The 57671-nt window shown below is 46.1% G+C and carries 46 protein-coding genes, 1 tRNA gene, 1 other RNA gene and 1 pseudogene (2 of these 49 running past the window's edge); 18 read left to right on the top strand and 31 right to left on the bottom strand.

All coding sequences use genetic code 11. From position 1 onward, the window contains the following. From secD to H3S82_RS08465, 3 genes are all read left to right on the top strand, one after another. Window positions 1-763, top strand: the final stretch of a protein-coding gene (secD, locus tag H3S82_RS08455) for a protein translocase subunit SecD (protein ID WP_198232860.1). The gene continues 1787 nt to the left of window position 1, outside the view; only the last 763 of its 2550 coding nucleotides appear in the window; its start codon lies beyond the left edge, outside the window; it ends in the stop codon at window positions 761-763. A 180-nt stretch (window positions 764-943) separates the two neighbouring features. After that, window positions 944-2716: a YbaL family putative K(+) efflux transporter gene (gene ybaL / locus H3S82_RS08460; RefSeq protein WP_198232851.1), complete on the top strand. Its 1773-nt coding sequence runs from the start codon at window positions 944-946 to the stop codon at window positions 2714-2716. Next, complete coding sequence (locus H3S82_RS08465; protein ID WP_198224347.1) at window positions 2713-3690, top strand: YbhN family protein; 978 nt, start codon at window positions 2713-2715, stop codon at window positions 3688-3690. Before ybaL ends, H3S82_RS08465 begins: the two co-directional genes overlap by 4 nt. A 31-nt stretch (window positions 3691-3721) precedes the next feature. On the opposite strand, the gene H3S82_RS08470 is transcribed toward H3S82_RS08465, so the two are convergent. The 3 genes from H3S82_RS08470 to H3S82_RS08480 form a co-directional block, all read right to left on the bottom strand. Next, window positions 3722-4741, bottom strand: coding sequence for a dihydroneopterin aldolase (locus H3S82_RS08470; protein ID WP_198232852.1), 1020 nt, complete (start codon window positions 4739-4741; stop codon window positions 3722-3724). 25 nt (window positions 4742-4766) lie between these two features. After that, window positions 4767-5339 carry an NADPH-dependent FMN reductase gene (locus H3S82_RS08475; RefSeq protein ID WP_198224343.1) on the bottom strand — a complete coding sequence of 191 codons (573 nt, stop codon included), beginning with the start codon at window positions 5337-5339 and terminating at the stop codon, window positions 4767-4769. 100 nt (window positions 5340-5439) lie between these two features. Then, window positions 5440-7002: a TerC family protein gene (locus H3S82_RS08480; protein ID WP_198232853.1), complete on the bottom strand. Its 1563-nt coding sequence runs from the start codon at window positions 7000-7002 to the stop codon at window positions 5440-5442. A 459-nt stretch (window positions 7003-7461) separates the two neighbouring features. Between H3S82_RS08480 and H3S82_RS08485 the strand changes: the two genes are divergently transcribed. Continuing rightward, window positions 7462-7537, top strand: a tRNA-Lys gene (locus H3S82_RS08485). Window positions 7538-7855: 318 nt separating this feature from the next. Here H3S82_RS08485 and H3S82_RS08490 read toward each other — a convergent pair. The 3 genes from H3S82_RS08490 to H3S82_RS08500 all read right to left on the bottom strand — a co-directional run bounded on the left by H3S82_RS08490 (window position 7856) and on the right by H3S82_RS08500 (window position 10187). Next, window positions 7856-8551, bottom strand: coding sequence for an amino acid ABC transporter permease (locus H3S82_RS08490; RefSeq protein WP_198232854.1), 696 nt, complete (start codon window positions 8549-8551; stop codon window positions 7856-7858). Further along, window positions 8548-9273 carry an amino acid ABC transporter permease gene (locus tag H3S82_RS08495; RefSeq protein ID WP_077971912.1) on the bottom strand — a complete coding sequence of 242 codons (726 nt, stop codon included), beginning with the start codon at window positions 9271-9273 and terminating at the stop codon, window positions 8548-8550. Before H3S82_RS08495 ends, H3S82_RS08490 begins: the two co-directional genes overlap by 4 nt. Window positions 9274-9377: 104 nt before the next feature. Beyond that, on the bottom strand, window positions 9378-10187 hold the full coding sequence (locus H3S82_RS08500; RefSeq protein WP_198233135.1) for an ABC transporter substrate-binding protein: 810 nt from the start codon (window positions 10185-10187) through the stop codon (window positions 9378-9380). 171 nt (window positions 10188-10358) lie between these two features. Here H3S82_RS08500 and H3S82_RS08505 point away from each other — a divergent pair. Both H3S82_RS08505 and H3S82_RS08510 read left to right on the top strand, forming a co-directional pair. Next, window positions 10359-10701 (top strand): annotated as a pseudogene (locus H3S82_RS08505) (integrase core domain-containing protein); the annotation flags it as partial. A gap of 149 nt (window positions 10702-10850) precedes the next feature. After that, entirely contained in the window at window positions 10851-11492 is a 642-nt protein-coding gene (locus H3S82_RS08510) for a hypothetical protein (RefSeq protein ID WP_198233136.1), read from the top strand. Window positions 11493-12243: 751 nt separating this feature from the next. Here H3S82_RS08510 and H3S82_RS08515 read toward each other — a convergent pair. Both H3S82_RS08515 and H3S82_RS08520 read right to left on the bottom strand, forming a co-directional pair. Further along, window positions 12244-13167 (bottom strand): PhzF family phenazine biosynthesis protein, encoded by a 924-nt coding sequence (locus H3S82_RS08515; RefSeq protein ID WP_370541283.1) that lies wholly within the window; start codon window positions 13165-13167, stop codon window positions 12244-12246. Window positions 13168-13374: 207 nt separating this feature from the next. Beyond that, window positions 13375-13869 (bottom strand): DUF992 domain-containing protein, encoded by a 495-nt coding sequence (locus H3S82_RS08520; protein WP_198233138.1) that lies wholly within the window; start codon window positions 13867-13869, stop codon window positions 13375-13377. 175 nt (window positions 13870-14044) lie between these two features. Here H3S82_RS08520 and H3S82_RS11415 point away from each other — a divergent pair, with 175 nt between their 5' ends. After that, the gene (locus H3S82_RS11415) at window positions 14045-14386 is read left to right on the top strand and encodes a BA14K family protein (protein ID WP_078039689.1); all 342 of its coding nucleotides are present in this window, start codon (window positions 14045-14047) and stop codon (window positions 14384-14386) included. 545 nt (window positions 14387-14931) lie between these two features. Here the strand turns inward: H3S82_RS11415 and ilvC are convergent. From ilvC to H3S82_RS08545, 4 genes are all read right to left on the bottom strand, one after another. Continuing rightward, a complete protein-coding gene (ilvC, locus tag H3S82_RS08530; protein WP_198233139.1) occupies window positions 14932-15951 on the bottom strand; it encodes a ketol-acid reductoisomerase in 1020 nt (339 codons plus the stop codon). 11 nt (window positions 15952-15962) lie between these two features. Then, window positions 15963-16622: a TetR/AcrR family transcriptional regulator gene (locus H3S82_RS08535; RefSeq protein ID WP_198233153.1), complete on the bottom strand. Its 660-nt coding sequence runs from the start codon at window positions 16620-16622 to the stop codon at window positions 15963-15965. 195 nt (window positions 16623-16817) lie between these two features. Continuing rightward, window positions 16818-18743: a potassium transporter Kup gene (locus H3S82_RS08540; protein ID WP_198233140.1), complete on the bottom strand. Its 1926-nt coding sequence runs from the start codon at window positions 18741-18743 to the stop codon at window positions 16818-16820. Window positions 18744-18844: 101 nt separating this feature from the next. After that, complete coding sequence (locus H3S82_RS08545; RefSeq protein WP_198233141.1) at window positions 18845-19582, bottom strand: pyridoxine 5'-phosphate synthase; 738 nt, start codon at window positions 19580-19582, stop codon at window positions 18845-18847. 105 nt (window positions 19583-19687) lie between these two features. On the opposite strand from H3S82_RS08545, the gene H3S82_RS08550 reads away from it, so the two are divergent. Both H3S82_RS08550 and H3S82_RS08555 read left to right on the top strand, forming a co-directional pair. Next, window positions 19688-20083 carry an STAS/SEC14 domain-containing protein gene (locus H3S82_RS08550; protein WP_198224319.1) on the top strand — a complete coding sequence of 132 codons (396 nt, stop codon included), beginning with the start codon at window positions 19688-19690 and terminating at the stop codon, window positions 20081-20083. Between the two features lie 688 nt (window positions 20084-20771). Then, a complete protein-coding gene (locus tag H3S82_RS08555) occupies window positions 20772-22115 on the top strand; it encodes a dicarboxylate/amino acid:cation symporter (protein ID WP_198233142.1) in 1344 nt (447 codons plus the stop codon). Between the two features lie 317 nt (window positions 22116-22432). Here H3S82_RS08555 and H3S82_RS08560 read toward each other — a convergent pair whose 3' ends face one another. Beyond that, window positions 22433-22738 carry a DUF2853 family protein gene (locus tag H3S82_RS08560; protein ID WP_198233143.1) on the bottom strand — a complete coding sequence of 102 codons (306 nt, stop codon included), beginning with the start codon at window positions 22736-22738 and terminating at the stop codon, window positions 22433-22435. A 180-nt stretch (window positions 22739-22918) separates the two neighbouring features. Between H3S82_RS08560 and ssrA the strand changes: the two genes are divergently transcribed. From ssrA to H3S82_RS08590, 6 genes are all read left to right on the top strand, one after another. After that, window positions 22919-23288: a transfer-messenger RNA gene (gene ssrA, locus H3S82_RS08565) on the top strand. A gap of 285 nt (window positions 23289-23573) precedes the next feature. Beyond that, window positions 23574-24155 carry an SspB family protein gene (locus H3S82_RS08570; protein WP_198224313.1) on the top strand — a complete coding sequence of 194 codons (582 nt, stop codon included), beginning with the start codon at window positions 23574-23576 and terminating at the stop codon, window positions 24153-24155. Window positions 24156-24166: 11 nt separating this feature from the next. Continuing rightward, window positions 24167-24358, top strand: coding sequence for a DUF4169 family protein (locus H3S82_RS08575; protein WP_077971934.1), 192 nt, complete (start codon window positions 24167-24169; stop codon window positions 24356-24358). After that, window positions 24348-24614, top strand: coding sequence for a ribbon-helix-helix domain-containing protein (locus H3S82_RS08580; protein ID WP_198233144.1), 267 nt, complete (start codon window positions 24348-24350; stop codon window positions 24612-24614). Before H3S82_RS08575 ends, H3S82_RS08580 begins: the two co-directional genes overlap by 11 nt. 292 nt (window positions 24615-24906) lie before the next feature. After that, window positions 24907-26013, top strand: coding sequence for a serine/threonine protein kinase (locus H3S82_RS08585; protein ID WP_198233145.1), 1107 nt, complete (start codon window positions 24907-24909; stop codon window positions 26011-26013). 75 nt (window positions 26014-26088) lie between these two features. After that, window positions 26089-28569 carry an ATP-dependent helicase gene (locus H3S82_RS08590; RefSeq protein WP_198233154.1) on the top strand — a complete coding sequence of 827 codons (2481 nt, stop codon included), beginning with the start codon at window positions 26089-26091 and terminating at the stop codon, window positions 28567-28569. A 113-nt stretch (window positions 28570-28682) separates the two neighbouring features. Here H3S82_RS08590 and H3S82_RS08595 read toward each other — a convergent pair whose 3' ends face one another. Continuing rightward, entirely contained in the window at window positions 28683-30398 is a 1716-nt protein-coding gene (locus H3S82_RS08595; protein ID WP_198233146.1) for a thiamine pyrophosphate-dependent enzyme, read from the bottom strand. A gap of 107 nt (window positions 30399-30505) precedes the next feature. Beyond that, window positions 30506-31147, bottom strand: coding sequence for a DapH/DapD/GlmU-related protein (locus tag H3S82_RS08600; RefSeq protein WP_077973574.1), 642 nt, complete (start codon window positions 31145-31147; stop codon window positions 30506-30508). Between the two features lie 212 nt (window positions 31148-31359). On the opposite strand from H3S82_RS08600, the gene H3S82_RS08605 reads away from it, so the two are divergent. From H3S82_RS08605 to H3S82_RS08615, 3 genes are all read left to right on the top strand, one after another. Beyond that, window positions 31360-31965, top strand: a complete 606-nt coding sequence (locus H3S82_RS08605; RefSeq protein ID WP_198233147.1) for an SCO family protein — start codon at window positions 31360-31362, stop codon at window positions 31963-31965. 17 nt (window positions 31966-31982) lie between these two features. Beyond that, the gene (locus tag H3S82_RS08610) at window positions 31983-32852 is read left to right on the top strand and encodes a 50S ribosomal protein L11 methyltransferase (protein ID WP_198233155.1); all 870 of its coding nucleotides are present in this window, start codon (window positions 31983-31985) and stop codon (window positions 32850-32852) included. A gap of 134 nt (window positions 32853-32986) precedes the next feature. Further along, window positions 32987-34813, top strand: a complete 1827-nt coding sequence (locus H3S82_RS08615) for an aminopeptidase P family protein (RefSeq protein WP_198233148.1) — start codon at window positions 32987-32989, stop codon at window positions 34811-34813. A gap of 467 nt (window positions 34814-35280) precedes the next feature. Here the strand turns inward: H3S82_RS08615 and H3S82_RS08620 are convergent, their stop codons facing one another. The 16 genes from H3S82_RS08620 to H3S82_RS08695 form a co-directional block, all read right to left on the bottom strand. Further along, window positions 35281-36210: a DMT family transporter gene (locus H3S82_RS08620; protein ID WP_198224305.1), complete on the bottom strand. Its 930-nt coding sequence runs from the start codon at window positions 36208-36210 to the stop codon at window positions 35281-35283. Beyond that, on the bottom strand, window positions 36203-38362 hold the full coding sequence (gene ligA / locus H3S82_RS08625) for an NAD-dependent DNA ligase LigA (RefSeq protein WP_198233156.1): 2160 nt from the start codon (window positions 38360-38362) through the stop codon (window positions 36203-36205). Before ligA ends, H3S82_RS08620 begins: the two co-directional genes overlap by 8 nt. A gap of 626 nt (window positions 38363-38988) precedes the next feature. Then, window positions 38989-40656 carry a DNA repair protein RecN gene (gene recN / locus H3S82_RS08630; RefSeq protein WP_198233149.1) on the bottom strand — a complete coding sequence of 556 codons (1668 nt, stop codon included), beginning with the start codon at window positions 40654-40656 and terminating at the stop codon, window positions 38989-38991. A 6-nt stretch (window positions 40657-40662) separates the two neighbouring features. Then, window positions 40663-41556, bottom strand: a complete 894-nt coding sequence (locus tag H3S82_RS08635; protein WP_198233150.1) for an outer membrane protein assembly factor BamD — start codon at window positions 41554-41556, stop codon at window positions 40663-40665. A gap of 221 nt (window positions 41557-41777) precedes the next feature. Then, entirely contained in the window at window positions 41778-42671 is an 894-nt protein-coding gene (gene lpxC / locus H3S82_RS08640) for a UDP-3-O-acyl-N-acetylglucosamine deacetylase (protein WP_198233151.1), read from the bottom strand. Window positions 42672-43583: 912 nt separating this feature from the next. Next, window positions 43584-45362, bottom strand: coding sequence for a cell division protein FtsZ (gene ftsZ, locus H3S82_RS08645; protein WP_077971959.1), 1779 nt, complete (start codon window positions 45360-45362; stop codon window positions 43584-43586). 69 nt (window positions 45363-45431) lie between these two features. Next, window positions 45432-46730, bottom strand: coding sequence for a cell division protein FtsA (gene ftsA, locus H3S82_RS08650; RefSeq protein ID WP_077971960.1), 1299 nt, complete (start codon window positions 46728-46730; stop codon window positions 45432-45434). Next, window positions 46727-47635, bottom strand: a complete 909-nt coding sequence (locus H3S82_RS08655) for a cell division protein FtsQ/DivIB (protein ID WP_369458754.1) — start codon at window positions 47633-47635, stop codon at window positions 46727-46729. Before H3S82_RS08655 ends, ftsA begins: the two co-directional genes overlap by 4 nt. Beyond that, window positions 47623-48543, bottom strand: coding sequence for a D-alanine--D-alanine ligase (locus H3S82_RS08660; RefSeq protein WP_077971963.1), 921 nt, complete (start codon window positions 48541-48543; stop codon window positions 47623-47625). The genes H3S82_RS08655 and H3S82_RS08660 overlap by 13 nt, the downstream gene beginning before the upstream one ends. 745 nt (window positions 48544-49288) lie before the next feature. Continuing rightward, window positions 49289-50251 carry a UDP-N-acetylmuramate dehydrogenase gene (gene murB, locus H3S82_RS08665; RefSeq protein WP_198233152.1) on the bottom strand — a complete coding sequence of 321 codons (963 nt, stop codon included), beginning with the start codon at window positions 50249-50251 and terminating at the stop codon, window positions 49289-49291. A gap of 11 nt (window positions 50252-50262) precedes the next feature. Beyond that, window positions 50263-51672, bottom strand: a complete 1410-nt coding sequence (gene murC, locus H3S82_RS08670) for a UDP-N-acetylmuramate--L-alanine ligase (protein ID WP_077971967.1) — start codon at window positions 51670-51672, stop codon at window positions 50263-50265. Beyond that, complete coding sequence (gene murG, locus H3S82_RS08675) at window positions 51669-52793, bottom strand: undecaprenyldiphospho-muramoylpentapeptide beta-N-acetylglucosaminyltransferase (RefSeq protein WP_198224293.1); 1125 nt, start codon at window positions 52791-52793, stop codon at window positions 51669-51671. Before murG ends, murC begins: the two co-directional genes overlap by 4 nt. 1 nt (window position 52794) lies before the next feature. Further along, entirely contained in the window at window positions 52795-53940 is a 1146-nt protein-coding gene (locus tag H3S82_RS08680; RefSeq protein ID WP_078039702.1) for an FtsW/RodA/SpoVE family cell cycle protein, read from the bottom strand. Between the two features lie 179 nt (window positions 53941-54119). Continuing rightward, on the bottom strand, window positions 54120-55511 hold the full coding sequence (gene murD / locus H3S82_RS08685) for a UDP-N-acetylmuramoyl-L-alanine--D-glutamate ligase (RefSeq protein ID WP_198237135.1): 1392 nt from the start codon (window positions 55509-55511) through the stop codon (window positions 54120-54122). Window positions 55512-55516: 5 nt separating this feature from the next. Continuing rightward, window positions 55517-56587 (bottom strand): phospho-N-acetylmuramoyl-pentapeptide-transferase, encoded by a 1071-nt coding sequence (mraY, locus tag H3S82_RS08690; protein WP_077971981.1) that lies wholly within the window; start codon window positions 56585-56587, stop codon window positions 55517-55519. A 22-nt stretch (window positions 56588-56609) separates the two neighbouring features. Further along, window positions 56610-57671, bottom strand: the 3' portion of a protein-coding gene (locus tag H3S82_RS08695; RefSeq protein WP_198237136.1) for a UDP-N-acetylmuramoylalanyl-D-glutamyl-2,6-diaminopimelate--D-alanyl-D-alanine ligase. 357 nt of this gene lie beyond the right edge of the window; the window shows 1062 of its 1419 coding nt (coding positions 358-1419); its start codon lies off the right edge, out of view; the stop codon is at window positions 56610-56612.

Here is a 57671-nt window from a genome sequence, read left to right on the forward strand (position 1 = left end):
CTCGACATTAGGACAATTAGGATTGGGCGAAATTGCATTGCAAAATGTTTCCAACCAGAACACGGTGCTCATCAGAGTTCAGCAACAGGATGGTGGTGAAGCCCAACAAACTGCAGCCATTGAAAAACTGAAAACTGCCGTCAAGACAATCTACCCCGATGTCACTTTTGACCAGATCGAGGTTGTCGGTCCGAAAGTTTCCGGTGAACTTGCTACAGCCGGCTTTACTGCTGTCGTCCTCGCAGCCATTGCCATGATGTTTTATATCTGGTGGCGTTTCGAGTGGTTCTTTGCTGTCGGTGCCATTGTCACCATTGTCCTCGACACCACCAAAATGGTCGGTTTCTTTGCACTATTCCAGCTAGATTTCAATTTGACAGCTATTGCCGCACTTCTCACAATTGTCGGCTATTCGGTCAACGATAAAGTGGTGGTTTATGACCGTATGCGTGAAAATATGAGGCTCTATAAAAAGATGGCCTTGCGACAATTGGTCGACATGTCGATCAATCAGGTGCTTATCCGTTGTATTTTCACGTCAACAACCACCGTTCTTGCTATGCTCCCGATGGCGATCTGGGGCGGTAGTGCTGTTCATAATTTTGCCGTTCCAATGGTTGTCGGGGTAATTATTGCGACATCCTCGTCAATTTTCATTGCTGCACCAATTCTACTCTTCCTTGGCAATTGGTGGCATCATCACCATGAGGGGCGCGATCTCATTGAAGACAAGCCTCACCCGAATTCAGTGAACGCAAAATAATTTTTTCCAAAAGCCGGTGTGACGAGGTCATGTCATACCGGCTTTTTTTTGGGGGGGTAATCGCCCGATTTTAACAAAACAAATCGGAAAATTTTGTCATAAGCTTAACACAAATGATGTTTATGTTCGTGGCATCTTGACGGGGGCTCGTCAAAAACAGGGAGGAAATTCCAGCCGCAGATGATACAGGATACACCATTGGTAACAACTATTGTTGTGGGATTGTGCCTTGCATTTCTGTTCGGTGTCCTCGCCAATCGTTTACGAATCTCGCCACTTGTCGGTTACCTTCTGGCCGGTGTCATTGTAGGGCCCCATACCGGTGGTTTTCGTGTTGACTCGGTTTTGATCAATCAGCTTGCCGAAATCGGTATTATCCTGTTGATGTTCGGTGTCGGCCTGCATTTTTCTTTTAAAGATCTTCTTTCGGTCAAAGCAATCGCTATCCCCGGTGCTATTGTCCAAATGACTGTTGCCACAGCATTGGGGCTAGGTTTCGGTCTTATCATGGGATGGGGAATGGGTGGCGGCTTGGTCTTTGGGCTTGCGCTTTCTACAGCCAGTACCGTGGTGCTTTTGCGCTCGTTGCAGGAACGCAATCTCATTGAAACAGACCGTGGACGCATTGCTGTCGGATGGCTTATTGTCGAAGATCTGGCAATGGTTCTGGCTCTGGTGCTCATCCCTGCCCTGTCAACTTCACTGGGAGGAAGAATAACCGGCGAAGCCGATCCTCTTGCCCAATGGATGCAATTGGGACTCTTCGGGACAATCCTTCTGACAATTGCAAAAGTTGTACTGTTCGTCATCTTGATGGTGATCGTTGGCCAACGTGTTATCCCCTGGCTTTTGAAAATTTCTGCCCAATCCGGTTCGAGAGAACTTTTTCGTTTAAGTGTTCTTGCAATCGCTCTTGGTGTCGCATTTTTTTCAGCTCATCTTTTTGGCGTTTCTATTGCATTGGGTGCTTTTTTTGCCGGTATGATTATGAGTGGTTCGGAGCTCAGCCAAAGAGCAACAGAAGAAACATTGCCACTTCGTGATGCTTTTGCCGTTCTGTTTTTCGTTTCCGTCGGAATGCTTTTTGACCCATCCAAATTGTTGACAGCTTTTTTGCCTCTGATTGTAACACTCGTCATTATTATTGGCGGCAAATCTCTTGCTGCTTACGCAATCGTCCGGCTCTTTCACCGTCCTTATGCAACTGCTCTCACAATTGGTGCCGGCCTTGCCCAGATAGGTGAATTTTCTTTTATTCTTGCAGGGCTTGGAACTTCGTTGGGAATTATCAATGACGAAGCGCGGGATCTTATTGTGGGAGGCGCCATTCTTTCCATTCTTTTAAATCCGCTGGTCTGTTTTGCCGCCGAAAAAATTCGTTCCCGTCTTGAGACGAAAAATGGCGAAACCACGATTATAGATGTCGGCGCCGATGACGATAGTGATTTGGCAAAAACCGATAAAACCAACCACACAATTCTGGTCGGCTTTGGCGATATCGGCGAAAAAATTGCCGATTCTCTCCAACGCTCTCACACAGATTTCATCGTCATTGATCATAACGGGCAGGCTGTCAAAAGCGCCGAAGACCAGAAAAATGAAGCAATTCTAGGCAATGCAGCCAATATCACTATACTTGAGCGAGCCAATATCGGAAAGGCCCGTCAACTGGTTATATCGACAAAAAGCGCAATTGACGCGGCTAAAATTGTTGCCGAGGCTCGCAAATCGAATGACCGGATCCATATTATTGCCCACGCTGTCACAGGCGTGGAAACCGCTTATCTAAAAGATATGGGGGCGAATACGATAGTGACGGATGACGAAGAAATCGCTAAAGGTATGTTAAAACATTTGAGTTATCCCGAAGAGGATGAACAGGCATGTTCGGATGACAAAACTTCCCCGTCGAATAATGGGGGAACGCCGGAAAATGTGAGTGGATACGTATGAAACTGAAGAAATATATTTGGCCGCTTATCGGCATCGTCGCAATGGTGGTGTCCATCTATATTCTTTACCACAAATTATCGGCGATTTCATTTAGTGACATTACCGGCAGGCTTGGCGCATTAAGCCCGCATCACTGGGTACTTGCCGCTTTTTTTGCATTGCTTGCTTATGCTGCTCTTGCCGGTTACGACCGTATTGCGTTGCAACATTTAGGCAAAAAAATACCGCTTCATTATATTGCCATTTGCTCATTCACGACATATGCGCTTTCCCATAATATCGGTGCATCGGTTTTTTCAGGTGCCATAGTGCGTTATCGTGCCTATAGCAAAAAGGGCTTGAGTGGTGTGGAAATTGCCGTTCTCGTGGCTTTTTGTTCCTTTACCTTTGCTCTTGGTACAATCCTGCTTTCCGGACTGGTACTCGTGATACGACCGGATCTCATTACGCTTGTCCATGAAGGTATTCCCACATGGCTTGCCGTTACCATCGGTATAGGAATGCTGACATTTGTTGCGCTTTATATTTTGGGCAGCCTTTTGCAATTACGCCCGTTAAAAATCGGCAAGTCATTCCAGATTTCCTATCCGCATTTCAGTATTGTCGTTCAACAATTGATTATTGGACCTTTGGAATTGATTGGCGCGGCAGGCGTTATTTATGCCACTCTGCCCGATATCGGAAACCCCGGTTTTATTGCGGTTTTGGGTGTATTCCTTGCGTCCTTTACTGTAACGCTTTTATCGAATGCGCCTGCTGGCGGTGTCGGAGTATTGGAAGCCCTGTTTATGGCCGGTATGCCGAATATGAATGCGGCAGATGTCATTTCGGCTCTCATTGTATTCCGCCTGCTTTATCTCATTATACCGCTTGTTATCTCGCTATTTTTCGTTGCCGCTTTTGAAATAAGCCAATATCGCCAGCGCAATGCAAATATTGCCAATAACGCGGCGAAAAAACCGGATACGAAATAAAATTCAAAGAAGCTTGAAGAGACGACGTTATTCAAGCTTTCTTTTTTTGTCGCTCGATTTCCACACCAACTGCTGCAGGCCCCAACTCGAGCTTATCCACCCGGACGATAACTTTTTGAACCCTCGGGTAAGCAAGAATGAGTGCAGCTATCCGTTCGGCCAATGTTTCAACAAGTTCGACATGACCCAGCGAAACTAGATTTTTGATACCATCAAGAATAAGATCATAGGAAAAAATATGACGCATATCTTCCGGATTGGAAGATAGACGTTCGACATCGGCCTTGATGTTGAAGCGGACCTTTTGTTTATGCCCGTATTCACGTTTATAGGCACCGATTTCCATCGGCAAAATAAAATCTTCAATAATAATGCGATCCGTACCGAGCCCCGAACCTTCGGGAAGTTGTTCCTGCCCGCTATCTACGGGTAAAAGAGCGCGCATCAATAAATTGGTTGCATTATCGCCAAACTGGCCCGATTTGACCGGATGTTTAATAATAAATCCCAGCCAATCAGGTGAATAAGGTAGCAAACGTGGAATGTCAGGTGCCTCGATCATCCCGATAACACCCGCTTCCAAATTATTGGCACGGGATTTTGTCATGAATTGACCGATATTTCCTACCTTTATCTGGCTCAAAATTGTCTGGTCAAGATTACGTGGCTGAAGCAGAATACCACTAAAGCCCAAAGCACCGATAATCGTGATCAAAGAATTATCCGGCGAATTTTCCGCTTCTATCAATGCCACCAGAGGATAATCATTACATTGATTTACCAGCGTTTTCACAAAAGCCGGAAGCTCTTCCGGCAAAGCCGAAACAACAATCCTTTGCGCGCCGCACCGCTCCATCACTCTGGAAGTCAACAAATGGGGATCGGAAGTCCGCAACCATATTTGCGGCGAATAGCTCGCCATATTTTTCAGTGCCGAACATAGTTTTTGCATTTTTTGCAATGTGCCGGACACTAAAACAATGTCAGCGCGGACGCTATAAGCAACCCGCGCATCGTCCTGATCTTCAAGAACGACTAATAATTTAGTCATCACCTTGTCCGAAGGCTAAAACATGTCAAAATTTCGGGCGGATATTTTTCAAACCGTTATTCATTTTGAACAATTCATCAAAAACTGCCTGTGCCCCACCTTCGATAGCGGCGCTTGGTCTGAAATTACCATTCTCGTCTATATACTGGGTATATTGGGGAATTGGCAAAGTTTCAAGAATCGGTACCATTCTTACGGCGTTAACCATCAACCGTGCCGTTTCTACAGCTCTCAAGCCTCCGGAAATGCCGCCATAGCTCAAAAATGATACGGCTTTATAACTCCATTCATGTGCAAGATAAGTCACAGCATTGACAAAAGATGAGGGTGGCAGATGGTCATATTCGGGAATGACGAAAATATAACAATCTCCCTTGGCGATGAGCTTGCTCCACTCTTTTGTATGGGCATGTTCATATTGATGAAGACGCGGATGCTTCGGCTCATCGAATAATGGCAGATTGATTGTTGCCAGATCAATCAATTCAACATCAAAGTTCGAGTGACTGTCCGCATATGAACACAGCCAATCGCCAAGCTTTTTACCGACACGGCCAGCGCGCGTAGGCGTAACGATGATCTGCAAACGTGGTTCCATATCCAATTCCCTCCAAATGAGAACTATTCTTTATCTTACAAATTCTCGTAGATAAGTTAAGCGTCTTTAACAAATAACTGACTATTTTTTTATTGACAAATTATTGATCTTGCTTTTTTACCGGCGATATCAACACTTTTGCTATATTCCGTCGGTCCATTTCAACGACCTTGAAATTAAACCCTTCGGCTTCAAAACTCTCGCCCGTCACCGGCAAATGCCCGAAATGCCATAACATAAAACCGGCAAGAGTTGTATAACGATCATTCTCATCCACCAAATCTTTATCAAGATAACCGCTCAATCGACGAATATCGGCATAGCCTTCAACCATAAAGCTGCCATCTTTCAACTGTTCGGCAATAACCGGTTCGTCATCTTCATCCGGAAAATCGCCGGCAATAGCTTCCAATATATCAGTCGGGGTTGCGACGCCTTCAAACGAGCCATGTTCATCAACCACTATGGCAAGTTGAATTGCTGAACGACGCAATTTTTCCATGAGCCGCAGAACACTGGTATTTTCATGAACGACGAGGGGCTGACGCATGGCTTTCTGCCAGTCGATATTCTTGCCTTCGGCGAGATCAAGCAGCAAATCTTTAGTCAATGCAACGCCGACAAATTCGTCAACTTTCTCGCGGGCAAGCACAAGACGGCTGTGTTTGAATTGCTCGAGTTCGTTGCGCATTTCCTCTTCATCAGTATCAAGGTCAAGCCATTCTATCTCGTTTCGCGGGGACATGATCGACCGGACAGGCCGGTCAGCAAGATCAAGCACACCACGAATCATCTGCTTTTCTTCCGGCCTGAATATTTCAGAGGCGGCAGCCTGTTCAGCAATAAGATCAACTGTTTCACCGAGACTCCCTTCTTTTTTACCGCCGCCCAGAAGACGCAGCACTGCACCGGCTGTCCTTTCGCGCAAATCATTGGTTGAAATAAGTTTCTCTCTGTTATGCCGGCCGATCTGATTGAACGCTTCGATAAGAACGGAAAAACCGATAGCCGCGTAAAGATAGCCCTTCGGAATATGGAAACCGAAACCTTCAACAATGAGGCTAAAGCCGATCATCATCAAAAATCCGAGACACAGGATGACAACTGTTGGATGGCGGTTAACAAATACCATCAGGGGGCCAGAGCCCCACATCATCACACCCATAGCGATAATGACTGCAAGATACATCACCATCATCTGATCTTTTGGGATCATACCTGTCGCCGTAATGATACTATCCAGAGAAAAGACTGCATCGAGCACAACAATCTGGACAATAACTTGCCAAAACACCGCATGGACAACCGAAGTCGAGTTTTCCTGAACCTCGCCCTCCAACCTTTCATGAAGCTCGAGTGTCCCTTTTGCAAGGAGAAAAGCTCCGCCTATTATCAGGATGATGCTGTGCCAACTGAAATTGAAATTACCGAGTGAAAAAAGAGGTTGGTCAAGTGTCATGACCCACCCCATCGCCGTCAGCAGTATCAAGCGCATGACCAATGCACAGCTCAAGCCTGTCAAACGGGCACGGTTCCTTACCTTAGGAGGCAATTTTGTAGCCAAAATTGCGATAAAGACAAGGTTATCAATGCCTAGTACAATTTCCAGAAATATAAGTGTTACAAGCCCCATCCATGCATGGGGATTTGCTATCCATTCCATAATCCGTCAATTCCGAGAAAAGTGCCAAACAAAGGAAAATAGTCGAGGAAAAATATAGTCAACCATTTTTAATCCTCGAGGTCGCCATTTGCAAAACAGCGAACACAACCGATCCTGTTATTCCGGCTCTAAAAGCACGCCGGAACGCCAAATCAACATGATGGTAATGAAAAAATCCCCGAAACGGCCTATACCGCTCGCTACTACAAGAAGGGTCTTCTGATGAATTTTGGTCGGGCATTACGCTCGATCGTCCTCTCTTTACCGGTAACAATTAAAGTCACACATGCTTACGAAAGTTGTATAATGAGGCTATTTCGTATGAAGATCAAGATATTTTCGCAATCTTTATACTTCCCGCTTCAACAATGAATGAAATGACAAAAAAACGAAAATTTTCTATGGACATCAATCCTTAGGAACGCTATAGAACCGCTATCGTTGATCAACAACGCCGTTGGGTGATTAGCTCAGTTGGTAGAGCAGCTGACTCTTAATCAGCGGGTCACAGGTTCGATCCCTGTATCACCCACCATTTAAATCTCCGATTTATTAGTGTTTTTTCAGACAAAAAATTTAGCGATAACAAAGTTTGACACTTTTTTCGAAGAGTTTGACAATTTATGTACTGTTTTTGTTCATTCTAGCACCCAGTCTGACAACCGCCACTTCTACCTTTTTGCTCTTGTCAGCACGTCGAGAATAGTGTCTTGCGATTTCAATTGTCTTTTGTCCCAACGCATTGCCATGCCTATATTTTCGGACAGTGTTTGAAAATAGTTAAACGGATCTCGCTTGTTTTTCTAAAATTATTGCAGCAGAACTAAAACGCAAACTTAATCTGCAATGCCTTTCAGACAAACTGTCTTTCTTTTGAATAGTGTTTGTTGATGCATTCTGCAAAAAAATTCAATGTCATACAGAGCACGAAGTAAACAATCCCGACGAATAGATAGATTTCTGTTGAATAAGCGCCTGTCAAGCGACCGTCAATTTGCCGCGCCAAGGTCAGAAATTCTTGTGTACCAATGATATATGCCAACGACGTATCTTTCGTAAGCGAGATACATTGGTTGATAAATGATGGTGCCATGCGTGGCAGTGCTTGTGGCAAAATCAAAAACCATAGAACTTTCCACCTATTAAATCCTAGTGCTAGTCCGGCTGCCCATTGGTCGTCGCCAACGCTGCGCAGACCTGCTGCAACAGAATGACCAAGATAAGCCCCGCCAACCAAGGATAAGGCCAAAACAATAGTCTGTACTTTTGGCGCAGATATGCCAAGCATCATGGGAAGCAAAAAATAGATCCAGAAAATTAACATCAAAATCGGGATTGCCCGGAAAAACCCGAGAATAGCAACCAGAACCAACTGCCATTTCTGACCTGACATAACAAGCAGGATACCGGATAAAAGACCGAACAAAGCTGATAAGACAGCTGAAAAAACACACAATAGCAATGTTAAAGCCAAGCCGCCTACCGGCCCGTTTGGCCAAGCACCAATCATCAAATATTCGAAATTATCGAAAACGAACGAGAAGTTCACGCCTGAACCCTCCGACCAGTGCTTTTAAGCCGACGTGTTTCGATAATGCGCCCGACTATCTCGATAAGCGCAATTGTTATTAAATATAACACTGTCAAAATAAGATAGACAGGAAAAGCCAAAAGTGAACGCGTTTCAATTTGGCTTGCGACATAGAAAAGTTCGGCAACGCCTATTGAGGCTGTTAGAGAAGAGTTTTTTAAAGCCATCATATATTGGCCGAGCAGTGGTGAAAGCGCGTTGCGTACCGCTTGCGGTAAAATTATAAAACGGAATGCCTGGCTTCGCGTAAAACCAAGGGCAAAGGCAGCAGATTCCTGATTTATCGGTACAGTCTTTATACCAGCGCGCAATTCTTCTGCGATATAGGCGGCTGTATAGAGCGCCAAACCAATAAATCCGTATATAAACTCATATGACGGCCAATTTAAAGTAACTGGGCCGAAAACCCATTGATGTGCATCCAGTAACCAAAATCTGATGTTGTCCGGTACAAAACGGCTGACCCCGAAGTACCAAAAGAACAGTTGAACCAACAATGGTGTATTTCGGAAAATCGCTATGTAAGCTTTGGAAAAAATATTGAGGGGCCAAAACGGGCTTATGCGCATGCTGCATAAGACGGCACCAAGTAATGAGGCAGCAATACATGAAAGAATAGTAAGGACAATGGTTACCTGATAACCGTTCCATATCCAACCTAAATACTCGTGTGACAGCATGTGCTTTACTCAAAAGTCTTGCGTATAAATTTTTGTTCCTGGAATAGACAAAAGAGCCGGTTGTGCCGGCTCCATTGCACAAGTTTCATGTTGGATGAAGAGAATTATTGTTTATCGCCAATCTTGAACAATCTGGGGAGCGGAGTTTTGCTATCGGGGCCGAACCATTTATTGTAAATTTTTTCCGCTTTCCCTGTCTTTTCCAAATCCAGCAGAGTTTCATTGACAACAGTAACAAGTGCAGTTTCACCCTTGGGTGCTGCTGCTGCCATGTAATCATTGGAAATGGTGAATGCTGGCACCTCATATTGATCTTTGTCCGGGACATTTGCCAATAAACCAACAAGCTTCGGACCATCTTGTGTGATGGCTTGCACATTGCCGTTTCGCAACGCGGCAAAAGCAAATGGCGTGTCATCGTAAGTAATAACTTTTGCTGTCGGGTACAAATTTTTCAGATTGATTTCATTGGTTGTGCCTTTATCTGCTCCTATGCGCAAATTTGCCAGTTGGTCAGCTGATTTTAAAAACCCTTTTTTGGCAATAAATTGTTGACCTGAAGCAAAATAGGGAATGGAAAAATCAACCTGCTCGGCGCGCTCTGGTGTGACCGTAAAATTCGCCACAACCAAATCCACCTGACCTGAAGTCAAAAGAGGTATGCGGTTTGCCGGATTGGTTGGATGAACTTCCAATTTAACGCCAAGTTTGTCAGCAACAGCTTGAGCAAAATCAACATCAAGCCCGGTGATCTGTTTTGTTTTTTCATCAACAAAACCAAATGGCGGATTGCTATCAAAAGATGCAACTTTTAGAACGCCAGCTTTTTTTATGTCGTCAAGACGATCAGCATATGCGGCGCTGGCAAAAAGCACAAGAACTGCAGCCAATAATGTGGAAAAATAACGCTTCATGATGATCCTCTTCATGATAGTTGGAATGAGGTTTTCATTTTCTCCATTTTTAGTGGCAAGATAAGAAACATATTGCTAAAATCGTTATTACAATTAGAAAAAAATTTTAGAAAATGAATGTTTTTAGGTTATGCAAACCTGACCGGATTGCTACTGTTATTTTTGCAAAATCTGGAAGCGATTGAAAAGCACTTTGCAACCGCAAGGGCGCCACACCTCATTGAGCATTTACCAGACAATGCTCATGCTACACTGCATTGGAAACGAGGCAGTTTGCAGTAGCGCTTAATCTCAAGCCCTGCTTTACGCCGGTCAAAAGCCCGCAATCAAACGGTATTTCGGAAGCTTTTGTCAAAACGCTTAAACGCGATTATATCAAAATATCCAATTTCCCGGATTCCAAATCAGCTCTTCGGCAGATCAATGGATGGATCAAGGATTATATGAAATCCATCCACATTCCGCGCTCATTATGAACTCTCCAAGGATGTTCAGAAGGGCACTAAATCAATAGATCATGTGTCCGCTCAAACGGGAGAAAGTACATCAATTGATCTATAACCAATTATATGATATAATTATCTTGTATTCATGAGGAATACTGTATTTTAGGTGTATTAAGACATGACGGCTTAAGTTGCCTTCAATTTATGGAGTACAGTTATGATTAATTCTGTATTTAATAATGGCCGTATGTCAGGTGCAGAAACGGCTTTACATTTGCTGAAGTCCAACGAGACCAATCAATTCAATAGCGACACTAAGGGTTCAAGAGGTATATCACCGACCGTTGCCACTTCTGGCAACACTCCTCTTTCTGCGTCTTCATCTGATGCAATATCCAGAATTCAAGAACTTATCGCAGGCAAAATCGATGTTAATGCTGTTCAGACTGGTTCTGTTTATCATGATACCATGACAAGCATTGCTGAATCTTTAAGGAATGGATCGTCTGTTTCTGCTGATGGAACAATTACAGCAAATCCCAACATGACCGATGATGAATTGAAGGAATTATTCACTCAAGTTATGAAAAGCCATATCGCTCAAGGTAAAATTACTGAGCCCGGGTTAGTCGAAGCTATCCAATCCGGTAAATTTGAAATTGTCCTTGAAGGCGATATGACTGGTAACCCGATATTTAAACGAGGTAGTTTTAAAGTTGTCGGGGATGGATATGGCTTTATCAGTGATAAAGCTTGGAGATCAGAGGCTGATAATGAGGCAATCAATGCTTTTCATGCTTCTGGTAAACGCGTCATCGAATCTGGAATTGGACCAATGCGCTTCGGGATTATTTTTTAAATAATCTATTCTGACCTAACATATTATCGAAGGAAATAAGAAAAAATACTTATCGCTTTTGGTGCATTAACTGCTGTTTGTGCTTTTTCAGATGCGTTATATCGGGCGATTGGTCCTCTGCGGTTTCACTGTGAAAGGCGACTTCCATAATGATTGCCCGCCGGGAGGAGCGACCTCCTGGATTAAATTGCTTGAATTAAGTCTTTGCGCCGCGGGGTGTTAAACTTCATATACCGCTGATTTGCTGCAATTCAACGCGGTTCACTTTCAGAGAAAAATACGCCGCGCGGCTTGGTTGACCGCATTGCTGCCAATGCTGGCTGAAACCAACTTGTGTTTTTACCTTCCCTTCAAGCTCGAGTTGGAATGAGGGTCTTTTTCACCACTTGTTCATGATCAGCTTTTCAAGGTACTTATTAAGTTGCCAAACATGCTTTTCTACAAAATTCTGGCAGAATACTTCTTGAATTTTGCGAAGGTCAGAAAACATTGGTTTATCATTTCATGGTTTTCGAGATAAATTTACAAGATAGTTCACCAACAGTGTGGTGAGATATTATATTTTTTTATGATTATTCTATCATCGTAACCAAAGCGGGATATTAAAACCATACATTGCTAAGGATTTTCGGTAACTGAAAATAATGGTTTTTGAAAACAGCTTTTCGAAAAGCTGAAAAGCTGAAAGCAGTTTCAAGTGAAAGAATGTTTGCTCGCCCGCTATGATCACGGCAGGAAAGCCGGAAAATGTTCAAGGGAATATATGACCTTCGGCATATTTGACAGCCTTGCCGCCAATGCGTGCAGAAACGAGTTTTCCGTTTTCGACATACCATTCGAGACGGATTTTCGACACACGATTCATCTCCATTCCCTGCTCGAGCCAAATATTTTTCTTGCCATCCAATGGGTTATCAAAATGCTGGACAACACCACAAAATGCAGATGCTGCCGAGCCGGTTGCGGCATCTTCCGAACCATCCGGACGGAACATACGAACATGAAAGGCACTCCGGAACAACTGCGTTTCCCGGCTATAGAGGTAAAATGACGGTGTCTTTACGTTAAGCTTGTCGAAGTTCTCCATAATATAAACGGGATCAGGCGATGCACTGGCAACAGTTTTGAGATTGCGCAAAGGCACAAAAAAGAATGGAACACCCGCTGTCCAAAGCGAGGGAACATGATTTTCAAAGCCTATTTCCTTACTTTCAAGCCCGAATACTGCTGCAAAAATTTCTTTCGGTGTATCCATCGGAAGTTGTTCGGGGAGTTTTGGCAGATCGAATTCGGCAAAAGCGACTTTTTCACTCAAATCAACCACTGCACGGATAATTCCGACTTTCTCCTCAAGAATAATAAGTGAATCATTACGGCAATTGTTTTTTATATTTTTCCGTGCGAGGGATATGGCGGCGCCGACAGTCGGATGACCGGCAAATGACATTTCTCCATCCGGTTTGAAAATTCGCAAATTGGCGACGTGTTTTTCATCTTTCGGCGGATTGACGAAAACAGTTTCCGACAAATTGAATTCACGCGCGATAGACTGCATTTGCTGATCGGTCAAACCGTCTGCTTCATGCACAATTGCTACAGGATTGCCCGAGAGAACCATGTCACTGAATACGTCGTAAACTTCAAAAAAACGGCCATGATACGCCACGGTAGCAATTCCCCTTTTGCGACAAAGTTCATTTAATATAAAACTTTTCCTCTCTATGCTTATGATGAAACAAGCCGATATGTAAAGTTTCATTATGCTAAAAATAAAAGGACACAGCCTTGAGGCTGCATCCTTTCTGTTAAAACGTCTCGTCTCTCAACAAACAATTGTGTCGAAAAGTTTTATTCTTTTCGCCAGATATGACGTTTTCAAAAATTATTTGTTATCAGCGCTCAAAGTCAATTTCGAAACGCCAATAGCAATATTGGCTCCCTCATGAGCTTCTACACTCACTGGTTGCAAAGAAAACGCTTTGTTATCGCCAACAAGTATGTTGGCTCCACCACCAACACCGGCAGCAGCGTCGACACTGACCCCCTCATATTTACCCACGAGAATTCCGGACTTGTATGCGTCTTTACTTGCCGCCATGACCATCCACGACAATTGTCCGGCACCTGCTTTACCAATATCTATGCCGAGCTGTTCGATTTTGCCGACATATTTGTCTGTCTCGGCGCCTTTATCATTCGGCTGGAAAACACAGGTGAGCTTTTCTGTCGCTTTGAATATATGTCCCTCGGCGCCCTGCCCGGTACAGACAAGCACTCCGATTGTGACTTTGTCATCTGCAAATGCTCCGGAGGCGCTCAAACAAGCGCTCCCGACCACGACCCCGGCAATAACAATATTTCTCAAAAAATGTGACATTATATTTGATCCTTCTCTACTAACCATTCCAAATTTGGCGTATATTAAAAAAATTACAAGTTGCCTGAAGAGAAGTTTTGAAGAGTATCATTGAATTCTTATAACTTACGATACGAAACGTGATCGTTATGATTCAATTTATTCAGAATTCTTTAAGGTTTTAACGAGGAAGGCCATGATTTTCCGGTTAGCTAAATTATTTGTTATACCTTTGTTCTTATCCACAACACTCGCAATAAACGCCGGTGCAGTCGAGTTAAACAGTCCTTTGGCTCCCATAACCCGCCCGCAAAATGCCCCACTTCCTCACTCGAATTATGGAGTTCCAAAACCTAACCGTAATTATAAACCGGAGCTGACGCATCCTTCCGGCCCCACATATAAACTGGATACCGGCCCTGATATAAATCATCAGCAATGGTGTAGCGATCGTTATAAAAGCTATCGTTCGTCGGATGATACCTATATAGATAGGGGCGGCGTTCGCCAGACTTGCAAGTCACCTTTTCCGAAATAAATCATTTTTATAATCGGGACGCGCTTTGATGTGCGATCGATCTGGTGGTCGGTCGTTTATCTACCAGTCGGACACGATGATCGTTATCATAATCAATGATGTTTTTTTCGTCTGCACAGTTCGACTAAACGGCAGTTGCAAATGATATGCGCTATGTTGTCTGCACTTACCCCTCTTTTAGATAGTAATCGGAAAAATCTTTCGTCGCAGTCAACCGCGCTTTTCGGGGTTTTGCTCCAACCATTGGCTTGTCGGTTATATCAAGTAAAAAAAGGCCGTTAAACATTATTGAAGGTTTTTATGTGATCATCAAACCGGATAATCTTTGGCCGGCCCGACAAAGCAATAACCGGAGGTTTCTTGAAGCCGATAATGAAACACGAAATGGTTTAAAAAGAAACATGACGCCGCAGCGCTTTAGCCCTGCGCGTTGATCGTGAGTTGCAGGCCGATTATCGCAATTGGTGATTTTATATATGATATTAAAAGAAAAAGGGCTGACATTGTCAGCCCTTCTTCAGAATTTGGACTACAAAAACGCGCGATTAGTTGCGTGTTTTATCAACCAATGCGTTTGCTTTGATCCACGGCATCATCTCGCGCAATTTGCCACCGATTTGTTCAAGCTGATGTCCGTCATTAATGCGACGGATTGCTTTGAAGCGAACAGCACCGGATTTATATTCCTGCATCCAGTTGGAGCAGAATGTACCGTCCTGAATGTCCTTCAAAACACGCTTCATATTAGCCTTGACTTCATCGTTGATGATACGCGGACCACTGACATATTCACCCCATTCGGCGGTGTTGGAAATTGAATAGTTCATATTGGCAATGCCACCTTCATAGATGAGGTCAACAATGAGCTTCATCTCGTGGCAGCATTCAAAGTAAGCCATTTCCGGAGCATAACCGGCTTCAACCAGAGTTTCGAAACCCGAACGGATAAGGTTGACAAGACCACCGCAAAGAACAACCTGTTCACCAAAAAGATCGGTTTCGGTTTCTTCCTTGAATGTTGTTTCAATAACGCCAGAGCGACCGGCACCAATTCCGCAAGCGTAAGAGAGCGCCAGATCATGCGCATTGCCTGTAGCGTCGTGACCAACAGCAATAAGGCTTGGAACACCGCCGCCGCGCTGATATTCGCTGCGCACTGTATGACCGGGACCTTTAGGAGCAATCATAATGACATCCACTGTCTTTTTCGGTTCGATCAAACCGAAGTGAATGTTCAGACCATGAGCAAATGCAATTGCTGCGCCGTCGCGCAAATTGTTGGCAATCTGTTCTTTAAAAATGTCGGCTTGCAATTCGTCGGGGGTAACCATCATAATCAGGTCAGCCCACTTGGCTGCTTCGGCAACGGTCACAACTTCGAATCCATCTGCCTGAGCTTTTTTAGCTGTTGCAGAGCCCGGACGAAGAGCAATTTTGATTTCCTTCACACCGGAATCTTTCAGGTTTAATGCATGGGCGCGGCCTTGCGAGCCATAGCCGATAACACCGACTTTTTTGGATTTTATCAGGTTTACATCTGCATCACGATCATAATAAACACGCATAGAAAACTCCCTTAAATTTGCGTTTCATCTGTTTTATTCATATTTTTATGCCCGAAAAGAGCAAAAAATTGCCTTGTCGCTGTGCGCGCTTCGCGAATGATTTCTTCATCATCCATGTGAAAATCGTCACCCAGCAATTTACGTATCTGGACATCACGAACAACAAGTCCGAAAAAGGTCCGGAATGCATTATCGAGGTTGTCCACTTGCAAAAGTCCGCAATCGCGACCGATTTCCAAAATCGGTTTCAGGCGACGCGCCATTGCGTAAGGCCCACGATAAAGCACAATATTACCGAGATTGTTTTTGTCCGTACCGGCCTGACTGACTGCAAGCCGGTTAAGCGCAATCGAAGTTGGCGAGGTCAAAACCATCAACCAATCGCGCGCAAAATGTTCAAGACTGTTAAAAAGTGTTTGTTCATCAACCGCTTCACGACTGATCGGCACTGCGCGAACTCTTGACGCCTGCCACTCGACCATTGCTTCAAGAAATGTATTGCGATCGCCGAACCACTTGTAAAGTGTTTCTTTCGAGCAACTCGCCGCCTGCGCGACTTTCGACATTGTTAATGCCAAATGGTCTTTGACAAGCAATTGTAATGCCGCGTCCAGAACGTCTTTCTGACGATCTGTCAAATTATTGACCAGAGCATTTGTCGACTGTTGCATGTTCGCTATTTTCATTTCTTTTGCGTACCGTACCGTACGGTTCGTAACCATGCTACGAGAAATCGGCAATATCAAGTATTATTTTCAGTAAAAATTTCTTTTTTGTTTTGAATGAGATTTGTCAGGATAATTTTACCGGCTTTGTCACGTTTCGGGTCGTGAACAAAGCCGGTAGAAAACAGCAAGTTTTTTCTTTCAAACGGTAATCTGGGTGCCGATTTCTACAACCCGACCGGTTGGAATCTGGAAATATTCGGTTGCATCGGCGGCGGTTCTGGCAAGGAAAATATAGAATTTATCTTGCCACATCGGCATATCGGATTTGGCCGCAGGTTTGATCGAACGACGGGACACAAAAAACGATGTCGTCATAATATCGAATTTCCAGCCGAGTTTTCGACATATTGCCAAAGCCTTCGGAATGTTTGGCTGTTCCATGTAACCGAACGTCAAAGTCACTTGCATGAAACGTTCATTGAATTGGGAAACACGGGCGCGATCCACCGAAGGTACACGTGGTGTTGAAGCCGTATTCACCGTCAAGATCACATTGTTTTCATGCAAAACTTTATAATGTTTGAGGCTGTGCATCAAAGCACTGGGTGCGCTTTTCGGATCGCTTGTCAAAAAGACCGCTGTTCCCGGTACAATGATTGGCGGCTTTTCCGCCATTTTATTAACAATCAGATCAAGCGGTACCTCGGCCTTGCGGGTTTTCTTGAACAAATGACGGCTGCCCCGAACCCATGTCCACATAACGAGCACAACACTAAAGGCAAGCCCCACCGATACCCAGCCGCCATCATGGATTTTAATGAGATTGGCACTGAAGAACAGAAGATCAAGACAGAGAAACGCCAGTGTCGGCACGAGACATAAAGCAAGGCTCCATTTCCAGATGCGTTTCATAACAATGAAAAGCAAAGATGTTGTCACAATCATGTTGCCGGTAACCGAAATGCCGTAAGCGGCTGCCAGATTGGACGATTTTTCAAAGCCGATCACAAGACAAATAACAATCACCGCAAGAAGCAGATTAACCCGCGGCATATAGATTTGACCGAGATTTTTTTCCGATGTGTGCAAAATTTCAAGACGCGGCAAAATATTGAGCTGAACAGCCTGACGTGCCATGGAAAAAGCACCCGTTATAACAGCTTGGGAAGCGATCACTGTTGCCATAGTTGCAAGCACAATCATCGGAATGAGCGACCATTCCGGCAACATTTGATAAAACGGATTAATTGTGTTGCGCCCGTGAGAAAGAATAAAGGCCCCCTGCCCCAAATAATTGAGGACGAGGCATGGAAATACTATCCAGAGCCATGCTGCAACGATTGGCCGGCGTCCGAAATGGCCAAGATCGGCATAAAGTGCTTCAGCGCCGGTCACCGCCAAAAATACCGCTCCAACTGCCGCAAAGGATGTCGCCGGATTGCTGATAATATAGGAAACGGCATACCAGGGAAATAATGATTTCAGAATCGTCAGATCATCAAATATATGGAAAAGTCCGAAACCGCCTAAAGCCAGAAACCAGACCAGCGTTATCGGCCCGAAAACAATTGCGACCTTGCCCGTGCCAAATCGTTGCACGGCAAAAAGTGCCACCAGAATAATAAGTGTGAGCGGCACAATAAAAGGCTCAAGATCGGGAGCGACAACCTCCATACCTTCAACTGCAGACAACACTGAGACAGCGGGTGTAATAACGGCATCACCGAAAAACAGAGATGCGCCGAGAATCCCGATTCCCAATGCCCAACCACCTTTTCTACGAAAGGTCGAGCGCGCGAGCGCCATAAGGGAGAGAATGCCGCCTTCCCCGTTGTTGTCGGCGCGCAAAACAAACACAACATATTTGATTGTAACAATAAGCAATAAAGCCCAGAATATCAGGGAAATTACGCCATAAACGTCATATTTCAAAATGTCATGGTTTCCTGCACCGGCGCGTAAGGCTTCGCGGAAAGCATAAATCGGACTGGTACCGATATCGCCATAGACAACACCGATAGCGCCAATCAAAAGGAGTAAAAAACTCTCTTTCGAATGGTCATTATTTTCATCAGCTGTCGTGAGATCGTCGCTCACAGCGTCAATATCTTGAGGCTCCGCCATAGCGCAATCCTTTCAGCCGAAATTTCAATTGTGTTAAAGAGATCAAAAACGGGCAAAAGATTACCCGAACTATTTAATTCAGTTGACACCCGATCGGGCAGTTAAATGGCCAACGCCCTTTTGAACCTTAGAACGGTTTCCCTCATTCCATGTTCCAAAGCATCTGCAATAAGTCCATGGCCGATCGAAACTTCATAAAGCCATGGCACGTTTTTGACAAGGGGGGCGAGGTTGGGCACTGTCAAATCATGCCCCGCATTGACAAGAAGCCCCAATTGTTTTGCCTTTTCAGCAACAAGTGTCACCGCTTCGAGTGCGAGCAACTGTTTTTTATCACTGTCATAGGCATCACCATAAGGACCGGTATAAATCTCGATACCGTCAGCACCGAGCGCTTTTGCTCTATCAAGGCCGTCAATCACCGGATTTACAAATAAAATCACGCGAATCGAGCGATCTTTCAGCCGTTTGACAATCGGCTCCAAAAACGCACTATCCTTTGCAAAATTCCAGCCGTGATCGGAGGTCGATTGGTCAGGAGTGTCGGGCACCAATGTTATCTGGTTAGCATAAGTTTCAGCCAAATCGAGAAAGGCGTCGTCAGGATATCCTTCAATATTGAATTCCCGATTTGGAAATTCATCGTCAATCAAACGGCGTATATCGGGAAGATCTGTGAATCTGATATGGCGCTGGTCAGGACGGGGATGGACAGTAATGCCGTCAGCACCGGCATCAAGCGCTACGCGTCCCATCCCGACAACATTTGGCCAAGGCAAATTCCTGCGGTTGCGCAACACCGCGATGGCGTTAAGATTAACCGAAAGTTTTATTGTCATCGACAGCACCTATCAAGTCCGCTTAAAATCTGTAGTATTGAAAACTTCAAACGTTATACAAAGTTCTACATATAACTTAATTCAGCCACAAGAAAGGGCAAAAGCATGTTACCCGAAGATACAATACCGGTGATCTCCAAGATCAAAACCAACCGCGCCGGTGCAATCGGTTTTTCCGTTAACGGTGTGCTTGCTTCTTCCGATGTGGAAAATCTCTATGGACTTTTTGAAGCGGAAGCGGAAGGGCAAAATCATATTGATATGATTGTCATTTTTAAAGAATATGACGGAATTGATTGGGAAAGTCTCTTTAACGAAGACACAGCCAAAATCAGAGCCGAAGCTTTCAAAAAACTGAGGCGTTATGCCATTGTCGGCGGCCCCTCCTGGCTCAATCTTGCGATTGAGTTTTTCCGGCCTTTCGGACGTATCGAAACAAAATGGTTTGCTTCCGAAAATATTGATAAAGCCTGGGACTATATCGGGGCAAAACCTGTTTGATCATATCAACTATTCAACTTTCACATTGTTTTTAACGGGCAGTATAAAAAGCTTTGTCCATGACAAAATGCAACCGCAACATGCTTTCCCAAACCGGATTTCTAATATTATCAGCAAGAAACACGGCAAAAGACTCAACCGGATCAATATCAATAGCCAACCGGATATAGCTTCAAAAGAACCGGCATTTGTCTAAAGACAACAGATGACAGAATTGTTGTTCTCACCGTTTGTTTATAGCCGAAGCAAAGCTGTCTCATCATTTAAAATAACCGGTGGTTCCTGTTTTTTTACAAACCCGGCTTTAACGGAGTTGGATAGCGTCGTTTTATAACCATGTTTGCCGATATTCGAATCCGGTTAAAACCGGAGCTTGAAGTCTTCCGTCCGATTGAAACTTTTGCCGCTACAAAGAATGGCCAAATAGAATAGCTGCCGCTACGGCACGCCCCGTTTTCTAAATCGGTTGTTGATAAGCTCAAAAAAAGAACGGTTTTTTCTGACAATTTCTGTGCGTTTTTATCAAAATTATCAATATTTAAGGTTATTTTCCGTTCAAATAAACTTGCAGACCAATAGTCTCTTGGCATATGACTTGCGAGACTTTATTGTAGAAGTCGACCGGGCGGTGGCCGAGGAGCCGCCGATGCAACATGAGTAATAGCACGGTCGATCAGAGGGAGGCTTCATGGCTTACAAAATTGAACAAATGAAACAACCACGACCCCATCGTGCGCTCTATAAAGTACTTTATGTACAAGTGATATTCGCGATTATCTGTGGTATTTTGCTCGGATATTTTTATCCTGATGTCGGTGCATCATTGAAGCCGCTTGGCGATGCCTTCATCAAATTGGTCAAGATGATTATCGCACCGGTTATCTTTTTGACCATTGTAAGCGGTATTGCCGGTATGAGCGACTTGAAAAAAGTCGGACGGGTCGCCGGTAAATGCATGCTTTATTTTATCACCTTTTCAACTCTGGCTTTGATTGTCGGTTTGATCATCGGAAATGTGTTGGAACCGGGTGCCGGAATGCACATCGATCCGGCTTCACTCGACACCGCTGCGGTCAAAGTTTACGCTGAAAAAGCCCATGATGCATCAATCGTCAAATTCCTGATGAACATCATTCCTTCCACTGTGGTTTCGGCTTTTGCAGAAGGTGACATTCTTCAGGTACTGTTCTTTTCGATATTGTTCGGTATTGCTTTGGGATCAGTTGGTGAACGTGGCCGTCCTATTCTGGATTTCATCCATGCTCTTTCCACACCGATTTTCAAATTGGTAGCCATTCTCATGAAAGCAGCTCCTATCGGCGCTTTCGGTGCAATGGCTTTCACAATCGGCAAATACGGTATTGGTTCGGTCGTCAACCTGTTCTTCCTTGTCGCAACCTTCTATATCACGTCGATTTTGTTTGTTGTCGTCATTCTCGGGGGTGTCTGCTGGTATAACGGTATTTCGATTTTCAGAGTGATTCGCTACATCAAGGATGAATTACTACTGGTTCTCGGTACTTCCTCTTCCGAAGCAGCTTTACCGACCTTGATGGAAAAGATGGAAAATGCGGGAGCAAAAAAATCGGTCGTTGGTCTGGTTATTCCGACAGGCTATTCATTCAACCTCGACGGTACCAACATTTATATGACATTGGCTACTTTGTTCATCGCACAAGCTTTGGATATTAATCTCACCCTCGAGCATCAAATCCTTATTCTTGTTGTGGCGATGATCTCCTCAAAAGGTGCTGCCGGTGTGACCGGTGCCGGTTTTATTACGCTCGCTGCTACACTTGGCGCCGTTCCGGCTATTCCTGTTGCCGGTATGGCAATTATTCTCGGTATCGACCGTTTCATGTCGGAATGTCGTGCATTGACCAATCTCGTTGGTAATGCGGTTGCGTGTATTGTGGTTGCGCGTTGGGAAAACGAGCTTGACACAGTTCAACTTCACAAGGTTCTAGGCGGACATGAACATCAACATGGTCATCACCATGTTGAAGAACCGAAAAGTGAAGAAGCCAAATAACAATAATATTTGGTTTACTAGATTAGACACTATGCCGATTAAAAGCCCCTCTTTCCGGGGCTTTTATTTTTTGGTAATCTCCAATAACCCACGCCCAGATTACGCCGCGAACGAGCTACCCCAAACGCCGATCAAGCCACATCCCGATCAAAACAAATAAAAGAGAATGTCGGGTAGATTGGTCTATTCTGGTAAATTCTATAAACGCTCGGGCAAGCAAGCTATCTATCCGGCTTAACCGGGTTTTCTGCGGCCGACTTTTTTGGCTCGCACTTGTCTGATTTTGCAAGGGCTTGTCATATCCTGACTTGCGCTTGTCAGATCTTGCCTAAAAGCCCCAATTCTTTGGCAACAAAATAATAAAATGTCACCCGATTCTTCATATGTTCCGTTTTTAGTAATTCAGCAGTCTTTTTCACTGCTAGTTTGCTCTTTTGCGCATCTGCACCAAGCTGTTCTTCTGCCCATTTTTCTACCCGTTGAAGCTCTTTCTGATCGCTTACAGCAACCTCGGCAGCATCGCGTTTTTGCAAAGTAAGTGACAAACGGTTCTCTAGCCGTTTAACCGCATCCTCGTCAGGATTTGCGTCATATTTTTTTATTTGCTCCAAATGGTTTTTCATTGCTTTCAGGCTCCTATCGGAAAAATTGGTGATATTTTTTAAAACGACCGGTTAATGATCTTCCGTTAAACCCGTTTCGGACTTTATGCCCCCGAGAAAATCAGTGTCAGAGCCGGACAGGTCCGGTATTTTTTTGATCTCTACCAAGTAGAAAATAGAGCGCGAAAAAGTTAAACAACCCCCCTTTTCTCTTTACCCTGATTTACCTATATTGGGCTTGCTGGCTTGCCAGCTATGGTAATAAATGGACAGTGTAATAAACCCATTGGACCCGGGGGCGGTACCCGGCGCCTCCACCACAACCAAAACGGCTCACGCTTTGTAGCTGTTTTTGTTATGAAGGGGGCGAAACAGGATCGACAAGGGCGTAAAGATTGCTCTTTTACCCGGCATTGTACCACCGTTATCGGGCTACTTAAGTAGTTGCAAATGACAACTATGCGGAAGCTCGTCTCGCTGCTTAATTGCGGCGCGAACGCTTCAAATTAAGTCTTGGACCTTCGCCGGTCCAAGCGGGGTTCGGAGGCACCTGGCAACAGAAGCCTTCACTATCTGTCTGTAAGCGTTCTCTCTATTGGTTTTATTGGTAAAAATTTACTGCTCTTTTTTCTCTTAGGGGGCCTTGAATTGGTGCGGGAAGCCATTCCTGAAGATTCTTGTTTTAGTCAAAAACAAAGCCGGAACACCCGAAAAACCCAAAAGACATTGTCATACAGAAATTCAATAAAATTTTTGAGGAGATTTTGATTGCCTCATTGCATAAAGACCGTCTACATTGCATTAGAGATGATTGCCAAGTTTGGATAAAATACATCGGAGAAGGAACAGGTTTTCAATGGTTCATGATCAGATCCGTTATGACATTCTCGTTCAGGACGCTTTACGGAGTGTTATTCGCAAAGTTTTGTCTGAAGTAGCAAAAGCCGGCCTTCCGGGTGACCATCATTTTTTCATTACGTTTCTGACGAACGCTCCGGGCGTGAAAATCTCCTCACGTCTCAAAGAACGTTATCCCGATCAAATGACAATTGTTTTGCAACACCAGTTTTGGGATTTGAACGTTTCCGAAAGCGGCTTTGAAGTCAGTCTTTCTTTCGGCGATGTTCCCGAACGTCTGGTTATACCGTTTTCTGCTGTTCAGGTATTCTATGATCCTACGGCTGCTTTCGAAGCGGCTTTCGATCTCGCCTCCGATCTTCCCAAAAGCGATAATGACAGTCCGGACGTGAAGACACTTGCAAAAGAGACCGAGGGTGGCGAGCTTACCATTCTTGCAGACAAGAAAGACAAGAAAAAATCTGCTGTAAAATTGAAGTCACATTCAAAGACAGAAAATGAAAAAGACGGTCAACAAACGCCAAAAGAAAAGAAACCGTCGGCAGATGTTGTCTCGCTTGATGCTTTTCGCAAGAAATAAGGCGTTTTTTCATGGCTGATCTGGTCAATTTAAGGCAATTTCGCAAACAGAAAAAACGTCAGAATGACGAAACAAAAGCAAGCGAAAACCGAGTCATTTTCGGCCGCACCAAAGTCGAGCGCAATTTCGAAGAGAAGCAAAAGAAAAAAACCGTAAGTTTTCTTGATTTGAGAAAAATTCGGCACGACGAAGATGAAGGATGAAATTCTGTCTTCAATCGCTGCACTAGACTGGCAAAAAGCACAATCGAAAAAGATTTCGGTACGCATTGACGGTCATGCAACAAGTATTTCGCTCGAAGAAGCCTATATCAACATTTTGTTGCGCGAAGCGGAAGCTCAGGGACTATCCTTTGCCAGCCTTGTTACATGTGTTGATGAGGCAAGACCGGCGGGAGTCAACCTTTCAGCCTCCTTACGCCTTTTTGCACTCGAATTGGCGCAACATTCCAAAACATGACAAAGCAGCCTCGTATCAGGCTATGATTACTTGAAATAACAAACCGGATTAAACCTTTAAGAGCCGGTTATGCTCGTCAATAAAAGAAGGTCAATCGGGATATTATCTTTGTCCATCTTTGGATAATCTGCCTCCGATTTGACACAAGTGTCTCATGAACAAATGGCAAAGAATGCAATTTTCTGTAAAAAATTGAAAATAATAGTTATTTCCTCTATTTTCTCCTTTATAATTTTACCCGATTTGAACAAACGGACTTGATAGAAGAGAGCCAACCGTCTAACTCAACACTATGGAACATTTTGCCGATTCAGACAGCGCTTTGCCACCTTTGAAAGACCCACAATTTTTAACAGAATTTGTGGCCTTGATGGTTTTGAAACGCGATGTTTTTTCGGAAACGCGGGTTGGCTATTTTGCTGATGATCCGCATAAACGCGTTATCCGCCGCATTGTTACGGCAGCTCCCAGATGGTCTCGCCCGCTTGCCTGGATATTGGCAAGAAGAGAAATACGGGCATTAAAGAAGGTGCGCGGGCTTGACGGTGTGCCACAGCTTATTGCTGTTGATAAAGACGGGCTTTATCGCTCGTGGAGTGAAGGAACGCCATTACATCTGGCGCGCCCGAACAAACCCGAATTTTATTTGAGTGCATTCAAAATACTTCGTAATTTGCGCCGCATGGGCATTACCCATAACGATCTTGCAAAGCCGCAAAACTGGCTGATGACAAGCGACGGGAAAGCTTCGATCATTGATTTCCAGTTGGCAAGCGTGCATAAACGCCGCGGTGCTCTCTATCGCTATTTTGCTTATGAAGATTTCCGCCATCTCATAAAACAAAAAAGAAGTTTTGCACCCGAATTACTGACACCGACAGAAAAGCGGATATTGAAAAACCGCTCCTGGCCGTCACGTCTATGGTTAGCGACCGGAAAACGTGTCTATAATTTTATTACCAAAGACATGTTCAAATGGTCGGATGGAGATGGAACAGGTGACCGCGTCCAACATCAGGGACCGGTCATTCGCAATCTTTTGAAAGACAATCCCGATATTGGCGATATTGCCATCGCAACCTATTCGCTTCCGGCAAAGGGTGTAGGGCTTTATGTTTTTGTCGAATCCGACAAACTTGACGAAAAAGCCGTTCGCGACCTTCTGAAAGGACAGAAAATCGAGTCTCTACAAGTTGTGCATCAACTGCCCAAGCGCGAAGACGGCTCCATTCGTGATGACATTATAAAACTCGTTGCCATGAACGAACTCAATGATCTTGTCGCCTTGATCAGACGCGAGCCGAATTTGAAACCGGTTGTTGCGCCAATCATAGACAACCGGAAAAATTTGACTGACCGGCGTGTCTATCAATATGAAGCACAGCGCAAAAAAAAGTGATTTTCCGTTCATTTTCGTGTAAAAGCGTCAAGTCTAGCCTAGCAGAAAATATCTTGAACCATTAGATTGGTGATGATGACCGATTTTCCTGACGATATACCGTTTTTTGATGATGAGCCGAAAAAGCCGACGCCGCAATCTTCTGCGCACGATGAAGCTCGTAATGGTCAAACTGGTTTGGCAGAACGCGCCATGGCTGCGCGCCGTAATGCCAATGCTGACGCCGATTATCTTAAAAAACTCAACCCCGAACAACGCCTTGCTGTAACAACAACGGAAGGTCCGGTTCTGGTTCTGGCCGGTGCAGGCACGGGAAAGACGCGGGTTTTGACCACACGCATTGCCCATATTTTGCGGCTTGGCCTTGCTTATCCGAGCCAGATTCTGGCAGTCACATTCACCAATAAAGCCGCGCGTGAAATGAAAAACCGTATCGGTGAACTGGTGGGTGGCGCGGTTGAAGGTATGCCGTGGCTTGGCACTTTCCACGCGATCGGTGTCAAAATTCTTCGCCGTCACGCGGAGCTTGTGGGGCTCAACAGCAATTTCACCATTCTTGATACGGATGACGTAATAAGGCTTATCAAACAGCTCATTCAGGCTGAAGGGCTTGACGACAAAAGATGGCCGGCTCGCACTTTTGCCAATATGATTGACGGGTGGAAAAACCATGGCCTTGCGCCTGACCAGATACCGGAAGGTGATGCCCGCTCATTCGGCAATGGTAAAGGACGCGAGCTTTATCGTGCCTATCAGGAACGTTTACAAACGCTGAATGCCTGTGATTTTGGCGATTTGTTGATGCATCCCATCCATATTTTTCAGAAAAACGCCGATGTTTTGCGCGAATATCATAAAAAATTCCGCTATATTCTGGTCGACGAATATCAGGATACCAATACAGCACAATATTTATGGTTAAGGCTATTGGCACAGCGCCCCGTCGGACAAACTGTCAATCTTTGTTGCGTGGGTGATGACGACCAGTCAATTTACGGCTGGCGCGGTGCCGAAATTGATAATATTTTGCGTTTTGAAAAAGATTTTCCCGGTGCCACTGTCATTCGTCTTGAACGCAATTACCGCTCGACTTCGCATATTCTGGGAGCTGCATCCTATCTCATTGCCCATAATGAAGGCCGGTTGGGTAAAACGCTTTTTACCGATAGCAAAACGGAAAATGACCAGAAGGTCAAAGTCCATGCTGCCTGGGATTCGGAAGAAGAAGCGCGCGCTATTGGTGAAGAAATCGAGCAATTACAACATCATGGCCTAGCTTTGAACGACATTGCCATTCTTGTTCGCGCCTCCTTCCAGATGCGTGAATTTGAAGACCGGTTTGTCACATTAGGGCTTAATTATCGCGTTATCGGTGGCCCGCGTTTTTATGAGCGGCAAGAAATTCGCGACGCGCTCGCCTATTTCCGTGTTGTTACACAACCCGCCGATGATCTTGCATTCGAGCGTATTATCAACACGCCCAAACGTGGCCTTGGTGAAGCAACCGTTCGTCAAATTCATGATACAGCTCGTGCCCGCAATGAGCCTATGCTCAAAGCCTCTCAGGAAATGGTAGAAACCGACGAATTGAAGCCCAAGGCCAGAAGTTCTTTGAGAAAACTCGTCGAAGATTTCCGCCGTTGGCAGAATATGCTTGATAATACTCCCCATACCGAACTTGCAGAAATTATTCTGGATGAATCCGGCTATACCGCCATGTGGCAGGCTGATCGTTCTGCCGAAGCTCCGGGGCGTCTTGAAAACCTGAAAGAACTTATCCATTCCATGGAAGATTTCGAGAGTTTGAGAAGTTTTCTTGAACATGTTTCGCTGGTTATGGATACAGAAAAGAACGAAGATATGGATGCGGTCAATATCATGACGCTGCATTCGGCCAAGGGGCTGGAATTCAACACCGTATTTTTGCCCGGTTGGGAAGAAGGGCTGTTTCCCCATCAACGTTCACTTGATGAAGGCGGGCGTGCGGGGCTTGAAGAAGAGCGGCGCCTCGCTTATGTCGGGCTTACCCGTGCAAAGGAAAACCTGCATATCTGGTTTGTTTCGAACCGGCGCATTCACGGGTTGTGGCAAACGACAATACCATCCCGTTTTCTTGATGAACTGCCCAACGAACATGTTGAAGTTGCAGAAGTAGAAACATCCTATGGCGGTTATGGGCAATCGCGCTTTGATCGGCAGGAACCGTTCCAGAACAATTATTCGACACCTGGCTGGCAGAGAGCCAAAAAAAATGCAACCGACGCGACACGCACCAATTGGGGTAACCGCTCGGGCGCCAATGTGGAACGCATCGGTTATGGGGAAGTCGATTCCGGCTATGGTGCAGGACGGGCAGCGCGTTCAAAGACTATAGAAGGCGAACTTGTCGCCAAATCCGTTTCCGACAAACCGTCCGAATTCAGCGTGGGTGACAGGGTTTTTCACATCAAATTCGGAAATGGCAATGTCGCAGCGATTGACGGAAACAAACTCACCATCGCTTTTGATAAAGCAGGCGAAAAACGCGTGCTCGACAGTTTTGTCAAAAAAGTCTGAGCATCTTTTGTCCACCGGCTTTCATCCGGTTTTATCGCTGCTTCCCTAAAATTTAAAAAAGGCAGAAAATAAATCAATTTTCTGCCTTTTATTTTATCAAATCGTTCAAGCGATTATTTGATGAAATTGTGAATAAGCAGATCGGTTACATCTTTCACACGTCCCTGCATAATCGCCTTGGTACCATAAAGTGCCATTCCGGAAACTTCACCGGCCGTTACCTTTGGCGGCATAACCAGTTCATATCCGCTGGTTTTGACATCAAGAAGTGCCGGACCTTTGGCACTCAAAAAGGCTTTGACAGCGCCTTCGAGTTCTTCCGGCTTGTCAACCTTCCAACCTTTAATGCCAATCGATTCGGCGAGTTTTGCAAAATCGGGATTTTGCAAATCGGTGTAGTGATCAACCAGTCCTTCGACCTTTTGTTCAAGTTCAACAAAGTTGAGTGAAGAATTGTTGAAAACCACAATCTTGATGTCAACCTTCTCCTGAACAACAGTCAAAAGCTCACCCATCAACATGGCAAGGCCACCATCACCCGAAAGCGATATAACTTGTCTGTCTTTATAGGCTTTTTTGAAGCCGATAGCCTGCGGCAAAGCATTTGCCATAGTTCCATGGGAAAGACTGGCAAGGGTTCTTCTCTTGCCATTTGTTTTGAAATGGCGGAGCAACCAGACCATTGGCGAACCGCAGTCACCAGTAACCAGCGCATCGTCGTCGGCATATTGATTGATAAGCGAAACGAGATATTGCGGATGAATAATCGATTTTGAAACAGCGGTTTCCTTCGCTTCGGCTTTTTCTGCCTCGGCTTTGGTTTTCAGACACTGGTCGAGAAAAGCGGTATCGGTCTTTTCGTCAACATATTTCAAAAGTGCTGCCGCTGTCGATTTGACATCCCCGATCAACCCCATATTGACGGGATGACGGCGCCCCAGATGGGTTCCATCCTCATCCACCTGAATAATCGTCGCTTTATCAGGATAAAATTGCGTATAAGCGAAATCGGTACCAAGCAGAAGCAAAGTATCGCAATGTTCAACCATGTCAAAACCGGGCTTTCCACCCAACATGCCATTCATTCCCATATTATACGGGTTGTCATATTCGATGAAATCTTTCGATTTTGATGAATGCCCGATTGGTGCTTTCAATTTGGCAGCCAAAGCGACCACCTCGTCATGAGCCCCCTTGACACCCGAACCGACATAGATTGCAACTTTTTTGCCCTTGTTCAAATGGGATGCAACTTGTTCAAGTTCGCTATCGGAAGGACGAATAACCGGATTCGGCCGATGAACGCTATATTGCGTGACATGGCTTACCGTTTGCATGGAAACATTAACCGGCAGAACAATGACAGCAACACCTCTTTTTGTCAGTGCTGCCTGACATGCTTCGACGGTTATGCGTTGGGCTTCCTCCGGGTTCAAAATTTGCTCGCAAAATACCGAGCAATGTGAATAAAGTGCGGGAAAATCGACTTCCTGCGGCCATTCACTGCCTATAACTTCGGTTGAAAGCTGGCTTGCTATAGCCACAACCGGAGCGCGATTGCGATTTGATTCATAAATTCCGTTGATAAGATGCAAGCTCCCCGGCCCGCACGAGCCTGCGCATGCACTCAATTCGCCAGTCAAATAAGCTTCTCCTCCTGCTGCCAAAGCAGCAGCTTCTTCGTGGCGTGTATGGACCCACTCGATTTTCGAGCGATATATCGCATCGGTGATATAGTTGAGTGTATCACCGACAATGCCGTAACAATGTTTCACACCTGCGTTTTGCAGTGTTTCCACGATAATCTCGCCAACACGTTTAGAAGACATTCACAATTTCCTTTCAAAATTGAGATACGTTGTAATTAATGAAATAAACAACGAGAAATTGAAAATAAATTCCTTGTCAATCACGCGTCTTTGATGATTTTCTACTCTCAGACCAGCTTTTTCCACTTTGCAATAAATTCTTCAGCCGAGAGTTGTTGCATATCGGGTATAGCTTCATAAAGTGTGTTTAGCGGCCAATTCCACCAGCAAAGGTCGAGAAGCGCCTGAATGATGTAGTCGGGAAATCTCATTCTTATTCGCTTTGCCGGAACGCCGCCGACAATCTCGTAAGGAATGACATCTTTGGTTACAACAGCATTGGCACCGATCACCGCACCATGACCAATGGTAATCCCCGGCATCACCACTGCTCCGTGCCCGATCCAGACATCATGACCCAATGTCACGCGTTTATTATGTCTCCGCTCGCGAAAAGCACTATCCAGTGTCATGAAACGAAAATATTCATTCGGACGGTAAGTCATTTTATGCATGCTTACCCGTTCCATCGGATGTTCAAGAGCATTGAGCCGCACATTCGAAGCAATCGAACAAAAACGGCCGACATCGGTATATATTGCTTCACCATTGCGCTCGAAATAGCTGAAATCTCCAACCGTCACATCACGTAAGAGAACCCGTTCGCCGATTTCGGAAAAACGGCCAAGTTTACAACCGTGGAGTTTGGCTGTTGAATGGATGCGCGGTTCACTATCCTGAAAGCGTTGATCTGTTGGCGATATGCTCATGATAATCTGGTATATTGAATACTGCGTTACCATAAAACGCATAGACTAGAAGTGCAATCCCGACTATTCTCCCCAAGCTTGTCGACAATTATTATTTAAATTCCGCTTTTCATTGCAGTATCGTTTTCATACCGATATATTTTGAAATATCATCTTCAGGGGTCACGCGAGTGGCTTTTATGACGATGCTTCAAGCTCAAGGGATTTTGGCAATGACGAGTGAAACCAAAAGTACTGTTTCAAGTGTTTTTTACATTGTTTTATTGGTTGCGGTTTTTATGGCCTTCATATTTGGTTGGCAAACCTTCGTCAGTCCGCCACTGGGTGAGGATTTTAGCCTGACCGATTCCAATGGAAAAACCGTTACGCAGGTTGAACTTCGCGAAAAGCCGTCTGCGATATTTTTCGGTTACACAATGTGTCCGGATATTTGCCCAACAACATTGATGAGTATGACCAATTGGATCAAAGAATTGGGGCCGGATGCGGATAAAATCAATATCTGGTTCATCACGGTGGATCCCGAACGGGATACTCCGGAAGTTCTCCATGATTATTTATCGAATTTTACCGATAAGGTTATCGGTATAAGTGGCGATCCTGCAAAAGTTCACAAACTGGTATCATCTTTCAACATTGCAGCCGAAAAGGTTCCGGGTGAGAATGGCGATTATACTTACGACCACACAGCGGCAATTCTTCTTACCAAAAAAGGCGGCCAATTTGCCGGCGTAATCCCTTATAGCGTGGAAGAAAACAGAAATGAATTGAAAGACCAGATTGCTATAGAGCGTCTCAAGAGTCTGGCAAAACAATAAAAGACATAAGGATAAAAATTTTGGGACAGATCCGTCTACATTATAAATCGCCGAAACGCGAAGCTGAAAAACAATATGAACTTCTCGATCACGCCTTCGAAGATGATGCCTTTCCCCTTGCGATAACAGAAATAGATGAAGCCAATGGAATCTATGAAGTTTCACTCTATGTGGATGAAGCTGAAAAGAATTCGGTACTTCCCCGCTTTGCGCAAGTTCTGGGCGTCAATGAAAACAAAATAGAAATTGAAATACTTCCGGATATTGACTGGGTAAGTCATAGTCTTGAAGGGCTCGGACCCGTGCGCGCGGGACGCTTCTTTGTTCATGGCAGTCATGACCGTGACAAGGTTAAACCGGGTGATCTTGCAATCGAAATCGATGCCGGTCAGGCTTTTGGTACCGGCCATCATGGAACGACAGTCGGCTGCCTTGAACTTATCGCCGACGTTATTGAACATGAAAAACCACAAAATGCACTTGATCTTGGAACAGGGAGCGGAATTCTGGCAATCGGCATCGCTTTGATCAAGCCGATTAGAATTCTAGCAACCGACATTGATCCGATTGCGATCAAAGTAGCAAAAGAAAATTTTGCTTTAAACGGCGTGGCCAAAACAATAACAGCCATCACGGCCACCGGCCTTGACGATGAAGAAATTAAAAAGCGCACCCCCTTTGATCTGATCGTGGCAAATATTCTCGCCAATCCCTTGATCGAACTTGCACCACAAATGGTTCCTGCACTTAAAAAAGGCGGTTCTATCGTGCTTTCCGGCATTCTGGAAGAACAGCATGATCGTGTGGTCAAAGCTTTCGAGGCGGAAGGCGCAAAATACATCAAAACCTTGCATCATGAAGGCTGGGTTGCCATTCATTTGAAATAGGGTGACGATCAAATAAAATAGGTGGCCAATAAACGATCGGACATTTGGCCATTTCACAAAAATAACAGGTGATCGAATTGCCCGATCATAGCGATCATAATTCTTTCACCGATTAGACAATCAGAGGCGATTTTATGTTTCAATCATTTGAAATTGCAACAAATCCCGATAACGCAAAGGCTCGTGTTGCGGCGTTACGCAAGGAAATGGAAAAACTCGGGCTTGATGGCTATCTGGTGCCAAGAGCGGACGAACATCAGGGGGAATATGTACCTCCCCACGCCCAGCGGCTGCAATGGCTCACAGGTTTTACCGGCTCGGCCGGCGTTGCACTGATTTTGAAAGATAAAGCGGTTATTTTCGTTGACGGGCGTTACACTTTGCAGGTGCGCAACCAGACAGACGGAAAAATATTCACTTATGCCGATCTCATTTCCTGCCCGCCTTCCCTTTGGCTTGAACAAAATACCAAAGGTTTGAATATCGGTTTTGATCCATGGCTTCATACCGTTAATGGCGTCAAAGCACTGAAAAAAGCCGTTGAGGAAAAGGCTCATGGCAAACTTGTCGGTACGGAAAAAAATCTCGTCGATCTCATCTGGCATGACCAACCGGAACCGCCGCTGACGCCGGTTACAATCCAGCCTCTCGACTATGCCGGTGTTCCTGCCGATAAAAAGCTTGAATTGATGGCAGAGAGCTTGAAAAAAGACGGGTGCGATCTGGTATTATTGACAGACCCCTCGTCGATCGCATGGGTTTTCAATATTCGCGGCAATGACGTTTCCAATACACCTTTTTCCTTGTCTTTTGCTATTCTTCGGGCAAAAGGCCGGCCATCTTTATTTATCGACCAGCGCAAGCTTGGAGAAAATGAAAAGAAATATCTTGCCCGTTATGTCGACATTTTCGAACCTTCCGCATTGATACCGGAAGTTATCAAAGAAGCGGGAAAAAAATGCTGTTTTTCACTTGATGGGCAACTTTCGGCCGAGAAATTGCGTCAGGTGATTGTCGATCATGGCGGTATAATTAAAGATTTGCGCGATCCGGCACGTTTGCCGCGTGCAATCAAGAACGAGGCGGAACTTAAAGGAAGCCGTCAGGCCCATGCGCGCGACGGTGTGGCACTCTGTCGCTTTTTCTCGTGGCTTTCACGGCAAAAACCCGCCACAGTGGACGAGATTTCGGCAGCAACGAAACTTGAGAGCTTCCGTGCCGATACTGCCTTGAAGATGGGTTCAAAACTTGAAGATCTGTCATTTGATACAATTTCGGGAAGTGGCAGCGATGGAGCGATTATCCATTATCGGGTTAACACTGCAACCAATCGGCCTCTCAATGAAGGCGAGCTTTATCTCGTCGATTCCGGTGCACAATATCGTGATGGCACAACCGATGTCACCCGCACTGTTGCAATCGGCCACGCAGGTGGGCAAGAAAAACGGTGTTTCACACTTGTTCTTAAAGGAATGATCGATCTTGCCTCGGCGCGTTTTCCGAAAGGTACGCGTGGGCAGGACGTTGATGTTCTGGCGCGTATTGCTTTATGGAAGGCGGGGTTGGATTTTGCCCATGGCACAGGCCACGGCGTCGGCTCCTATCTTGCTGTCCACGAAGGCCCACAAACCATTTCAAAACGTGGCGCACAAGAACTTTTGCCTGGAATGATTGTTTCCAATGAACCGGGCTATTATCGCGAAGGTGCATTCGGCATCCGCATTGAAAACCTGCTTGTTGTCAAACCGGCCGAACCGGTCAAGGGTGGCGATAGTGATATGCTCGGTTTCGAAACTCTCACTCTCTGCCCGATTGATCGCAACCTTATTGCAGTTGAAATGCTGACAAATGAGGAACGCAAATGGCTAAACGCCTATCATGCCCGCGTCATGAAAGAAAATGCACCACACCTTGATGATGTTGATCGAAAATGGCTTGAAAGAGCAACGCAGCCTCTTTGAATCTGAAACAAAACGCGAAAGAAAAATCTTTCGCGTTTTTCATTCCGCAAGTTTGGTCACTTGTCACTGCACGATAACCTTTCAGCAACTAACGCAGCCTTTGAAGACTAAAGGTCGTCTTCAGAGACGGGCTATGCTTACAAGACCAAAAAGCAAGAACGAGTAAGGCAAAACGCTTGGACTCCTCGCAAAATCGGCGCCAACGAACGTAACTCTAAACCACATATCATAAATGATTTTGAGTACGGGTATAAATCGCTATATCCTTGCAAAAGAATTGAACACTTTCACCAATCCGACGTGGCAAAGGCTCCAATGCGACATGCAGCTGAGCGCAGACGATAAAGGTGAAATATAGAGCGATGAATATCCCGAAATTGCGGCTCGTTTTTGCCTTATAACCGCCAGTCCGGTTCATAATTCGACGCGGGGAGACAAACTTTCGTGTATACAAAGCTTCGTTAGCGCTACTTCACGACGATTTTTGCGGCCTTTACCTGTTCGCGGAAGAACACGAACAAACCGCTTCCCACCACCAGAGCAGCACCAACCAGCGTCAATATATCCGGCATATCACCAAAGACAATATAGCCGATGATAACCGACCATACGAGCTGCAAATAGTTGAATGGCTGAATCACAGTAAGAGGTGCAAGGCTCAACGCTTTGATCATCAAAAAATGGCCGATAACCGAGGTAAAGCACAAAGCCACGAGTATCCATACATAGTGGCTATCCATATGAACCCAAAAGAACGGAAGTCCCAGATTCATAACCACAAGGCCGACAAGCCCGACATAGAAAAACGATGTTTGTGGCTTGTCAATACCGCCAACGAGCCGTGTCAAAGCCATGTAAAGGGCGAAAAACAATGCCGCAACGAGTGCCCAGATTGCGCCGACAGACAACACCCCACTTCCAGGTCGCAGCATAATCAATATGCCGACAAAACCGATAACCAGCGCACTCACTCTTCTCCAGCCAACCTTTTCCTTCAATAGAAATACCGCTATGACCGTACCGAAAAGCGGATAGGACTGGAAAATGGACGTTGCTTCGGCAAGCCCCATGACACGAAAAGCCAAAGCAATGGCAATGAGTTCCAGAAGAAGCAACAAACCACGCAAACATTGGACAATCGGGCGCTTGCTCTTGATATTGGCAACAAGACCGCCACCTGCCGTTTTTGCCATATAGACACCGGCAAGGAAAAACACCCAATAGCGCACCATAACAATAAAAGTAGCCGGATAATTATGAACCAGCGTTTTTGTCATGGCATCCTGACAGGCAAAAATAACCGTGGCAGCAAGTGCAAGGCTAATTCCCAAAAAGTAACGAGGCTCTGCCGATGGCGGCATTTTTGCATGAAATTCCGGTGGCGCCGCTTTACGCATTTTCCTCACCAATCAGTTTGAACCACTGATCTTCGTCAATAATTTGCACTCCCAACTCCTGTGCTTTCGTCAATTTTGATCCTGCTCCGGGGCCAGCCACAACAAGATCTGTCTTTTTCGAGACAGATGCCGCAGTTTTTGCCCCCAATCTTTCTGCCATTGCCTTTGCTTCGTCACGGGACATGCGCTCCAGCGAACCGGTAAACACAATTGTTTTGCCCTGTACCGGCGACCCGTCTGTAACCGGCAAGACTTCATCCAAAGGTGTTACCTCGGCAAGCAAGGCTTGCAAAATATTGCGATTATGCTCCTCACCATAAAAATCGACAACAGCTTCGGCAACAATAAAACCTATGCCTTCAATATTGGTGAGCTCATTCCATGCATCATTTCCGCTTTCACCGCTATTTTCTTCCGGATAACGTGCCGCCAAAGCTACCTCTTCGAAAGCTTTATAGTTTTTGTAAGCGCGCGCAAGTCTTCTTGCATTGACTTCGCCAACATGGCGAATACCGAGCGCAAATAAAAACCGGCTTAGCGGTATTTGCCTGCGGGCATTGATTGCATCATAAAGTTTATGAACCGACGTACGCCCGAAACCTTCAATATTTTCGAGCTTGCTCAAAGCTCCCTTCTGGCGTGCTTCAAGAGTAAATATGTCAACGGGGCTGCGGATTGCCAAATTTTCGTCTTTGGCATTGAAGAAAAATTCCACCTGTTTTTCACCAAGTCCCTCTATGTCAAAGGCATTGCGGGAAACAAAATGGCGGATACGTTCCATTGCTTGCGCCGGACAGATGAGACCACCCGTGCAGCGACGAACCGCTTCCCCCTCTTCCCGCACTGCATGGCTTCCGCAAGCCGGACAAATATGGGGAAAAATAAAAGGCTCGGCCGTCTTCGGACGGCGTTCCTCGACAATGTCGACAATTTGCGGAATAACGTCACCGGCGCGCTGGATGACAACCGTGTCACCAACACGAATATCCTTGCCGTCACGAATGGTTTCCCCTTTATTGCCAATGCCTTTGATATAGTCCTCATTATGGAGTGTAGCATTGGTAATGACCACACCGCCGACGGTAATCGGTTCAAGGCGGGCAACCGGTGTCAAGGCACCCGTGCGCCCCACCTGAATATCGATTGCTCTAAGAATGGTCATAGCGCGCTCGGCCGGAAATTTATGGGCAATTGCCCATCTTGGCGAACGCGAGATAAAGCCGAGCCGCTGCTGGAGTGCGAGATCGTTAACTTTATAGACAACGCCATCAATATCATAATCAAGATCAGCACGTTGTTCTTCGATTGCATGAAAATGTTTGAGCAGTCCTTCGGCCGAATGAAATAGTTTCGTCAACGGATTGACCGTAAAGCCATAAGAGCGGAAAACATCCATCATACCCAATTGCGTATCGGCTGGCATGCGGCTGACTTCGCCCCAGGCATAAGCAAAATATTTGAGCTTGCGCCGTGCGGTAATGCTGGCATCAAGTTGGCGGAGCGACCCCGCAGCAGCATTTCTGGGATTGGCAAAAACCTGCTTGTGTTCAGCTTCATGACGCTCGTTCAAAGCCTGAAAGTCCGCATGCGCCATATAACACTCGCCCCTAACCTCGATAAGATCAGGATAATTGCCTTTCAAAACATGTGGAATATCGGAAATCGTCAACGCATTGGCGGTAACATTTTCACCCACTGTTCCATCCCCGCGGGTTGCTGCTGTTACGAGTTTTCCGTTTTCATATCGTAAAGACAAGGACAGGCCGTCGATCTTCGGCTCGGCGCTGATATCAAGCTCGTCATCATCTTTGAGGCGCAAAAAACGCCGGATACGGTCAACAAAATCATAGACATCCTGATCGGAAAAAGCATTATCAAGCGAAAGCATCGGGATGCGATGACGCACTTTTTCAAATTTTTCGGAAACTGTGGCGCCAACTTTGCGGGAAGGCGAATCCGGCCTGATCAATTCCGGAAAACGCTGTTCAATGGCATTGTTGCGCCGGCGGAGCGCATCATATTCGCCATCCGATATTTCCGGCTGATCTTTGGTATTATAGAGATAGTCATGGTGGGCAATTTCTTTTGCCAGCCGTTCCAATTCCTGTTTTGCCTGTTCGGCCGTGAGATCATCAACTGAAATATCTTGCATCATCGGTTTCCAGAATTCTTAAAAGTGAGCCTGACAATATAATCGCTATCTGTTTTCTATTCCGTGAAAACAAACATTGAATATGGCTCATTTTTAACAAGTGACCATATGTTTAGCTGATAAAACAGGAAAGAACCACAGCCAAGCGCCGGTCAGACACTTTTATTTTATAATTCACAACTCTGCTTCACGTTTTCTACACAATAGCTATTTTTTCCGATTTATTTCACTTCAATCCGGCTGGGTGAATATCCCGCTTTGCTGTTTAAAATAAAACAACTTCAGGACATAAAATTGTCTCCAGAAACAAGCCCTTTTTATTCATATCCTGAATTGAAGTGTTTCATAAAATCACACGTCCCACAAAAGCGATTATTCTTAACAAGGGCGAATATTGTCGAATAATCAACGGAGATCCCATCTCTTGAATGGCATTGCGGTTTTCCCGGTTTTCATCAGCACACACGATCTTGCCAATCGATATTCCGGCTTTTCTGAACCGATGCTGCAACTTTATTTTTCAAGAGGATATAGCCGCTTGATTGCGACTGATTGAACGGTTTTTCGAAAAATAGTTTTCGAGATTTTTCAGGCTTGTTACGCCGTTGCTTTTAGATCCCATTTCACTATTTTGCGTTCAGCAGTTTTAACGCCGCAGCACGAGCCTCATCAGTAATATGTTCGCCTGCAAGCATACGTGCAATTTCTTCCGCGCGTTCATTGATGTCGAGTTTATGGACACGGGTAATCAGGCGGTCACCATCCCCATGTTCAGATTTGGAAATCAGGAAGTGGCTGTCGGCTCGCGCAGCCACTTGTGGTGCGTGCGTTACAGAAAGCACTTGTACACCTTTGGCAAGTCTTGACAATCTTTGCCCGATAGCGTCGGCAACCGCACCGCCAACACCTGTATCGATTTCATCAAAAACCAGTGTCGGAGCAGAACCGCGATCGGCAAGAGCCACTTTCAAAGCCAGAAGAAAACGCGACAATTCACCGCCCGAGGCCACTTTCATCATCGGGCCGGCACGTGTTCCGGGATTTGTGCGCACCCAATATTCAACCCTGTCTATTCCTTCCGGCGTACGTTCTTCTTTGTTGCTTTCGATATTGACAATAAATTCCGCCCGTTCAAGCTTCAGGGCTGGTAATTCGGCCATGACCGCTTTCGTCAATTCTTTCGCCCGTTCATGCCGTTTTTGCGAAAGTTGTTCGGCCGCCTTATCATAATCTTCAAGGGCTGTAGCAACTTCTTTTTCAAGTTTTCCGACGGTTTCCTCGCTCTCATCAAGATCTTTCAAATCCTGATCCATCTTGTCGCGCAACTCCGATAGATTGTCAGCGGGAACATTATATTTCCGTGCGGCGGCACGCAAAGCAAACAACCGTTCTTCGACATTGCTTAATTCTTGTGGGTCAAAATCAAGCGCATGCATGGCCGCATCAACGCTATCTTGTGCAAGGCCCAAAGCTTCAAGCGCATTATCAATTGAATCGACGATCGGTTTGACAAGCTCTTCCGCTTCAGGAATTTTTCGTTCGAGACGTCGGACGAGATTTGCCAAAACCGGAACCGGTGATTGTGCCCCGTTCAACATATCTCCGGCCTCATTGATGTCGCCTGCAATTTTTTCGGCTTTCATCATATCGGTACGTCGGATTGCCAAACTTTCTTCTTCGCCTGCCTCGGGGCTAAGCTTATCCAGTTCTTCAACAGACGAACGCAAATAGTCCGCCTCACGCAAAGCTTCCGCAACTTTTTCGCGATGCTTCTTCAACGTTGTTTCGAGATTATGCCAGTGCCGATAACGCTCGCTCACCGCCTTGAGATCTTCATCCACACGCCCATAAGCATCAAGAAGATCGCGATGGGAGGCAATATCGACAAGCGCCCGATCAGCATGTTGTCCATGAATTTCTACAAGCTCGTGACCGACGTCACGCATCAAAGAGACACTTGCCGCCTGATCATTAATGAAGACTCGCGAACGACCATCGGAGGACTGGATGCGACGAAGGATGATATCGCCTTCGTCATCAAGGCCATTTTCTTTGATAAGTTTTCTGGCCGGATGGTCGATCGGCACATCAAAAACGGCCGTCACCTGCCCGCTTTCGGCCCCATGACGCACGAGGGAAGCGTCCCCACGCCCCCCAAGTGCCAAAGACAAAGAGTCAAGCAGAATAGACTTGCCAGCACCGGTTTCACCGGTAAGTACCGACAGGCCCGCGTCAAAGTTGATATCGAGCCTTTCGATCAGAACTATGTCGCGGATCGAAAGCTGTACAAGCATCTATGATCAGGAACCTTTTTTCAGCCCGGTTTTGTTCAACGCACGGGATATCCACGAGGCTTTGTTTTCTTGAGGTGCTACCCCACCCTTTTGCAGCAGGTTGAAAGCGTCCTTATACCATTTGCTTTCCGGATAGTTTTGCCCAAGAACAGCTGCCGCCGTTTGCGCTTCCGAGGTCAGACCCAAAGCATAGTTTGCTTCTGTCAAACGATAGAGTGCTTCCTCGATCTGGTTCGTATTGGAATATTCTTCAACAACGGTGCGATAACGCTTGATAGCCGAAAGATATTGTTTGCGTTCCTGATAATAACGGCCGATCTGCATTTCTTTACCGGCAAGTTGCTCACGCCCGAAACGTATCTTGGTTTTGGCATCATCGACATATTCCGAATTAGGATAGCGGTCGACAACTTCCTGCATAGCAGCAATTGCGCGTTTGGTATCTTTCTGGTCACGCGTAATATCGGGAATCTGCCGGAAATATGAAAGGCCGATAATGTAATAAGCGTAAGCGGCTTCCTCGGATGTCGGATAAAGAGCAATATAGCGCTTGGCCATATTGACCGCTTCGTCGTAATTGCCCTTGCGGTAATTGGTAAAAGCCCCCATAACAAGAGACTTGCGTGCCCATTCGGTGTAAGGATGCTGACGATCAACCGCCTCGAATTTTTTGGCAGCTTCGCTTAAACGACCGGCATCCAGATTGGCCAGAGCCTGATTATAAAGAACGTCCGGCGGGTCGATTTTATCGACATAGGATGTCAGATCGACATCCTTGTCTTTTTTCGAACAACCGGCTGTCAGGCATACGCTGCCAAGCATCAGCCCGATAATGACTTTACGCAAGATAGTGGATTTGTTTGCTCCAGCATCCATAAAACACGAATTCAACTTCGTCATGCTCTCTCCGGCCTTCCGGCATACCCTTGTTTATCGAAACCCTAAAGACATCACCCAGCGCTTGATCAAGACCGAATAGAAGTCATGGGAGGTTATTATCGGCATTATCAACCTATAACATTAATATTGAATTAGCCGATTTTTACTCAATCGGTCAATCATTCCTTATAGACTGAATTATGACAAATCCCTGAAAAGAACAGTTATTACAATCGAATTTATTAAAATTCTTTTGTATCGAATGCAGTTTTGTCTTCAAGAAGTGCTTTTACAAGCCTTGCATTCAAGGCATGTCCACCACGAAATGACCTGAAAAGGCCGATAACGGGCGAACCGGTCATTGCTGTATCACCAATCGCATCCAATAATTTATGGCGGACAAATTCATTTTCATAATGAAGACCGTCCGGATTAACGACATTGTCATCAAAACCGATCACAATCGAATTTTCCAATGACGAGCCGAGAGCCATACCTGCGGCCCAAAGTGTTTCAACATCTTTCAGGAAGCCAAAGGTGCGCGCTCTGGAAATTTCTTTTTTGAATTCTTCCGGTTTGCAATCAAAAACAATGGAGCTTTTGCCGATAATCGGGCTTGAAAATTCTATCGAAACGTCAAATCGTCTGCCATCAAACGGCTCGAACTCGGCAAAACCGTTTTTCGATTCGACCCTGACCTTTTTCTTGATGAGGATAAATTTGCGTTTAACGTTTTGATTAACAATTCCCGCTTTATCGAACGCCTCGCAATATGTCCATGAACCGCCATCAAGTATGGGTAACTCGTTATTTGAAACTTCAATGACAAGGTTATCAAGATTATAGGCGTTGATTGCAGCCATCAAATGTTCGATAGTCTCGACACGGACGGCCCCCGTACCCAAAGTTGTCGAAAGGTCGGTTTTACCGGTTTCTTCAGAAACAGCACGGAAGCGCTTTTTTTCGCCCGAGGGTAAAACTCTTACAAATACGATCCCCGTTCCTGCTTCGGCAGGGTTGATCGTGAGGGTTGAAGGGAGACCACTGTGAACACCATACCCGCTTAATGTGACCGCTTTTGCCAATGTTGATTGGAAATGTTGGTCAGGACCGGACTTTGAATGTTTACCAACCATAGTTGAAAGAATTTCCCTTCCTCGATTTTTAAAAAACTTTTCTTCACATAGCACTAATAACGATAATCTTCGACAAGGAATTTTATCAATTCCGTTGAAGCAAACCACCATTGCTCACCAATTCGAACTTTGACGGCTAATCTCCCAAATGTCATACACGATTTTCTTTAACATCATAACCGTCTTCACGTCTCGTCTTCGATCAAATTTTGCTTGTCACTCACTCCTGCCCGAAGAAGCCTCCGGAATTTATTTCCCGTTCAATATTGTTCATTCCCTACATTTTCACAAAGATGGTTTTGCGGGGCCGCTATTTCGCTGTTCCTCAACTTCGCATCATGTTAAGATTTTAACGTTCGCAGTTTTCGAACCGGCATAAGATATTGGAAGTAGACGGAAGTCCCTCTCTTGTTTTTCATTCTTTTTCACAAAAGGGCACCTTGAACATTGTTTTTCACCAAAAACACAAGCCGCTTTTTCAAACGTGCTCAGATTTATAAAACAGGTCAGGAAAATGATAAAACAGATCAGAAAAATTCAGTCTTGGTTTTAAGTTTTTACCGCGCTCCGCAATGGGAATAGCAGTTGTTTTAGGCATATGCAGACGAAATTGCCCACTCTTCTTTAAAAGCCAATTGCACAAACTTCTTCAACGCCGATCACTCACTCTCCTTGAGCGCAAATTGCCCACAGCTCGTTCATAGACTTTTGACGTTCGTCGAACCAAATAACAGGCTGGTTACGCCACTTTCGCCGTTTTCATTTCCGCAAAGCCAGATTGTGGTGAAAGAAGCAAACCGCATATACAAAAAAGCCGCTGTTTTAAAAAACAGCGGCAGTTTTGAGAAGGTTTTTGGGGCTTTTATAGTGTCGACCTCTCGAACAGAGGCCGACTTATTGTTACCTTCGTATTCAGTTTGCCTGACGGCGAAGGAAAGCCGGAATCTCCAACTGGTCTTCTTCGCTGACCGGCTGGCGTTGTTGTGGTTGCTGACGTGGTTGAGGTTCAGCAGACGGTTGCCGCCGAGGTGCGTAAACTGCAGCATCGGATGACAATTGACGGCGTGGTTCCTGATTTGGCAGAACCGGCTCGCGATTTTGTTTATGGGCAGGTTCCAAACGGGCTGTCGGCTCCTCATCGCGGTGAATCAAACTCTGCGTCAATTTTTGCCAAAGACTGCGTGGTCCCTGCTGAGCTTGTTGATGATGAGCGGCTGCATTGGCTTTTTCGCGGGCGACAGACGGAAAATCGCGCAGTTCAGGCATTCTGACCGGTGCCGGACGCTGTTGGGGTGCTGCCTGTTTTTCGCGCATTGCCGGTACTTCGGTCATCTCGTCAAGTACGCGGGCAGTTGCTTCCATATTTACCGGAGCTTGCTCACGCGGTTGAGACATACGCGGAGCCTGCATACGCGGTGTTTGCGGCATTTGCTGTGCCTGTGCATGAACCGTTGGCGCAGCCTGAATTTGCGGATTGGCGCGTTGCGGAATAACACCTGCGCTTGAGGAAGGAACTTTAAAAATTTCGCTCTGAGGACGGAATGGTTCCTCGACAGGCCTGTTCATTTCCAGTTCCAAAGCTTCCATGACCTCGACCATCGGCTGCGGTTTTGCTTCCGAAAGTTGAGCTTTCGGGCCAGCCTGTGGAATTGCATTATTCTCGAGCTTGCGTGCAGGGCCTGACACCTGATTTCCCTGCCCGTCTGTATCAGCGCCTTCGACGCTTGCACGGTCGATACCGGTTGCAACAACCGAAACACGGATGACACCTTCAAGCGATTCGTCATCAATCGCACCGAAGATCACATTTGCATCGGCATCGACTTCTTCACGGATACGATTGGCCGCTTCGTCAACCTCGAACAATGTGAGGTCACGTCCACCGGTGATCGAAATCAACAAGCCGCGAGCACCGCGCATTGACGTTTCGTCAAGTAGCGGATTGGCGATCGCTGCTTCTGCGGCTGCAAGAGCACGATTTTCACCGGAAGCTTCGCCGGTTCCCATCATGGCGCGACCCATTTCATGCATAACCGAACGCACATCGGCAAAATCAAGATTGATAAGGCCTTCTTTGATCATCAGATCGGTGATCGAGGCAACACCGGAATAAAGCACCTGATCGGCCATCATGAACGCATCGGCAAAAGTGGTTTGTTCATTGGCAATGCGGAACAGGTTCTGGTTAGGAATAACAATCAGCGTGTCAACGCATTTTTGCAATTCTTCAATACCGGCTTCGGCTGTTTTCATGCGGCGTGCACCTTCGAAATGGAAGGGCTTTGTAACAACACCGACAGTCAAAATACCTTTTTCTCTGGCTGCACGGGCAACCACTGGTGCAGCACCGGTACCGGTACCGCCCCCCATACCACAGGTAATGAAAACCATGTGGGAGTTACCGAGATGATCGACAATTTCATCAAGGCATTCTTCTGCTGCAGCCTGCCCGACTTCGGGAAGTGCGCCGGCACCAAGACCTTCGGTCACGGCCGCACCAAGTTGGATAACACGATCTGCCTTCGACATAGTCAATGCCTGGGCGTCCGTATTCGCGACAACAAAATCAACGCCCTGTAAGCCGGCATTGATCATATTATTGACAGCGTTACCGCCGCCACCGCCCACACCGAAAACAGTGATGCGTGGCTTCAATTCTGTAATATCTGGCCCGTGCAGATTGATTGTCATTGTCTTTTCCTTCTCAATAAGTACACCGCAAAGCCCTTAGCGGTAGAATTAGAAATATCACTCAACAACTCAAAAACTCTCGCGCAGCCATTGGCCTACGCGTTGAAAACGTCCCCCCGTACCAGTCTTGAGTTGACCGATCGTATGAACGATTTTCTCTTCGAAACTCGCCGTCTGCGGATAGATCATCAAACCGACAACCGCAGAAAACGCCGCTCCCTTAGCCAGAGTTGGCAACCCCGAAACTCCAAGCGGGCGACCGACCCTTACATTACGTCCCAATATCTTGCGTGCTGTCTCGGGCAAGCCGGTAAGCTGGCTCCCTCCACCTGTCAGCACAATACGTTTTCCGATAACATGGCCAAATCCGGAACGATTGAGCCTGTCACGTACCATTTCAAGAATTTCTTCCACACGTGCCTGAATAATGCGTGTCAAAACAGCACGTGGATATTGCATTTCGCTTCGCTCGTCCGCGATCGGTGAAATGCTGATCATATGTCTGTCATCCACGCCACCGGGAAGTGTCGACCCATGCATAACTTTCAGTCTTTCGGCATCTTCCAGAGGCATCGAAAAACCACGTGCTATATCAAGCGTGACATGGTTGCCACCAACAGGAATAGCATCGGCATGAACAAAATGATTGTCGGAAAAAACCGAAAATGTAGTTGTGCCGCCACCAATATCGATGCAGGCAGCTCCCAAACGGGCCTCATCATCAACGAGCACTGCAAGACCGCTTGCAAATGGTGTTGCAACCATTGCTTCAACACTGATGTGGGCGCGATTGATACAGGCTTCAAGATTCCGCAATGGTACAGTTTCTGCCGTTAAAACATGAACATCCACACCAAGGAGATTGCCTGTCATTCCTATTGGATCCGAAATCCCCTTTTCACTATCAAGCGAATAGCTGAGCGGAACCGAATGGACAATGTGACGATCAAGTGCAAATGCTTTTCTTGATGCACTGGCAAGAACCGAGCGAACATCACGTGAAGAGACTTCACGCCCGCTCACATCATATTCGCCATGAACAACAACACTTCTCAAGCGGGCAGACGAAAAATTGACGATTAATGAATCGACAATCAAACCTGCCATTTTTTCCGCTGCATCAACTGCGAGGCGAACAGATTGTTCTGCCGCCGCCATATCCATAACAACGCCGGATTTGATCCCGCGGGAACGTTGCACACCAAAGCCCAAAATTTCAATATGGTGCGTACGACCGGGCAAATATTGCATATGATCAAAAGGACGCAAACGCGCAATGACGCAAACAACTTTGCTTGAGCCCATATCAAGCACTGTCAACAGACGGGTCTTACGCAATCCGTTATGTCCTGAGCCGAGCAGATTCATGCGTGACCTGCCTTCCGAGCCTTCAAATGACGCTCTTCTTCTTTAACAACGTTATTACGCCGCTCCAATGCCTCATCCGACAATGCAACAGTAATACGATCAGGAAGCCGTAAATCAACACTCAAAACGTCGCGACTAAAAAGCCCTTGTTCTTTATCGGCCTTGACTGCATCCGCAAGTCTCGCAATAGCATCCGTTTCCGGCAATTTGATACGAACGCCATTATCAAGCAGAACATCCCAACGCCGGTCACCCACACGTACATAAGCCCGTACATGTTCTTTAATTTCCGGAAAAGCGGCTACTTCATGCACAAAATCGGATGCCTTTTTATCGGCACCGATACCGACAACAAGCGGCAAATCACCCGCAAGGCCCGGTTTGAACGGCACGATCACTCGCCCTGCGTCATCAATAATATCAAGATTATCGCCATGCTGCCAAACTGCATAAGGCTGCCGCTCGACAAGCGAAACACGAACACGATCCGGATAGATCTTTTGAACGTCGACCGATTGTATCCATGGAAGTTGTGCAAGCGCCTCACGGGCCTTGACTGCATCAAAACCGATCATCGAGGTTTCGCCATCAAGACCGAGAGCCGAAAGAACATCAAGTTCCGACATGCGGTTATTACCGGCAATTTCTACATCTTCGACTGCAAAACCGAATGTCGATGTTGTGGCTTTTACAACATCATCGGTGTGGCCACCTGCCGAAATGCCATAGCAAGCTGTTGCACCAAAAAAGAGGACGACTGCAAACGCACCAAAATGGCGTGGCAGCTCGATGTCAGCCTGAACAATTTGAGAGACAGTACGCCGCAACCGCCGGTAAAGGCGGGGCAATATCGACATCGCAAGTGTCGAAAAACCGTCCTCTTGTTGACCGTTCAACGCATACACGACGCGTCCTCCAACATCCACTTTACAAGATCGCCAAACGAGCGACCCGCCACTTTCGCCATGTCCGGTACAAGAGAGGTGGGTGTCATACCCGGTTGTGTGTTGATTTCCAACCAGACCAACTCACCTTTCTCCTCGTCAAAACGAAAATCCGAGCGGCTAACACCTCTGCACCCGAGTGCCTGATGTGCTGCCACAGACATCCTTTGCACATTTTGGTAAATATTTGGTGAAAGTGGCGCAGGACAAACGTGTTTTGATCCGCCTGGCTTATATTTTGATTGAAAATCGTAAAATTGAAATTCTTTATCCGGCACAATCTCGCAAACTTCCAACGCTTCTCCACCCAGAACAGCGCAGGTCAGCTCCCTTCCCGCAACATATTTTTCTACGATGACATCATCGCCATAGTGCCAGGATGATCCGGTAATTTCGGATGGCGGTGTATTTTGACCGGCCTTGACGATAACCACGCCAAAGCTCGACCCCTCATAAACCGGCTTGATGACATAAGGAGGCTCGATCGGATGGATTTTTCCAATCTCGAAACGGTTCATCACGCGCGACGGCGCAACCTTTACACCATTTGCTGCCGCAACGATTTTTGCCCGCCCCTTATCCATAGCAAGAGCGGACGCCAAAACACCCGAATGGGTGTAAGGAATTTGCAAAAATTCCAATATGCCCTGAATACGGCCATCTTCACCAAAAATACCGTGTAAAGCATTGAACGCAATATCAGGCTTTAATTCCGACAGTCTGGACGCAACATCGCGCCCGACATCAACTTTTGTGACTTTATAACCGAGATTTTCAATGGCCTCTGCACATGCCGTTCCCGAAGACAGACTTATCGGGCGCTCGGAAGAAAAACCACCCATCAATACGGCAACATGCTTTTTCGCCATTACGAAAAAACTCCCTCAGAAACCACTAAATATAGACCCCATCTAAACAACCGATACTATCGGTCGTCTGAAAATCCAAATCATCCTTGCGAATCAATGGACTAGCATTAACCATAATGAATCAGAATCATCCCATTCTGACAACCCCCGCATCATGCAAGATGCTGATTCGAAAGGCGAAATTCCTTTCATCCCTTTGAAATGACTCATAGATTTTTTTCAGTTTTTTTTCATTATCTGTCATTTTATCCGTGGGCATAATCCGTTCTTTCGAAAAACGGCAATTGCAGGTCCCCTCGCACACCGAGCGGTTTTGCTAATTTCTGTCTTACAATTTTGAAAAACGAACAAAAATACGCGATACACAGACTGACTTTTAACGGCTTTGATGAAAGCTCCGGTCAGAAGCCCGAGTTTTACGCAAAACAACGTAATCACTAAAAAAGATAACCGGCTTTATAACCTGACAGATTCCCGTTCCGGAAATATAAGTATTTTCCGGAAATCATCCGTAAGTTTTTCCATTGTTCAAAAAATCGGACAATGCATAAAATTTATTAGATCATAAACCAGCTAAATTTTTTTAATACAGTGTAATTATCCACAAGATTATAAATAATCAAATTCATTTTTATAAATGTTTTTATCTTTCAGAGTATTAAAATTATAAAATTACAAGTCTTTGAAGTGGACCTGAATTGAAAAGGCGCAAAGATTTGCTTGCGCCTCTTTATTTTTACCCGTTTCAATGGGGAGCTATAAAAGGTTCTACAATTCTATCGGGCAAAAATTGGCCTATACGTTTAATTTCCCAATGAAGCACAATTCCGGTTTTTTCAAACACCCGCTTCCTTACTGTTTCGCCTAAAAGCTCGAGATCATAGGCGGTTGCATTACCTTTATTGATCATGAAATTACAATGCATGGTGCTCATCTCGGCTCCACCGATTGTCAAGCCGCGGCAGCCTGCTTCATCAATGACCTTCCATGCCGATGTACCCTCGGGATTACGGAAGGTTGAACCGCCGGTTTTTTCACGAATGGGTTGAACTTCTTCGCGGTGGCGAATGGCCTCGTCCATGGCTTTTTTAATGTCTTCCTTGTTGCCTTTTGGCCCTTCAAGCAAAGCACCGACAAAGATCAAATCATCATCGACCTTTGATTGACGATAGGAATATTGCATATCCGAAAGATTGAGGATATGGCGTTTCCCCTCACGGTCGAGTGCATAGACTTCAACAACATGTTGTGCTGTTTCGCCGCCATTGGCTCCGCCATTCATCTTCAATGCTCCGCCGAGACCTCCCGGTATTCCGCAATAAAAATGAAAACCTGAAATTCCAGCTTCCAGCGCGACAGAAGCAAGCCTTTTATCGGTGGTTGCGGCACCGGCAAAAATGCGCGTCTGCGAAACTTGCTGGGTTTCACCAAAACCTTTGGCCGAAAGACGGATTGTAACACCGGCAATACCGCCATCACGTATCAGCAAATTGGAACCGATACCGACAATTGTTATCGGCACATCCCTCGGCAATTTTTGTAAAAAGACCGCAAGATCGGCTTCGTCTGCCGGTTGATAGAAGACTTCGGCAAGGCCACCGGCGCGAAACCAGGTGACTTTGCTCATATCCACATTAGGGTGAATTCGTCCTCTTATGCCTTCAAGAGAAGGTTGCAACCGCTTTAAAAGTGCTTCGCCATCTATCATCTGACCAAAACTTATTTTTTATCGAGATCTGCCAATTCATTGGGTAGAGCATAAGCCCATTGGGTAATATTGCCAGCCCCGAGGAAGACAACATAATCACCGGGCTTTGCAATTTTTCTCACAATCGGGGCGATTTCCTTCGGGTCGGCAATATATCGCGCATCACGATGGCCGGCAGTTTTAATCCGGTCAACCAGAGCTTTCGAGTTGACACCTTCAATCGGGTCTTCTCCGGCCGGATAAACCGGAGCGACAAGAATAGTGTCGGCATCATTGAAACAGGTTGCAAATTCATCAAAAAGGTTATGAAGGCGTGTATAACGGTGCGGCTGGGCAATAGCAATGACACGACCTTTTACACTCTCACGAGCAGCTTTGAGCACTGCTTTGATCTCTACCGGATGGTGTCCATAGTCATCAAAAATTTCCACACCGTTCCAGCTACCAGTATGGGTAAAGCGGCGTTTGACACCGCCAAAGCCCGCCAATCCTTTGATAATGGCGTCATCAGAAACGCCAAGTTCGTGGGCAACTGCAATGGCCGCTGTGGCATTCAGCACATTATGACGACCGGGCATTGGCAAAACCAGATTTTTCATCTCGATAACCGCACCGGTTTTACGCGAGCGTATGACGACATCAAAATGCGATTTCGGCCCTTCCATATGGTGGTTCAAAAAGCGCACATCTGCCTGCGGGTTGGAGCCGTAAGTGATGACGCGACGGTCATCAATGCGGCTCACCAATGCTTGCACTTCCGGATGATCGAGACACATGACGCCAAAACCATAGAAAGGAACATTCTCGACAAATTGCAAGTAAGCTTCGCGTTCTGCTTCGAAAGTCCCGTAATGATCAAGATGTTCAGGATCAATATTGGTAACAACTGCGACATCGGCGGGAAGTTTTAAAAATGTACCATCGCTTTCGTCGGCTTCGACCACCATCCAATCGCCTTCACCCATACGTGCATTGGTACCATAAGCGTTGACAATACCGCCATTGATCACAGTCGGGTCCAGATTACCGGCTTCGAGAAGCGTGCCGATCAATGAAGTGGTTGTGGTTTTTCCGTGCGTTCCGCCAATAGCGACAGCCTGCTTGAAGCGCATCAATTCGGCAAGCATTTCAGCCCGTCTCACAATCGGTAGATGACGTTCTTTGGCGGCAATATATTCCGGATTATTTTTATGAATAGCCGTTGAAACAACGACAACTTCGGCCTGCCCCAGATTATCGGCACTGTGACCGACATGAATTTTTATTCCGTGGGAGCGCAAACGCTCGACATTGGCATTGTCCGCCTGATCGGAACCTTGAACTTTATAGCCCAGATTATGGAGCACTTCGGCAATACCGCTCATGCCTATACCCCCAATTCCCACAAAGTGGATTAGGCCAATACTCAAGGGCATTTTCATGAAGTTTCTCCTTCTTTAAATTCTTTTACTGTTTTGCCCGCAACCAATGCTTCTGCAAGATCTGCCAATTTTTTTGTGGCATCTCTATGACCTGCAGTTTTGGCAACTTTTGCCTGTGTAATAAGAAGAGCGCTGTTTTTGGCAACCGCATCAATCATTTTTGCAAGCTCGTGACTATCAAGTTCTTTCTGCTGCATCACTTTAACAGCACCGGTCGCAGCGAGCCTTGCTGCATTGGCTGCCTGATCGTGATCGAGTGCATAAGGGTATGGAACAAGCAAAGCGGGTCTGCCGATTGCTGCAATTTCCGACACTGTAGAAGCGCCCGATCGTGCAATAATGAATTGGGCATCGGCAATACGCTTCGGCATATCCTCGAAAAATTCTTTAACTTCGGCTTCGACTTGAAGATTCCGATAGGTTTCGACGAGTTCGTTTTGGTCACCCCTGACCTGCTGGACAATATGCAACCGTTTTTTTACATCATCGCCAAGCAGTTTTACCGCTGCCGGTACAATTTCATTGAAAAATGAAGCTCCCTGACTGCCACCGAAAATCAAAAGATTGAAAGCATCAGTTCCATCAGACGGGCGGTAGGGTTGTTCCGAGGCTTCGATCACCGCATCACGAACCGGATTGCCGGTTACAACAATTTTGTCTTTATACGGCCCTTCATCTTCAAGAAAGCCGCCGGCAATGGCATCAACCCGTTCAGCCAAAGCCTTATTGGCACGCCCCATCACCGCATTCTGCTCGTGAATAAAGGCGCGCAAACCAATCGACTTTGCCGCATAAAGCGGCGGCAATGTGGGATAGCCGCCAAATCCTGCAACAAGAACCGGCCGCAATTTTTTAAATAGTCGCCGTGACGCCCGAACACCTTTCAAAAGCTGCCAGAGCGTTTTCGCCACCGCAAAAGGATTTTTGCTCGTTATGGTTGCCGAGGGAATAACATGCACATGATCATCGTCAAATGTGCGCACAAAGCGTCTTGCCCTGTCATCGGTAATCAAATGGACATCATAGCCCCGTCGGACAAGTTCGCCTCTTAAAGCTTCGGCAGGAAAAAGATGGCCACCGGTGCCACCCGCAACCAGAACAATTATTTTTTTATCAGTCATCTCACACCGCTGGCAGAATAGTCGGTAACGACGCTGAAAGCCTTGCTTCGGGGCGTCTACGCGTCAAGCTCAACAAGATTCCCATGGAAATTGCAATTGCCACCATAGACGAACCACCATAAGAGATAAATGGCAAAGTCATGCCTTTTGGCGGCATTAAATGCAGGTTAACTGCCATATTGATCATGGATTGGCAACCGAACAGAATAGCCATGCCTGCAATAGCAAAGCGGGTAAAAGAATCCCGTTCATTCATAGCTATTTTCATGGATCTGATAACGATGAAGGCGAAAAGTGCAACAATCAGCAGGCAAAGAACAATGCCATATTCTTCCGCCGCAACCGAAAATACAAAGTCTGTGTGACTGTCTGGAACAATCCGTTTGACTGTCCCCTCGCCCGGCCCCTGCCCGAACCAGCCGCCATGCAAAATAGCCTCACGCCCGACATCCACCTGAAATGTATCGCCTTCGCCGGTCAAAAACCCGTTGACGCGTTCCTGAACGTGGTGAACAAAAAGATAGGCGCCAAAACCGCCAACAATCGCAAGCCCGATGAACAGAATGATGATGAAAATCGGCACACCGGCAAGGAAGAACAGGCCGCCCCAAGTGGCGCTGATAAGCATTGTCTGCCCGATATCGGGTTCAAGCACCAGAAGGCACGCACATGTTCCATAAAGAATAATGGCAAGCAAAAAGCCCGGAATGCCGTTTTTTCTGGTCTGATCGGAAAAAAGCCATGCCGACATAACGACGAAAGCCGGTTTCATGAATTCGGATGCCTGCACAGATACGCCGAGCACAGAAATCCACCGTCTCGACCCCTTGACTTCGGCGCCAAACAACAAGGTTGCGACCAGTAGAACAAGTGTTACCAGCAATAGTAGCGCGCAAAACCGGCGAATATTGCGCGGGGTAAAGAAGGAAACGAAAATCATCGTAAAAAGCGCCGGAAAGCTGAAAATAATGTGCCAACGCACAAAATAGAAACTGTCGGCAATACCGATTTTGCTTGCAACGGTAGGACTTGCAGCAAAGGAAAGCATAATGCCAAGCCCCATTAACATGAGACAGGCTGCCAGAATTGGCCGGTCTATTGTCCACCACCAATTGGCTATCGGTCCACGGTCTGCACGAGAAACCATTTCAACCCCTTTGTTACTAATGTCCGTTCAAGAACAATTTTTGCTCATTTATCAGTAGAAATTACGCCGAAAAGGATTCCGGTTGGTTAACGCGCACTCAACTTTTTAATTATGGACAAAAAATGGCTTCGACCGTCTCAAGCCGAAGCCATGAAATATAGGAGAAACAAAAATGGAGATTACAACGCTTTTACAAAAGCTTTGAAGGCATCACCACGAGCGCCATAATTTTTGAACTGGTCATAGCTTGCACAAGCAGGCGAAAGCAGAACGGCCACTTCTTCGGCTTTGTCTGCCCCCGCATCCTGATGGGCTTCCTGAACAGCTTTTTCCAGTGTTCCCGACATTGAAATCGGAAATGCGCCATTGATGGTGCGGGCAAAATCTTCCGCAGCATCACCAATGAGATAGGCTTTGCGGATTTTCGGGAAATAATCTTTCAAAGCGGTAATGCCGCCTTCTTTTGCAAGACCGCCGATAATCCAGTAAATATGATCAAAGGTGGCGAGCGCCGGTGCACTTGCCTCGGCATTAGTTGCCTTGCTATCGTCGACATATAGAGCATTGCCGATTTTTCTGACCTGCTGCATACGGTGCGGCAGCCCGACATAGGAGGCAAAAATACGCTGCAATTCAACCGGTTTTATTTTTAAAATATCAAGGGTGCCGAGTGCCATCAAAGCATTCTGCGCATTATGACTGCCGCGAAGCGAGTCTATTCCCGAAAGCGACAAACGTGCTTCCGCTTTGCCGTTCTCCACACTGAAAAGCTCGTCTTTGACAGCATAATATCCGCTCTTCAAAACCTTGTCTTTTGAAACGGGATAAACTTTATGATGGTCATGTAAAAGCTCTTCATAGATTTTTGTCGAATTTTCATCATCAACGGCAACCAATGCCGTTTTCGCGCCATTTACCAGCCGCTTTTTGATTTCGCAATAATGGGCAAATGTCCCGTGCCGGTCGATATGATCGGGCGAAATATTAAGAAGAATGCCAACCGTCGGGTTGATGGACGGTGTGAGATCAATCTGGAAAGACGAGCATTCGATCACATAAAAACGATTTTTTTCAAACGGCTCGAGCGACAAAATAGCGGTACCGATATTGCCACCCATTTCCGACAATTTTCCGCTCTCGTTCAGAAGATGATTGATGAGTGCTGTTGTGGTCGATTTGCCATTAGTGCCGGTAATTGCAATGAAGGGCATATCCGCGTCGGCAAGTTTATTGTGTTTGAGATAAGCATTGCGCTCGCCAATGAACAATTCAATGTCGCCGATAATTTCAACACCGGCAGCTTTTGCAAGTTTGACTGTCCAGTGGGGTTCGGGATTGGTGAGCGGCACACCGGGAGCTAGAACGAGAGCCGAGATTGTTGACCAATCGACGTTATGAAGATCGCTCACCGGTATATTCTCAGCACGCGTTTTTTCGACGGTTTCCATTTTGTCGTCCCATGCGAGAACGTCCGCACCACCGGCAAGAAGCGATTTTGCTGTGGCAATACCCGAACCACCAAGTCCAAAGAGTGCAACTTTTTTATTCTTGAAAGAATTGACTATAATCATTTTGCTTATCTTAATTTAAGAGTTGAAAGACCGATCAGGGCAAGCACAATCGAGATAATCCAGAAGCGTATAACGACCTGACTTTCTGTCCAGCCTTTTTTCTCGAAATGGTGGTGGATCGGCGCCATGAGGAAAACGCGTTTTCCTGTCAATTTGAACCAGAAAACCTGAATAATGACGGAGAGTGCTTCCATAACGAACAGCCCGCCGATGACAGCAAGAACGATTTCATGTTTTGTTGCAACCGCAACAGCACCCAACATACCGCCAAGTGCAAGCGAGCCGGTGTCGCCCATAAAAATTGCGGCAGGCGGCGCATTAAACCACAAAAAGCCTAGTCCCGCTCCGACAACCGCGCCGAGAAGCACTGTCAGTTCGCCTGAACCCGCGACATAGTGAATCTGTAGGTAATCGGCAAAATTGATATTGCCGGACAAATAGGCAATGAGCGCAAATGACGAAGCGGCCACCATGACCGGAACGATGGCAAGTCCATCAAGGCCGTCGGTGAAGTTGACCGCATTACCCGCTCCAACCATGACAAAAGCAGCAAAGGGAATAAAAAACCAGCCGAGATTGAGCAAATAATCTTTCACAAAAGGAAGTGCGAGGCCCGTTGATTCGAAATGCATAATGACGCCGGAGGCGACAATGGCAATGATAAATTCCAATGTCAGACGAGCCTTTCCGGAAAAGCCTTTTTCGCTTTGTTTGGTGACTTTGAGATAATCATCATAAAAGCCGATTGCGCCGAAGGCCAACATAACGAGAAGTACAACCCAAAAATAGATATTGGAAAGATTACACCATAGAAGTGCAGAAACCACCGTACCGCTCAAAATCATCAAACCGCCCATGGTCGGGGTACCGGCTTTTTTGAAGTGGGTTTGCGGGCCGTCGGCACGGATTGGCTGGCCTTTGCCCTGACGCACTTTCAACGAGGCGATAATGCTTGGTCCGAACAGAAAAACAATCAGTCCCGACGTTAGCAAAGCCGCACCGGTGCGGAACGTAATATAGCGGAACACACCGACACCGGGCAGAATATCGGTCAGTGATGAAAAATACATCAACATGGAAGCTTGGCCTTTTTAACTTTCAATCGGCTTTCTTATAACGTTCAAGCAAAGCCGACACAACACGCGAAGAGCGAATGGAATTCGATGATTTGACCATGATGACATCACCATCATGAATGTCTTTGAGAACGAGTGGGATAATCTCTTCGACATTTTCTTTCAAATAAACTTTGAGCTTTTTTGCAAGCTCCTGTTCCAAAGGTTTGATTTCGCGTCCAATGAGATAAACCGGATTGGCACCCGAGGCAAAAACCGGTTCGGCAAGTTCGCGGTGAAGTTTTTCGCTATATTTGCCAAGTTCGAGCATATCGCCAAGCACCGCAATGCGCCGCCCGCGTGCGCCGGTTTTGGCTTGCTTCAAAAGTTCAAGACTTGCCCGCATGGAAGCTGGATTGGCATTATAACTTTCGTCAATCAGCGTGAATGTCCCGCCCGATGGCAATTCCAGATGATAACGTGCGCCGCGCCCGTTTTCGGCGCTAAATGTTGCCATTGCCATAACAATATGTGCCATATCGGCACCAACACAATCACACGCACCGAGCACGGCCAGACAATCCTGTACAATATGGCGTCCGGGTGCTGCAACCTTCACCATGGCTTCAGTGTCGCCAATCTTCACACTCATACTTGAACAGTCGGCCAACATATGGAGTTTTTCCAAGCGATAGTCGGCAAAATCGGCTTCGCCGAAACTCAATATATTTTCAATCCCGCACGCTTTGGCCTTATCGGAAAGAAAGTGGAAAAAATCATCATCGGCATTAAGAAGTGCTGTCCCGCCTTTTTCGACACCTTCGAAAATTTCCGCTTTTGCTGTGGCAATTTCCTCGACACTCGAGAAGAACCCCAGATGCACTGCCGCAACCTTGGTGATAATGGCCAAATGCGGCCGCACCATTTTTACCAATGGGCGGATTTCACCAGAATGGTTCATGCCGATCTCAAACACACCGTAATCCGTATCGGCCGGCATACGGGCAAGGGTTAGCGGCACTCCCCACAGATTATTGAAGGAGGCCGGATTGGCATGAACTTTTCCGACAGCTCCAAGACAATGGCGCAATGCTTCCTTTGTGGT

The organism is Bartonella sp. M0192 (assembly GCF_016102305.1).
Classification (GTDB): domain Bacteria; phylum Pseudomonadota; class Alphaproteobacteria; order Rhizobiales; family Rhizobiaceae; genus Bartonella; species Bartonella apihabitans.

What these genes read in the sequence shown, in the direction of transcription:
- ybaL (WP_198232851.1), top strand. Translation starts at nt 944, where the DNA reads ATGATACAGGATACACCATTGGTAACAACTATTGTTGTGGGATTGTGC.
- H3S82_RS08465 (WP_198224347.1), top strand. Translation starts at nt 2,713, where the DNA reads ATGAAACTGAAGAAATATATTTGGCCGCTTATCGGCATCGTCGCAATG.
- H3S82_RS08470 (WP_198232852.1), bottom strand. Translation starts at nt 4,741, where the DNA reads ATGACTAAATTATTAGTCGTTCTTGAAGATCAGGACGATGCGCGGGTT.
- H3S82_RS08475 (WP_198224343.1), bottom strand. Translation starts at nt 5,339, where the DNA reads ATGGAACCACGTTTGCAGATCATCGTTACGCCTACGCGCGCTGGCCGT.
- H3S82_RS08480 (WP_198232853.1), bottom strand. Translation starts at nt 7,002, where the DNA reads ATGGAATGGATAGCAAATCCCCATGCATGGATGGGGCTTGTAACACTT.
- H3S82_RS08495 (WP_077971912.1), bottom strand. Translation starts at nt 9,273, where the DNA reads ATGCTGTCACACGAGTATTTAGGTTGGATATGGAACGGTTATCAGGTA.
- H3S82_RS08500 (WP_198233135.1), bottom strand. Translation starts at nt 10,187, where the DNA reads ATGAAGCGTTATTTTTCCACATTATTGGCTGCAGTTCTTGTGCTTTTT.
- H3S82_RS08510 (WP_198233136.1), top strand. Translation starts at nt 10,851, where the DNA reads ATGATTAATTCTGTATTTAATAATGGCCGTATGTCAGGTGCAGAAACG.
- H3S82_RS08520 (WP_198233138.1), bottom strand. Translation starts at nt 13,869, where the DNA reads ATGTCACATTTTTTGAGAAATATTGTTATTGCCGGGGTCGTGGTCGGG.
- H3S82_RS11415 (WP_078039689.1), top strand. Translation starts at nt 14,045, where the DNA reads ATGATTTTCCGGTTAGCTAAATTATTTGTTATACCTTTGTTCTTATCC.
- ilvC (WP_198233139.1), bottom strand. Translation starts at nt 15,951, where the DNA reads ATGCGTGTTTATTATGATCGTGATGCAGATGTAAACCTGATAAAATCC.
- H3S82_RS08535 (WP_198233153.1), bottom strand. Translation starts at nt 16,622, where the DNA reads ATGCAACAGTCGACAAATGCTCTGGTCAATAATTTGACAGATCGTCAG.
- H3S82_RS08540 (WP_198233140.1), bottom strand. Translation starts at nt 18,743, where the DNA reads ATGGCGGAGCCTCAAGATATTGACGCTGTGAGCGACGATCTCACGACA.
- H3S82_RS08545 (WP_198233141.1), bottom strand. Translation starts at nt 19,582, where the DNA reads ATGACAATAAAACTTTCGGTTAATCTTAACGCCATCGCGGTGTTGCGC.
- H3S82_RS08550 (WP_198224319.1), top strand. Translation starts at nt 19,688, where the DNA reads ATGTTACCCGAAGATACAATACCGGTGATCTCCAAGATCAAAACCAAC.
- H3S82_RS08555 (WP_198233142.1), top strand. Translation starts at nt 20,772, where the DNA reads ATGGCTTACAAAATTGAACAAATGAAACAACCACGACCCCATCGTGCG.
- H3S82_RS08560 (WP_198233143.1), bottom strand. Translation starts at nt 22,738, where the DNA reads ATGAAAAACCATTTGGAGCAAATAAAAAAATATGACGCAAATCCTGAC.
- H3S82_RS08570 (WP_198224313.1), top strand. Translation starts at nt 23,574, where the DNA reads ATGGTTCATGATCAGATCCGTTATGACATTCTCGTTCAGGACGCTTTA.
- H3S82_RS08575 (WP_077971934.1), top strand. Translation starts at nt 24,167, where the DNA reads ATGGCTGATCTGGTCAATTTAAGGCAATTTCGCAAACAGAAAAAACGT.
- H3S82_RS08580 (WP_198233144.1), top strand. Translation starts at nt 24,348, where the DNA reads ATGAAGGATGAAATTCTGTCTTCAATCGCTGCACTAGACTGGCAAAAA.
- H3S82_RS08585 (WP_198233145.1), top strand. Translation starts at nt 24,907, where the DNA reads ATGGAACATTTTGCCGATTCAGACAGCGCTTTGCCACCTTTGAAAGAC.
- H3S82_RS08590 (WP_198233154.1), top strand. Translation starts at nt 26,089, where the DNA reads ATGACCGATTTTCCTGACGATATACCGTTTTTTGATGATGAGCCGAAA.
- H3S82_RS08595 (WP_198233146.1), bottom strand. Translation starts at nt 30,398, where the DNA reads ATGTCTTCTAAACGTGTTGGCGAGATTATCGTGGAAACACTGCAAAAC.
- H3S82_RS08600 (WP_077973574.1), bottom strand. Translation starts at nt 31,147, where the DNA reads ATGAGCATATCGCCAACAGATCAACGCTTTCAGGATAGTGAACCGCGC.
- H3S82_RS08605 (WP_198233147.1), top strand. Translation starts at nt 31,360, where the DNA reads ATGACGAGTGAAACCAAAAGTACTGTTTCAAGTGTTTTTTACATTGTT.
- H3S82_RS08615 (WP_198233148.1), top strand. Translation starts at nt 32,987, where the DNA reads ATGTTTCAATCATTTGAAATTGCAACAAATCCCGATAACGCAAAGGCT.
- H3S82_RS08620 (WP_198224305.1), bottom strand. Translation starts at nt 36,210, where the DNA reads ATGCGTAAAGCGGCGCCACCGGAATTTCATGCAAAAATGCCGCCATCG.
- ligA (WP_198233156.1), bottom strand. Translation starts at nt 38,362, where the DNA reads ATGCAAGATATTTCAGTTGATGATCTCACGGCCGAACAGGCAAAACAG.
- recN (WP_198233149.1), bottom strand. Translation starts at nt 40,656, where the DNA reads ATGCTTGTACAGCTTTCGATCCGCGACATAGTTCTGATCGAAAGGCTC.
- H3S82_RS08635 (WP_198233150.1), bottom strand. Translation starts at nt 41,556, where the DNA reads ATGACGAAGTTGAATTCGTGTTTTATGGATGCTGGAGCAAACAAATCC.
- lpxC (WP_198233151.1), bottom strand. Translation starts at nt 42,671, where the DNA reads ATGGTTGGTAAACATTCAAAGTCCGGTCCTGACCAACATTTCCAATCA.
- ftsZ (WP_077971959.1), bottom strand. Translation starts at nt 45,362, where the DNA reads ATGACAATCAATCTGCACGGGCCAGATATTACAGAATTGAAGCCACGC.
- ftsA (WP_077971960.1), bottom strand. Translation starts at nt 46,730, where the DNA reads ATGAATCTGCTCGGCTCAGGACATAACGGATTGCGTAAGACCCGTCTG.
- H3S82_RS08660 (WP_077971963.1), bottom strand. Translation starts at nt 48,543, where the DNA reads ATGGCGAAAAAGCATGTTGCCGTATTGATGGGTGGTTTTTCTTCCGAG.
- murB (WP_198233152.1), bottom strand. Translation starts at nt 50,251, where the DNA reads ATGATAGATGGCGAAGCACTTTTAAAGCGGTTGCAACCTTCTCTTGAA.
- murC (WP_077971967.1), bottom strand. Translation starts at nt 51,672, where the DNA reads ATGAAAATGCCCTTGAGTATTGGCCTAATCCACTTTGTGGGAATTGGG.
- murG (WP_198224293.1), bottom strand. Translation starts at nt 52,793, where the DNA reads ATGACTGATAAAAAAATAATTGTTCTGGTTGCGGGTGGCACCGGTGGC.
- H3S82_RS08680 (WP_078039702.1), bottom strand. Translation starts at nt 53,940, where the DNA reads ATGGTTTCTCGTGCAGACCGTGGACCGATAGCCAATTGGTGGTGGACA.
- murD (WP_198237135.1), bottom strand. Translation starts at nt 55,511, where the DNA reads ATGATTATAGTCAATTCTTTCAAGAATAAAAAAGTTGCACTCTTTGGA.
- mraY (WP_077971981.1), bottom strand. Translation starts at nt 56,587, where the DNA reads ATGTTGATGTATTTTTCATCACTGACCGATATTCTGCCCGGTGTCGGT.